The organism is Aquitalea sp. FG25 (assembly GCF_057809375.1).
Map to the genome: position 1 here is coordinate 56,466 of NZ_JBMDJV010000020.1, position 43,617 is coordinate 100,082.

Consider the following 43,617-nt stretch of genomic DNA (forward strand, 5'->3'; position numbering starts at 1 on the left):
CGTGACAAACCGGCGGGCAGCATCCGCATCACCGCAACCGACTTTGCTGCCGAGCAATACCTGCTGCCCAAGCTGGCGCAGCTCTTGCCGGACTACCCGGATGTGCAGGTGGAGCTGTCCATCGACTACGGGCTGACTGACATCGTGGCGCAGCGCTTTGATGCCGGTATCCGCTTTGGCGACCAGGTGGCGCGCGACATGATTGCCGTGCGCATCAGCCCGGATATCCAGACCACCGTGGTGGCCACGCCGGACTACTTTGCCCGCCACGGTGTGCCTGCTCACCCGCGCGACCTGACCGAGCACAACTGCATCAGCATGCGCCTGCCCACCTATGGCGGGCTGTATGCCTGGGAGTTTGAGCAGGGCGCGCACAAGTTTTCCATCCGCGTGGGTGGGCAGCTCATCATCAACACCCTGCCGCAGATGCTGAATGCCGCGCTGGCTGGCATGGGCATTGCCTACACCGCCCGCGACTATGTGCAGCCTTATCTGGCCGATGGCCGCCTGCAGGAAGTGCTGCAACCCTGGTGCGCGGTGTTTCCCGGTTTTCATCTCTACTACCCCAGCCGTCGCCAATCCTCCCGTGCGCTGATGCTGCTGGTGGACGCCTTGCGTTACCACGCCGACTAGGCGCGAAACCTCCCTGCCGCCATCTCCTCCGTGCGCCTTGCACTGTTATTGATGAATATATCTCACAATGGCATGCATCAAATTGCATCTAGTTCAGCAAAATAACAGCTGATACATTTGCGTCCCTGATCAAGCGGTGAATATCCGGCTGGCATCTGCTGGCCGGAGTGCTTTGTTCACCCGACAACAAGACAGCGCCAATGCGGCCCGCCCGCACAGGCGCTGCATCGCCTTACCTGTCCGGTCACGCGCCTTGCGCTGGCCATCTGTGCTGACCTTACGGAACCAAACTCATGAACCCACCGATCAAGGGCCGGCGACCGCTGGCCGTGACTGCTATTTCTTTTGCCGTGCTGGCTGCGCTTGGCACCGCTACCTGGCTTGGCCTGCACAGCCAGGCGGTACAGGCCGATGCCCCGGCTGCCGCCAGCCAGGCTGTTCCTGTTTCCGCCGCCTTGCTGGTGCAGCAGCAGGTCAGCACCTGGCAGGATTTTTCCGGCCGCCTGGAGGCGGTGGAGCGGGTGGAGCTGCGCTCGCGCGTGGCCGGTGCCATCCAGTCCGTGCACTTTCGCGAAGGCGCACTGGTGAAGGCGGGTGACCTGCTGGTGACTATCGACCCCGCGCCGTATCAGGCTGAAGTGGACCGCGCCGCCGCCCAGGTGGCCGCCGCCCAGTCGCAATTGGTATTCGCCCGCAGCGAGCAGGAACGCGCCAGCCGCATGCTGGCCGATCACGCCATTGCCCAGCGCGATGCCGACGAGCGCAACAACGCCGCCCGCGCTGCCGATGCCAGCCTGAAGGCCGCCCAGGCCGCCTTGCAGACCGCCCGGCTGAACCTGGGTTACACCGCCATTCGCGCGCCGGTATCCGGCCGGGTAGGCAAGCTGCTGGTCACCACCGGCAACCTGGTATCGGCGGGGCCGGACTCGCCAGTGCTCACCACCCTGGTGTCGGTGAACCCGGTGTACGCCAGCTTTGATGCCGACGAAGAAACCGTGGGCAAGGCACTGGCCGAGCTGCCGGATGCCGGTGGTGCGCGTGCGCGGCTGGGTGATATTCCGCTGCAGGTAGCCACCAGCACGGCACAAACCTTCCCGGCCAAGCTGCAACTGGTGGACAACCAGGTGGATGGCAAGAGCGGCACGGTGAAGCTGCGTGCCACGGTGGACAACCGCGACGGCGTGCTGCTTCCCGGCCAGTTCGTGCGCATCCGGCTGGGGCAGGCCAAGCGTCATCCGGCGCTGCTGCTGAACGAGCAGGCCATCGGCACCGATCAGGACAAGCGCTTTGTGATGGTGATCGACAAGGACAGCAAGGCGCGCTACCGCCAGGTGCAGCTGGGCGCCAGTGTCGATGGCCTGCGCATTGTCACTGCGGGCCTGCATGCCGGTGAGCGGGTGATTGTGGACGGCCTGCAAAAAGTGCAGCCCGGCGCGCCGGTAGCACCGCACATGGTGCCGATGCAGCCCCCGGCCACTGCGGCGGCCAATAGCTGATTTCCACGCGAAAGACATTCATGAACCTATCCAAATTCTTCATCGACCGCCCGATTTTTGCCGGGGTGTTGTCGCTGCTGATTTTCCTGGCGGGCCTGCTGTCCTTGCGGGTGTTGCCGATTTCGGAATACCCGGAAGTGGTGCCGCCGCAAATCATCGTGCGGGCGCAGTTTCCCGGTGCCAACCCCAAGGTGATTGCCGAATCGGTGGCCACACCGCTGGAAGAAGCCATCAACGGCACCGAAGGCATGTTGTACATGAGCAGCCAGGCCACCACTGACGGCCTGATGACGCTGACGGTGACTTTCCAGATCGGCACCGACCCGGACAAGGCGCAGCAACTGGTGCAAAACCGGGTGGCGCAGGCCGAACCGCGCCTGCCGGAAGACGTACGCCGCCTGGGCCTGACCACCATCAAGAGCAGTCCGGACCTGACGCTGGTGGTGCACCTGCTGTCGCCCAATGGTCGCTATGACATGACCTATCTGCGCAACTACGCCATTCTCAATGTGCGTGACCGGCTGGCGCGTATCAGCGGCGTGGGGCAGGTGGGGCTGTACGGTGCCGGTGACTACTCCATGCGTATCTGGCTGGACCCGCAAAAAGTGGCGATGCATGGCTTGTCGGCCAGCGAGGTGGTAACGGCCATTCGCGAACAGAACGTGCAGGCCGCTGCCGGTAGTATTGGCGCTTCACCCAGCGCACAGGGCATTCAGCTGCAATTCCCCATCAACGCGCAGGGCAGCCTGCAAACCGAGCAGGAATTCGGCGACATCATCGTCAAGACCGGTGCCGACGGAGCAGTGACGCGGCTGCGTGACCTGGGGCGTATCGAGCTGGGCGCGTCGGAATACGCGCTGCATTCCACGCTGGACAACAAGGCGGCGGTGGCCATTCCGGTATCGCAAGCCCCTGGCTCCAATGCGCTGCAGATTTCCGATCAGGTGCGCGCCACCATGGCCGAGCTGAAGAAATCCATGCCGGAAGGGGTGGACTACGCCATCGACTACGACCCCACCCAGTTTGTGCGCGCGTCGATTGAGTCCGTTGTGCATACCCTGCTGGAAGCCATTGCGCTGGTGGTGCTGGTGGTGATCCTGTTCCTGCAAACCTGGCGTGCCTCGCTGATTCCGCTGCTGGCGGTGCCGGTATCCATTGTCGGTACTTTCGCGGTGATGCACGGCTTTGGCTTCACCATCAACACCCTGTCCTTGTTTGGTCTGGTGCTGGCCATCGGCATTGTGGTGGATGACGCCATCGTGGTGGTGGAAAACGTGGAGCGCAATATCGAGGCCGGGCTGGACCCGCGTGCGGCATCCTACCGCGCCATGCGTGAAGTATCCGGCCCCATCATTGCCATTGCGCTGGTGCTGGTGGCGGTATTTGTGCCGCTGGCCTTTATTGGCGGCCTGAGCGGCATGTTCTACAAGCAGTTTGCGCTGACCATTGCCATTTCCACGGTGATTTCCGCCATCAACTCGCTGACGCTGTCACCGGCGCTGGCGGCCTTGCTGTTGCAACGTCACGATGCACCGCAAGACTGGCTGACCCGCCAGATGGACCGCTGGCTGGGTGGCTTCTTCGACCGCTTCAACAGCCTGTTCAACCGCGGTGCCACCCGTTACAGCCAGGGCGTGAAGCAGGCCATCGGCCGCAAGTTTGTCATGCTGGCCATCTATGCCGGGCTGGCGGCATTGACGGCAGGGCTGTTCCACAGCATTCCGGGTGGCTTTGTGCCGGCGCAGGACAAGCAATATCTGATCGGTTTTGCCCAGTTGCCGGACGGTGCCACGCTGGACCGTACCGATGCGGTGATTCAGCGCATGAGTGACATTGCGCTGAAGATTCCGGGCGTGGAGCACGCCATTGCCTTCCCCGGCTTGTCGATCAACGGTTTCACCAATAGTGCCAATTCCGGCATCGTGTTTGTCACCCTCAAGCCCTTCGAGGAGCGGCGCGGCAAGGCCATGAGCGCCAATGCCATTGCCGGGGCGATGAATGCCGAGTTTGGCAAGTTGCAGGACGCTTTTGTGGTGATGTTCCCTCCGCCGCCGGTACAGGGGCTGGGCACCACCGGGGGTTTCAAGCTGCAACTGGAAGACCGTGGCGGCCTGGGTTACGAAGCGATGGACAAGGCAGTGAAAGCCTTCATGGCTGGTGCCGCCAAGGCACCGGAGCTGGCTGGCCTGTATACCAGCTTCCAGTTGAACGTGCCGCAGCTGCTGGCTGATCTGGACCGCAGCAAGGCCCAGCAGCTGGGGGTAAAGGTGACTGACGTGTTCAACACCATGCAGATTTATCTGGGCAGCCTGTACGTCAACGACTTCAACAAGTTTGGCCGTACCTACACCGTGCGGGTGCAGGCGGATGCCAACTTCCGTGCCCGTCCGGAAGACGTGGGCCAGCTACAGGTACGTTCTGCCAACGGCAGCATGGTGCCGCTGTCGGCCCTGCTCAAGGTCAAGCCCAGCTTCGGGCCGGAACGGGCCATGCGTTACAACGGCTTTTTGGCCGCCGACATCAATGGCGGTGCTGCGCCCGGCTATTCCAGCGGACAGGCACAGGAAGCCGTGGCACGGGTAGCAGCGCAAACCCTGCCGCCGGGCATTGGCTATGAATGGACCGAGCTGACCTATCAGGAAATTCTGGCGGGCAATTCCGGCAGCTGGGTATTCCCCATCGCCATCTTGCTGGTGTTCCTGGTGTTGGCGGCGCAGTACGAAAGCCTGGCGCTGCCGCTGGCCATCATCCTGATTGTGCCGATGGCCTTGCTGGCGGCCATGGCCGGGGTGTGGCTGAGTCACGGCGACAACAATGTGTTCACCCAGATCGGCCTGGTGGTGCTGGTGGGCCTGAGTGCCAAAAATGCCATCCTGATTGTCGAGTTTGCCCGCGAACTGGAGTTTGCCGGTCGCAGCCCGCTGCAGGCGGCGATTGAAGCCAGCCGCCTGCGGCTGCGCCCCATCCTGATGACCTCGATGGCCTTCATCATGGGCGTGCTGCCGCTGGTACTGGCGCAAGGGGCCGGGGCGGAAATGCGCAATGCCATGGGTGTGGCGGTGTTTAGCGGCATGATTGGTGTCACGGTATTCGGCCTGTTCCTCACCCCGGTGTTTTATGTGTTGATGCGCCGTCTGTCCGGCAACCGGCCACTGAAGCTGCACGGCCAGGTGCCGCATCTGGACCCGATCGCCCAGCCGCCAATGGGGCATGAGCACGGCCACGCGCTACAGCAACAGCATGTCGAATAAGGAAGCGGATTAATGATCAACAACATCACACTGGGGCTGTTGCTGGCGGCGGCGCTGAGCGCTTGCGCCACACCGCCCGCCATTGATGGCAGCCAGCTGCCAGCCACGCCCACCAGCTACAAGAACCCGCCGGTAGCGGCACTGGCCGACGGCAGCTGGACGCTGGCCGCACCGGCAGATGCCGCCAGCCGTGGCGACTGGTGGCTGGCCTATCAGGACAGCACGCTGAACCGGCTGATCGACAGCGCGCTGCAACACAATACCAACCTTGCCGCAGCGGCAGCCCGTCTGCGACAGGCCCGCGCCGCGCTGGGCGTGGCCGATGCCGACCGCATGCCGCAACTGGGCCTCACCGCCGGTAGCGCACGCGGCACCCAGGCCGGGGCCGGGCCGTCCGGCACCAGCTTGCTTAACAGCAGCAACACCACGCCGGTAAAGCTGACCAGCGTCGGGGCCAACTTCAGTTATGAAATCGACCTCGCCGGTCGCCTGTCCGGTGCCAGTCGGGCCGCCGCGCTGGATGCCGAAGCCAGTGCCGCGCTGCTGCAGGGCAGCCGTCTGCTGATTGCCAGCCAGGTGGCGCAAAGCTATTTCAGCCTGCGTTTTCTCGATCAGCAAAGCCAGTTGCTACAGGACACCGTGCAGTCCTATGCCCGCACTGCAGCGCTGACTCGCCAGCGCTATCAGGCCGGGGAGGAGTCCGGGCTGGCGCTGGCGCGCATTGAGTCAGACAGCGAAGCCACCCGTGCCCAAGCCATTGCGCTGGATCGGCAGCGGGCGCAGGCGGAAAACGCGCTGGCGGTGTTGCTAGGCCAGCCAGCATCGACCTTTCAGTTGGAGGCGGCGCGCTTCCAGTCGGCGTTACCGCAGGTTCCTGCCGGGGTGCCAGCGGCCATGCTGGCGCGTCGTCCCGATGTGGCAGCCGCCCAGCGCAAGCTGCTGGCCGCCCAGACCCGTGTCGGCGTAGCGCAGGCTGCCTGGTTTCCTGATTTGACGCTCACCTCGGCGGGTGGTTATGCCAGCTCGCAGCTGCGCGACATCTTCCGCTGGTCGGCCCGCGCCTGGTCGGTGGAGGGCTTGTTGTCGCTACCGCTGCTGGATGGTGGCCGTCGTCAGGCGCTGCTGGGCTCGGCCCGTGCCGATATGGAACTGGCGCTGGCGGACTACCGTCAAAGCATCTTGCAGTCGCTGGCCGAGGTGGAGGATTCGCTCAGCGATATCCGCCTGCTGGCGCAGCAGGAAGAGGCCCAGCAGCAGGCCGTGGCCAGTGCCAGCCGGGCCAGCGCCATGGCGGATTCGCGCTATCGCAACGGTCAGACCGGCCAGCTTGATCTGCTGGACGCCCAGCGCAGCGAGCTGACCATCCGGCGGCAGGCACTCAATATCCGGCAGGATCGCTACCTGGCCTCGCTCAGCCTGATCCGGGCGCTGGGCGGCAGCTGGAATTGATTGCAAGTCATCAAGTCATGGAAAGGAAACATCATGAACAAGGTATTGGGCAGCCTGGTGCTGATCATGGCCTGCTATGTGCAGGCTAATGCCGGTACTGGACGGACGGATGCATCGGCACCTGCCAGTGCCAGCACATCGTCTACTCACAATGCCAACGATGCATTCTGCACCGCAGGCACACCGTGCGAGGTGAACCGCCACCGTGCCGGTGAATATCACTAAGCATCATGAATTGAAAAAAGGCCATGCACTGCATGGCCTTTTTTGCGTGTGCGGCTGGCCGGGCTCAGCCCTGCGCCGTGGCCTGGCGGTACTGGCGCGGGCTAAAGCCGGTGAGTGCCTTGAACTGGCGGCTGAAGGCGCTGTGGTCGGTATAGCCGCATTGCAGTGCGACATCGGTGATGGCCATGTCGGTGTGCAGCAGGCGATGGGCATGTTCCAGCCTGGCCTTGTGAATCATCTGGCGTGGGGTCAGGTGAAACACTTTCTTGCAGTAGCGTTCCAGCTGGGCGGCGGATACACCGGCAATCCGGGTCAGCTCTGCCATGCTGATGGGGTGGTTGAAGTGCTTGCGAATGAAATCATCCACCGCGACCAGTCGTTTGTAGGCGGGGTGGGTGTTGCTGGCGGACTGTAAGTCCAGCGAAATGCCGATCAGGCCGATGATGTCGCCTGCCGCCCCATGCAGCGGCCATTTGGAAGTCAGGCACCAGCCGGGCTCCCGGCTTTTGAACAGGTGTAGCTCCAGCTGGTTTTCCAGTACCAGTCCGTCCTCCAGCACCTGCATGTCCTGCTCGGTATAGCCCGGCCCCAGCTGGGCCGGAAACACGTCGGCGCTGGTTTTGCCCAGCAGCGGTTGCAGGCTTTTCAGCCCGCAGCGCTCCACCAGCGTCCGGTTGGCACTCAGGTAACGTGCCTGCCGGTCCTTGATGAAGATGGCCGCATTGGGGATCAGATCCAGCACCGGCAGCAGCGGAGCCACCCCGGCCAGCAGGGCCTCGATGGTTGCCGGACGTATTGCCTCCTGCCATTGCGCGATGCTTGCCACCATGTCGCTCGTCATCGTCTTCTCCTTTGCCTTGCTGTCACGGGCCTGGCGGTGTGGTGATTTTTATTCCGATCACAACAATTGTGCCGATTTCGTCATTGTCCTTGATGATAACCATCAAGATTCCTGCCGACAATAAAGCCATTCTATGCAGGTGCCGATGCAGATGAAGCTGGCGCGAAGATGCAATCGAATCAAGGCCCTGCGCGGTATTTCTGTGTGGGCTGGCGATGGGTGCATCCGCGTGCAGCGGTGATTCGCGGCTTTACGGAATGGACAGGCGAATGAAACAGATACACATCATCGATTCCCACACCGGGGGCGAACCCACCCGGCTGGTGATGAGCGGTTTTCCCGATCTTGGCGGCGGCAGCATGGCCGCACAGCGCGAGGTATTGCGCCAGCAGCATGATCAGTGGCGCAGGGCCTGTTTGCTGGAACCGCGTGGCAGCGAGGTGCTGGTGGGCGCGCTGTATTGCCCGCCGGTGTCGCCGGACGCCACTTGCGGGGTGATCTTCTTCAATAACACCGGTTATCTGGGCATGTGCGGCCACGGCACCATCGGCCTGATTGCCTCGCTGCATTACCAGGGCCTGATTGCGCCGGGCGTGCACAAGATCGACACCCCGGTGGGGCCGGTCAGCGCCACCTTGCATGCGGATGGCGCGGTGACGCTGGGTAATGTGCCAGCGTATCGCCATCGCCAACAGGTGGCGGTGGATGTGCCCGGCTACGGCGTGTTTCACGGTGACATTGCCTGGGGCGGCAACTGGTTCTTTCTGGTGTCCGAACATGGCATGGCGCTGGAAATGGCCAATGTGGAAGCGCTGACCGATTTCACCTGGACCATGCTCAAGGCGCTGGAAGCGCAGGGCATTACCGGGGCTGATGGCGCGCTGATCGACCATGTGGAGCTGTTTGCCGACGATGCCAGCGCCGACAGCCGCAATTTTGTGATGTGCCCCGGCAAGGCTTACGACCGCTCACCTTGCGGCACCGGCACCAGCGCCAAGCTGGCCTGCCTGGCTGCCGACGGCAAGCTGGCCGAAGGTGAGCGCTGGGTACAGGCCGGCATCACCGGCAGCCAGTTCATCGGCCACTACCAGCGTGAGGGTGACTTCATCCGCCCCTTCATTACCGGCCGCGCCTACGTCACTGCCAGCAGCACGCTGTTGATTGACCCGCAAGACCCTTTTGCCTGGGGCATCTGAACCCCGCGTTATAGCGACATCCCCCACACACATACAGACAAGCTGCAAGGAGCAAAACAATGAGCGACAACATTTTCACCGGCTGCATCCCGGCCCTGATGACCCCGTGTACCGCCGAGCGCAAGCCGGATTTTGACGCCCTGGTAGCCAAGGGCCGCGAGCTGATTGCCACCGGCATGAGCGCCGTGGTGTATTGCGGCTCGATGGGCGACTGGCCGCTCTTGACCGAAGCCGAGCGTCAGGAAGGCGTGGCCCGGCTGGTGGCTGCCGGCGTGCCCACTATTGTTGGCACCGGTGCGGTGAATACCCGCGAAGCCGTGTCCCATGCCGCCCATGCCGCCCGCGTTGGCGCACATGGCCTGATGGTGATTCCGCGCGTGCTGTCGCGTGGCGCATCGCCGACAGCGCAGAAAGCCCACTTTTCCGCCATCCTGGCTGCCGCGCCCAGCCTGCCGTCAGTGATCTACAACAGCCCCTACTACGGCTTTGCCACCCGTGCTGATTTGTTCTTTGAGCTGCGCCGCAGCTATCCCAACCTGATTGGCTTCAAGGAATTCGGTGGTGCCGCCGACATGCGCTACGCCGCCGAGCACATCACCTCGCAGGATGATCAGGTCACGCTGATGGTGGGGGTGGATACCCAGGTGGTGCATGGCTTCGTCAACTGCAATGCCACCGGCGCCATTACCGGCATCGGCAATGCGCTGCCGCGCGAGGTGCTGCATCTGGTGGCGCTGAGCAAGGCCGCCGCCAAGGGCGACGCCACTGCCCGCCGTCAGGCGCGCGAGCTGGAGTCCGCGCTGGCGGTGTTGTCCTCCTTCGATGAAGGCTGCGACCTGGTGCTGTATTACAAGTACCTGATGGTGCTGAACGGTGATACCGAATACAGCCTGCACTTTAACGAAACCGACGCCCTGACCGAAGCCCAGCGCCGTTATGCCGAAACCCAGTACACGCTGTTCCGCACGTGGTACCGCGACTGGTCGGCCGGGCTGAATGTGGCCTGAGCCCATCCCTGAGCAACCGTGCCACGCCAGCTGCGCGGTACGGTTTTCAATTCAAGCAGGAAAACCTATGAATCTGACAGGCCAAATGCTGATTGGCGGCCAATCCATCAGCGGCAGGCGTGAAGCGCTGCACGCCATCAACCCGTCCACCGGCCAAGCCTTGGAACCAGGCTATGCCGGGGGCGATCAGGCACAGGTGGAGCAGGCCTGCGCGCTGGCCTGGGCCGCGTTTGATACCTACCGCGAAACCACACCTGCCCAGCGGGCGCAGTTGCTGGAAACCATTGCCGAGGAAATCGAAGCCTTGGGTGATGCGCTGATAGAACGCGCCATGCTGGAAACCGGTTTGCCGCAGGCGCGCTTGCAGGGCGAACGGGCCCGCACCTGCGGCCAGCTGCGCATTTTTGCCCGTACCGTGAGGGCTGGCGAATGGCTGGATGTGCGGGTTGATCAGGCCCAGCCTGCGCGCCAGCCGCTACCGCGTGCTGATTTGCGCCAGCGCCAGATCCCGCTGGGGCCGGTGGCGGTATTCGGGGCCAGCAACTTCCCGCTGGCCTTCTCGGTAGCCGGGGGCGATACCGCCTCGGCACTGGCGGCCGGTTGCCCGGTTATCGTCAAGGCGCACAGCGCGCACCCGGGCACCAGCGAGCTGGTGGGTCAGGCCATTGTGCGTGCCGTGCAGCAGTGTGGCCTGCCTGGCGGGGTGTTTGCCCTGCTGTTTGGCAGTGGCCGCGAAGTGGGGCAGGGGCTGGTGGGCAATCCGCATATCAAGGCGGTGGGTTTTACCGGTTCGCGTGCTGGTGGGCTGGCCTTGTGCCACAGCGCACAGCAGCGTGCGGAGCCGATTCCGGTGTATGCGGAGATGAGCTCCACCAACCCGGTGTTCCTGTTGCCCGCTGCCTTGCAGGCACGTAGTGAGGTACTGGCGCAGGGCTTTGTTGCTTCGCTAACGCAGGGGGCAGGGCAGTTTTGTACCAACCCCGGCCTGTTGGTGGCGGTGCAAGGGCTGGCACTGGAGCAATTTGTTGCCACTGCAGCCGAGCTGCTGCAACAGAGCGCGGCGCAAACCATGCTCACGCCCGGCATCTGGGCGGCGTATCAGGACGGGGTGGACAGCCTGTCCCGCCACGCCAGCACGGTGGCCAAGGGCGTGTTGCCCACTGGCCCCAATCAGTGCCTGGCACAGCTGCTGCGGGTGAGTGCCGCAGAATATCTGGCCAATCCGGCCTTGCAGGCCGAGGTGTTCGGCGCGGCCGCGCTGATTGTGCAATGCCGTGATGAGGCAGAACGGCTGCAACTGGCCGAGGCACTGGAAGGCCAGCTTACTGCCACGCTGCAACTGGACGACGGCGATATCGCGCTGGCACGCAGCCTGTTGCCGGTGCTGGAGCGCAAGGCGGGCCGCATCCTGGTCAACGGCTGGCCTACCGGGGTGGAGGTGTGTGACGCCATGGTGCATGGCGGGCCGTTCCCGGCCACGTCGGACGTGCGCTCCACCTCGGTGGGCACGGCAGCCATTCAGCGCTTCCTGCGCCCGGTGTGCTATCAGGACTTGCCGGATGCCTTGCTGCCGACAGCGCTGCAGCATAGCAATCCGCTGGCTTTGCGCCGGCTGGTGAATGGCGTGCGGGAGGCCTGAACCATGGCCCATACCCTTGTTGCGGGAGACGAAGTGATTGTGGTGGGGGCTGGCGTGGTGGGTATCGCCATTGCCCTGCATCTGCAATTGGCCGGTTTTAGCGTCACCCTGCTGGACCGTGGCGAACCGGCCATGGAAACCAGCTATGGCAATGCCGGTGCCTTTGCCATCAGCGATGTGATACCGCTGGCCGAACCCGGCGTGCTGCGCAAGGTGCCGGGCTGGATGCTGGACCCGCTGGGCCCTTTGGCCCTGCGCTGGCGCTACCTGCCCAGCCTGATGCCGTGGCTGCTGCGCTTTCTTGCCGCCAGTCGCCCCAGCAAGGTGGCGGCGCTTACCCGCGATCTGTCCGCGCTGCTGGGCCGGGTGAATACCGACTACGCCATGCTGATCAACCAGGCCGGGCTGGAGGCCATGTGGCGGCGCCACGGCAACCTCACCCTGTATCGCAATCAGCAGGAATTCGATGCCGCCCTGCCTGCATGGCAGCAAAAGCGCCGTCACGGCGTGCAGTGGCAGGCCTTGTCGCGCAAGCAGCTACTGGAACAAGAACCGTTGCTGGCCGAGGAATGGCAATACGCGGTGCGGGTGCCGAATTGGTCGCATGTGGACGACCCCTACACCTTCAGCCGTGGCCTGTTCGATGCCTTCATCCGTGCCGGTGGGCGTTTTGTGCAGGATGAAGTGCTGGCTACCGTCGAAGCGGACGGGCGCGTGAGCGGGGTGGATACCGCCAGCCATGGCCGCTTGTCGGCAGCTGCCACAGTGATTGCCTGCGGCGTATGGAGCGACCGCTTCACCCGTCAGCACCGCTACCGGGTGCCACTGGAAAGCGAACGTGGCTATCACGTCAACCTGCCCAGGGCCGGGGTGAGGCTGCATCACTTCATTCAGTGCGCCAGCGAAAGCTTTGTCATCTTGCCGATGGCGGGTGGCGGCTTGCGGCTGGCTGGCACGGTGGAGCTGGCACACCGCGATGCCGCACCGGACTGGCGGCGCGCCCACATCCTGCTGGACAAGGCGCGGCGCATTGTTGGCGACTTTTCTACCGAGGACATGACGGTATGGATGGGCAATCGCCCCTCGCTGCCGGACACCGTGCCCATCATCGGCCCGGCACCGCAGCAGCCGGGGCTGTGGTTTGCCACCGGGCATGGCCACCTGGGCCTCACCCTGGCCGCCACCACGGCGGTGCTGCTGGTTGACATGCTGCAGGGCCGGACACCGGCACTGGATATGCAGCCCTACCGGCTATCTCGTTTTTGATCCTGTCATGGGCCGGCGCAGACCGGTAATGACAGGAGGGCAGTAACAGGGGAAATCAGCTGGTTTCTCTTGAATAAATGCAGCATCAAAGGAGAAATGACATGGCACAGAACAAACTGTTTGCAGAGCTGAACTGGGTGGTGGCGCTGGGTGGCATGATGGCACCGTTTGCCATTGCTGTGGCGCACGCAGATACCACGGTCAAGATTGGTTTTTCCTCACCCTTGTCCGGCCCGCAGGCGCATTACGGCAAGGACAATGAAAACGCCACCAAGATGGCCATTGACGACATCAATGCCAAGGGCCTGGTGGTGGGCGGGCAGAAGATCAAGTTCGAGCTGGTATCCGAGGACGACCAGGCCGACCCGCGCATTGGCACCCAGGCCGCACAACGGCTGGTGGATGCCGGGGTGAAGGCTATCATCGGTCACTTTAATTCCGGGGTGTCCATTCCCGCTTCGCGCATTTATTCCGAGGCTGGTATTCCACAACTGTCGGTATCCACCAATCCGGCCTATACCCAGCAAGGCTACAAAACCACCTTCCGTCTGGTTGGCAGCGACAGCCAGGTGGGCGGGGCGCTGGGCCAGTTTGCCGTGAAAACGCTGAAGGCCAAGAGCATTGTTGCCATCGACGATCGCACCGCTTATGGCCAGGGCATTGCCGACGAATTCGTCAAGGCTGTTACCGCCAATGGCGGCAAGGTAGCGCGGCGTGAATTCACCACTGACAAGGCAACCGATTTCACCTCCATCCTGACGGCAGTGAAGGCAGTCAATCCTGATGTCATTTTCTACGGTGGTGCCGATGCCCAGGCCGCGCCGATGGCCAAGCAGCTCAAACGGTTGGGCCTGAAAGCCAAGCTGATGGGTGGCGACATGATGAACACGCCTACTTTCATCCAGCTGGCCGGAGCGGATGCGGCTGGCCACTATTCTGCCGTGGCCGGAGGTGTGCTGGCTGCCCGCCCGGCGGGCAAGGCGTTTGAAACCCGCTACAAGGCACGCTTCCATCAGGATGTGGTACTGCTGGGGCCGCAGTTTTACGACGGGGTGATGCTGGTGGCCGAAGCCATGAAGCAGGCCGGTTCGGTAGAACCCGCCAAATACCTGCCCAAGCTGGCTGCCATTCGCTATAGCGGCGTGACGGCTGATTTTGCCTTTACCGCCAATGGCAATCTGCAAAAAGCGCCGGTTACCCTGTCGGTGGTGAAGAACAACGGCTGGACAGTGGAAACCGTCGTACGTTGATCTAGTTCGGCAGAACTTCTTTCCCCGCGTTCTCATCAGTCTCATGCCTGGGTCGACATGCTGCACAGCAGCCTGGCGGCCCTTATTTTTATGCGACGCATATGTCATATGCATAAAAAAGGGCGGATGGGGTCATTTTCAGGTGCAAACGGTGTATGGTTGAGGCTTGCCGCAAACCGGTTGGCCGCAGCCGCCAGCATGTGCGACACGCCGGGTTTGCCGGTCACCATCATTTATCAGCATTTGCCTGCCACCCGCTGGCCTGTAGTCAGTGGCTGAGCAGCGGCAGATACTGTCAGTTAGCGCAAAGTACGCAGAAAATCCGCATCAGGAAGCAGAACAATGAGCAAAACAGACAAGCAGGGCCTCACCACCACCATCGTGCATCGCGACCGCCGTGCCGGCATGGAGTATGGCGCATTGCGCGCACCGCTACACAATAGCGTCCAGTATGGGCTGGAGAGCGTAGAGGACCTGATCGGGATTTTTCAGGGCAGCAAAAAGGGTGGTTTCAACTATGCGCGCCAGGGGACGCCCACCACGGCCATGCTGGAAGCCAAGATCAATGAAATCGAAGGCGGGGTGGGCACGGTATGCTTTGCCACCGGCATGGGCGCGATTGCCGCCATCTTCCTGACCCTGCTTAAGGCTGGCGACCACATCGTCTCCAGCCGTCACGTGTTTGGCAATACCAACAGCTTGCTGAACACGCTGCGCCAGTTTGGCGTGTCGGTCACCATGGTGGACATGGCAGCGGCTGACAGCGTGGCTGCGGTACTGACCCCCGCCACCCGCATGGTGTTTGTGGAAACCATTGCCAACCCCGGCACCCAGATAGCCGACCTGCAAGGCATTGGCAGCCTGTGTCAGACGCACGGGCTGGTTTATGTGGTGGACAACACCATCACCTCGCCCGCGCTATTTACGCCTGCCTGCGTGGGGGCCAGCCTGGTGGTGAATTCCTTGACCAAAACCATTGCCGGGCACGGTGCGGCCCTGGGGGGAGCGGTGACGGATACCGGCCTGTTTGACTGGGCCGCTTACCCCAATATCGCGGATGAATACCGCAAGGTGGCGGTGCCGCAGCAAGGGCTGACCCAGATCCGCAAAAAGGGCTTGCGTGACATGGGGGCCTCGCTGTCGTCCGAGCACGCCAACCAGATTTCCATCGGCATGGAAACGCTGGCACTGCGGGTGAAGCACAGCAGTGCCACGGCACAGCAACTGGCCGAGTATCTGCAAGCGCATCCGGCAGTGCGCAAGGTGTCCTACCCCGGCCTGGCCAGTCATCCGCAACACCAGCGCGCCAGCGAACTGTTCCACGCCAACTCCTGGTTGCTGTCCTTTGAATTGCGCAACGCCGAGCAGACCAATGCCTTCCTCAATGCCCTGCAACTGCCGATCAAGGCCACCGGCCTGGGGGATACCCGTACCCTGGTGATTCCGGTGGCTTCCACCATTTTCTGGGAGGCTGGCCCGGAAAAACGCCGGGAAATGGACATCCCGGACGGGATGATCCGCGTTTCGGTGGGGCTGGAGGAAGTGGAAGACCTGATCGCCGACTTCACCCACGCCTTCGCTACGTTGGCTGGCACTGCCGCTTAGCCTTGTGCGCTGGCCAACGGTCAGCGACGGCATGCTCCCACAGCGCAGCCCGCATTGACAGTGCGGCCCGCGCAGCGGGGTTTGGTGTTTACCCCGCCTGTTCCAGTGCCGTGGCCACAGCCTTGCCCAGTGTTTCGGTACTGGCGCTGCCGCCCATGTCCGGCGTGCGCGGGCCGCTTTGCAGTACATGGTGAATGGCCGCCATGATGCCATCGTGCGCAGCCTGGTAGCGGGCTGCGCCCTGTCCCAGAAACTCCAGCATCATGGCACCGGACCAGATCATGGCGATGGGGTTGGCAATGCCCTGGCCGTAAATGTCCGGGGCGGAGCCGTGCACCGGCTCAAACAGCGAGGGGAAGGTGCGTTCCGGGTTCAGGTTGGCTGATGGCGCAATGCCGATGGTGCCGGTGCAGGCCGGGCCCAGGTCGGACAGGATGTCGCCAAACAGATTGGAGGCCACCACCACGTCAAAGCGCTCCGGGCTTAGCACAAAGCGCGCAGCCAGGATGTCGATGTGGTATTTGTCCCAGGCCACATCCGGGTAATGCCCGGCCATGGCCTCCAGCCGTTCGTCCCAATAGGGCATGCTGATGGCGATGCCGTTGGACTTGGTGGCTGAAGTCAGGTGCTTTTTGGGGCGGTTTTGCGCCATTTCGAAGGCAAACTTCAAGATGCGATCGGTGCCGTGGCGGGTGAAGATGGATTCCTGCAACACGGTTTCCCGCTCGCTTCCTTCAAAAATGCGCCCGCCAATAGAGGAATACTCGCCCTCGGTGTTTTCGCGCACCACCATGAAGTCGATATCGCCCACCTGCTTGCCAGCCAGCGGGCAGGGGATGCCGGGCATCAGCCTTACCGGGCGGACATTGGCGTACTGATCGAACTCGCGCCGGAATTTGAGCAAAGACCCCCACAAGGAGATATGGTCCGGCACCTTGTCCGGCCAGCCAACCGCGCCGAAGTAAATGGCATCAAAAGAGGACAGCTGTTCCCGCCAGTTGTCTGGCATCATTTGGCCGTATTGCAGGTAGTAGTCGCAATTGGCCCAGTCGAAAATCTCAAACTCCAGCTCCAGGCCAAACTTGTGCCGGGCTATATCCAGCACGCGCAGTCCTTCCGGCATGACTTCCTGACCAATCCCGTCCCCGGCTATCACGGCAATCCTGTGTTTCATGGCGTCAACTTTCCTTTGGCTGCACGGTGGCAAAATCCTAGCTTAACAAGCTACGCGGCATTTACAATTGGCGAAACTGTTGATTGATTGGACATGAATCGTGAACGAAGCGCCGCAGCTGGATGATCTGCAACTGTTTTGCCAGGTGGTGCGTCACCGCAGCTTTGCCGAAACCGCCCGTGTGATGGGGGTATCCAAGGCACTGGTGAGCAAGCGGATTGCCCTGCTGGAACAGGCCATCAAGGAGCGTCTGTTTCATCGCACCACCCGGCATGTCGGCCTGACGGCGCAGGGTGAAGTGGTACATCAGTGGGCGCAGCGCATTCTGGAAGATGTGCGGCTGATGGGCGAGGCGGTGTCACAGGAAAAGCAGGTGGCAGAAGGGCTGGTCCGCATCTGCAGCAGCAGTGGCTTTGGCCGCAGCAAGCTGGCGGCGGCGCTGTCGGCACTGGCTGTGCAGCAGCCCTTGCTGGAAATCCAGCTGGAATTGCTGGACCGGGCAGTAGATCTGGTGGAAGAGGGCTTTCAGCTGGACATCCGCGTGGGCAGCGTGCGCGAGGGCAATGTCATTACCCGCCGCATTGCGGATAACCGGCGCATTTTATGTGCAGCACCGGCATATATTGCAGCGCATGGCATGCCGCAGTCGGCTATTGAACTGGCCCGCCATCAGTGTATCCGTATCCGCGAGCGCGACCAAGACTATGGCCGCTGGACACTGAGCGGCCCGCAAGGCGAGGTGGTGGTGCGGGTGGGCGGCAGGTTGTCCAGCAATAACGGCGAAATCGCCCGGCAATGGGCGCTGGACGGCCATGGCATCATCCTGCGGTCCGAATGGGACGTAGCGGAGGATTTGCAACAAGGCCGCCTGCTGCCGCTGTTGCCCGATCTGTTTCAGCCGGCTGATGTCTGGGCGGTATACCCCGAGCGTTCTTCTGCCTCGGCCAAGGTGCGGGTGTGCATTGGCTTTTTGCAACAATGGTTTGCCACGGCACAGCTGCGCTGAGCGGCTGCCCTTGGCGGACGGTGCTCTGCCGCCGCGCAAGATCATGCGGCGTTAGCGGCCTGCCTGCTGCGCCATTACGTCGATATCGCTGAGCATGCGCATGGCGCTGGCAGCGTGCTGACGTATAATTGCGAGCATTACTCATTTCCGTACGCCATCCGGCGCTGCATTTTCCCTAAGCGATCCGCAATGCATTTTGACAATCTTCCCATCCTGTTCATCCTGGCTATCTCCCTGATCGGCAATAACTTCACCGTATCGATTGCTGCCCTGGTGCTCTTGCTGATCAAGCTGCTGGGACTGAACAGCTGGCTGCCGCTGATCGAATCCAAGGGCATTAATGTTGGCGTGGCTATTCTCACTGCTGGGGTCTTGGTGCCGGTGGTGTCCGGGCGGGTGGATGCCAACAGTATTGCCAATGTGTTCAAGTCACCGGCGGGGGTGATTGCCGTGCTGACCGGCCTGCTGGTGGCCTGGATTGCCGGCCAGGGCGTGCCCTTCATGAAGTCGTCGCCGGAGGCGGTAACGGCGCTGATGATAGGCACGTTGATTGGCGTGTGTTTTTTCCGTGGCCTGGCGGTGGGGCCGCTGATTGCGGGCGGCGTGGTGGCGCTGGTGCTGGGCTTGCTGAAACTGTGATTGCCAGTGCCGCTGCCCACTAGCTGCCGCTGAGTATCTGTTCGGCCAGGTAGTCGCAGGGCGGACGATTGGAGCGGGCACTGCGCGCCAGCACGATTTCCACCTTGCCTATTTCTGGCAGCCCCTCACTTTCTGTCAGCTGTAATAGCCGTGCCGGCAGCGCGCACAGCGCCATTGGCGCAATGGCCAGGCCTGCCTCCACCATGCTGACCAGCCCGGTCAGGCTGGGGCTTTCATACGACATGCGAAACGGAATGCCTTGCTGCTGCAGGGCGGAAATCGCATGCCCACGGGCGACGCTGCCATGCTCGAACACGGCAAGCGGCAGCGGGCGTTCCTCCCATACTGCCCGCGTGGGCGAGCCGGCCCAGACAATGGGTTCAAAACGAATGTGCTCGCCGCTGATGCGCGGGGTTCTGGTAATGCAGGCCAAGTCCAGCGTGCAGTCTTCCAGCAGCGGAATCAGCTCGCTGCTGGGCCTGCCGATGACATGAATCTCCACCCGTGGGTGGGCCAGTGAAAACCGGCGCAAGGTGGTGGGCAGCAAGGAGGGGGCGAAGTCGTCCGGCACCCCCAGCACAATGCGTCCGGTTACTTCCGGGCGCACGATGGCCGCCCAGGCTTCCTGCCGCAGGTTCAGCATTCTGCGGCCATAGTCCAGCAAGGCCATGCCCTCGGCAGTGATCTCCACATGGCGTGTGTTGCGCTTGAACAGCGGCTTGCCCAGTGCGTCTTCCAGCGTCTTGATCTGCATGCTGACTGCTGAGGGCGAGCGGTGCACCAGCGCGGCACCACGGACAAAAGATTTTGCCTCGGCCACCGCCACCACCATCTCGATCACGTCCAGATCCAATCTCTTCATTTGATCAGCTTTTCTGAATAGTAAGCCAAGTTTAATTCACTTAACTTGCTAAAGCAGCAGGAAGATACTGCGGTATATCCCATGCAGGGCAGGAGCCCATGATGAATACCGTGTTATCGCTCAAGGAATTTCTGGCCGTCGGCCTGCTGCTGGCCATCACCCCCGGCCCCAATATGATGTATGTGCTGTCGCGTGCCGTGGTGCAGGGCAGGCGGGCCGGCCTGGTGTCACTGGCTGGTGTCATGGTGGGTTATCTGTTTTACATGCTGGCTGCGGCACTTGGCATTACCGCTGTTGTGGTGCGCATTCCGCATGCGCTTACCTTGCTGACCATTGCCGGGGCGCTGTATCTGGCTTACCTGGCCTGGCAGTCGCTGCGGCCGGGCGGGCGTTCGCCGTTTGAAGTCCAGCCGGGCAATGCCGTGCAGTCCCGGCGCTTGCTGCTGATGGGGGCCACCACCAGCTTGCTCAACCCTAAGCTGATGATGATCTTTGTTTCACTGGTCCCCCGCTTTGTCGATTATCCGGCGGGCAATGTGCTCGGCCAGACGCTGATGCTGGGTTCCATGCTGATTATTGGCTTTGCCACATCCAACGGGCTGGTGGCCCTGTTTGCTGGCAGCCTGTCCGCCTTCATGACCCGCCGCCGCCGTCTGCTGCTGTTGCAGCGCATGCTGACCGGCTGCGTGCTGGCCATGCTCAGCCTGCGCATGTTGCAGGATGTATTGCCAGCCGGGTTGTTGGTCGACTTGCTGATGCTGGGTCAATCAGTCTGAGTTGGCGGGGATACTGAGCCTGGCGGATGAAGTACCAGCGCTCAAACCCGGAAATCATGTCTGCTCAAGGGTTCGCGCTGAAACAGGGGGACTGCTAAGGGGCTTGCTGCACTGGCGCTTGATGGACAGAATGGATGCCTTTGCGTTTGACGCCACAAAGGATATCCCATGTTGTCAGCCACCGTCTGGAAATACAGGGCGTGGTCTTGCCAGGCAGCTTGCATGGTCGGCATGGCCATGGCTGTTGCCCTGAGCGGTGGTAGGGCGCATGCCGACGGGCTGACCGTCAACTGGCAGATGCCCGACTACCCTCCGGTCATCATTGGTAATGGCCCATTCAAGGGAACCGGCTACGCCGATGTGTTTCTGCGTTATTTCATCGAACGCACGCCAGAGTTTAACCATGTGGTGGAAAACTCCAGCATGTCGCGGGTGTTTGGTTTGATGAAGCAGGGGCAGCCGGTGTGTGAGCCCAGCTTGCTCAAGACGGCAGAGCGGGAGGCATATGTGGATTTCAGCGGCCCGGTGGAGTTTGTGTTGCCGCACCATCTGGTGTTGCGTGCGGACCGGGTGGCACGGGTGGCTGCATACCGTAATGCCAGCGGGGCGGTGGATATTGCCCGGCTGATGCGTGATGCCACACTGATTACCGTGCGCCAGGAAAAACGCGGTTATCCGCCGCCGGTGCTGGAGGCAATGCAGGCGATTGCCAGTCAAAAGAACTTGTTGCTGACCAGTGACGATGACGAAGGACCATTCCGTCAACTAGCCAGTGGCTGGGTGGATTACATCATTAGCTATCCGGACGAAATCAACTGGTTCTCCCGCAAATTGCAGCTGCCAGCCGGGCAGCAGTTTGTCTACTTGCCCATTGCCGGCTTGCCTGAGTTCACCATCGGCTACGTCGGTTGCACCAAGGGGGCCTGGGGAAAGAAGATTGTGCAGCGGGTTAACGAGATTGTTGCCGGGGCCGGCAAGCGACCGCCATGGATTGATGCCGAGGCGCGCTGGCTGGACCCGGCAGCCGCCAGACGCTACGAGGATGTGTTTGCCCGGCGTTCTCCTTTTAAAAGCAATTCCAGGTAAGCCGGCATGCACCTGTTTTCGGCATGGCATCGCGTGCGTCAGATCTGCACCCGCCTGAACCGTGGCGTGTCCAGTGCGCTGGCCCGGCGCATGCTGCTGTGGATTGTCTGCATCAGTGCAACGGCGGCATTGATTGCCACCTCGGTTCAGCTGTTTTTCGATTACCGGCAGGATGTCTCCGAGCTGGACAAGGGCATGCATTACATCGAACAAAACCAGTTGCCCGGCCTGGCGGATGCCGCCTGGAACTTCAATGTATCCGGCATGCAGGTTCAACTGGATGGGATTGGGCACTCTCCCTGGGTTGCCGGGGCCACGGTGCGCTATGGCCCCAACCAGAAGGCGGAGCTGACTACCGGCCAGTACGACCAAGATGCCAACCTGATCTACCAGTTTGCCCTGCAGCGCCATGGCATCGTGGTGGGCATGATTTACATCCAGCCCAACCTGCATACCCTGTATGGCCGCACCCTGGACCGCATTGCCATTGTGCTGGCGGCGCAGACGGCCAAGTCGCTGGTTACCTCGATTTGCATACTGCTGCTGATTTCTTGGATGATCACCCGCCACCTCACGCAAATGGCGGAATTTGCCCAGTCATTCGAACCGGGCAAGCGCTTGCGTCCCTTTGTGCTGCATCGTCCGCCTGGCTATCAGGATGAACTGAGCGTGCTGGCCGATGGCCTGAATGATGCCTATGCCCGCCTGCAGCGGGCGCATGAATTTGAGGTCCACCATAACGATATCCTGATGCAAGAGGTGGCCCTGCGTACGGCAGAGCTGCAGGATGCGCATGAGCGGCTGGCGCGGCAGGCAATCAGTGACAAGCTGACCGGTGCGCTCAACCGACTGGGGCTGGAAGAACGCTTTGCCGCTGAAATGCAGCGTGCACAGACCGAGGGAAGCCAACTGGCGGTCATCATGGCCGACATCGACATGTTCAAGCAGGTAAACGATCGCTGGGGCCATCTGGTTGGCGATACCTTGCTGCAGGATTTCACCGCCATCCTGCAAGGTAGTCTGCGCGCAAACGATACCTTGGCCCGCTGGGGTGGCGAGGAGTTTCTGATGCTGTGCCCGGATACCAGTCTGGAGCAGGCCATGCAGCTGGCCGAGCAGATGCGCGCCTGCGTTGCGGCACATCGCTTTGCCGTGGTGGATAGCGCCAGCAGCAGCTTTGGTGTGGCCGTATGGCGCAAGGGCGACGTGGCCGACAGCCTGGTGAAACGGGTGGACGATGCCCTGTACCGTGCCAAGCAGAATGGCCGCAACCGGGTTTGCCCGGAAGCGCCGACACAATCAGCGTGATGTCTGTCGCCAGCCTGTTGGCCGGGCGGTATGGCGACACTGCTTTTGCCAGCGGGGTAGTGCTGGGGTCGCCGCGCTTTAAGAGGCGGCGCGCTGTAGCTGATCCAGATCAATCATGCCGCAAGCCGGGCTGATTAGTGATTCACCTGCGCGGCCAAACGGTGCTATCGTGCCGGGTATGAAAGCCTTGTACCGTTTCCTGCTCATGCTTCTGCTCGCGCTTCCGGCACTTAATGTGCTGGCAGCGGGTGTCGACATGGCCATGGCCAGCGAGGCAATCATATCGGCAGACTGCATGGCTCATGAAACCCATGCGTCCTGTCATGCGGAAACAGCTGGCAAGATGCCGACCCATGCCGCCAATGCAAAAGCGGCGCATGGCATGTTGTGTAGCGGTGCCGGCTGCGTGCAACTCTGTGCGCCATCCTTGTTTCAGCAAACAGCCTGGTCGGCCACTCCACTGGTCCAGGCTGGTATTTTTGTCCCCACCCAGCCCGCTGCGCTGGCTGGCATCACCCTTTCTCCGCCGCATCGCCCGCCGTTACTGGCCTGACAGCATTTTCCGACTTGCCGGCTGTTGCCGCTTATCTGAATCCTTGTCATTGCCAGAAGGAGGGCCATCATGGCCACTATCCGTACCCGCGTTGTTGCCGCCTTGATTGGCGCATTCAGCACCACCGTTTTTGCCGCTACTCCAGTCACCCTGTACAAGAGCCCCACTTGCAGCTGCTGCGAGGCTTATATCAGCTATCTCAAGCACAACGGCTTTGATGTCAGCGCCATCAATCGCGACGACATGCAGCCGATCAAGCGGCAGTTGGGTGTCACGCCCGGCCTGGGCAGCTGCCATACCGCCAAGATTGGCCGCTACACCATTGAAGGCCATGTGCCAGTAGCCGCCATCAAGAAGCTGCTTGCCAGCAAGGCCGATGTGGTAGGCCTGTCTGCCCCCGGCATGCCATTGAATAGCCCCGGCATGGGTGAAGAAAAGCCAGGCACGCTGGCCATCTACACCATGACTAAAGACCAACGTACCGGCGTGCTGTTTGGCCGTTTCTGAGTCATTACCCGACGGGGGGTGGGCGGGCTTAGGCCAGTTCCATCCGCATCCCGCCGGGCGGGAGCTACACAATGAAATATCAAAGACACCTGCTGCTGCTGGCACTCCTGCTGCCCGCAGCCGCCATGGCCCAGATGCAGGGCATGGACATGCCGGAGCAGTTTGCTTTCGGCCAACCCGCGCCGGAATCCCAGGCCACGCGCACCATCCATGTTGAAGCCACCGATACCATGCGGCTTAATTTCGATGCCATGAATATCCGCCGGGGTGAGGTGGTGAGATTTGTGGTGAGAAATAGCGGCCAGGCTTTGCATGAATTTGCCATCGGCGATGAGTCATTCCGCAAGAAACATCTACTGGAAATGCGCACACCGATGGCTGGCATGGAACATCATGATGTCAATGTGCTATCCCTTAAGGGGGGCGAGACCAAAACCATTGTCTGGCGCTTTGATCCGGTCAAGAGCAAAGCGGTCCTGTTTGCCTGTTATGTGCCAGGGCACTTCGAAGCCGGCATGTATCATCGACATGTCATGCTGAAACAAGCCTTGCCCAATTGATTGGCCTTTCACGTGGAGTAGACAAGATGTTCACCTTGCACCGGATACGCCAACAGTTGCATACCTGGAGCCGGCTACTGCTGGCGGCCTGGGTATTGGCGTTTGCCTTGGTCTCGGTGGCAAATTGTCACTCCCTGCCGGTGGAGCCGGAGCATGCTGACGTCAGCCTGCAGTCACCATGGCAGCATACGCATGACCAGCCCCACCATGAATTGTGTAGCAAGGTGTGCGCCGATGCCCAGCACGGCTTGGTCAAGGCCGATCCACACTGGCAGCTGCACATGCCCTTGCTGCTATTGGCCGTCAGCCTGATCTGGCTAGCCGGGCCGGGCATCACTCTTCTTTTGCCGCAGGCAATCCGGGCATGGCCACGGCCACCCGCCCGGCCACTACGCCTGCAGTTTTCCCGCTTCAACAATTAGCCCCGCATGCGGGATGGCGCAGCCATCCCCATCCCCCACCTTCCTGCCATTGTGGCAGGGCAATCCTTTGTCACGTCTATACGGAGTCGAATCATGAAAACCCAATGGAAAACCGTCATCGCCCTGGCTATTGCCGCCGCCACCTTTACCGCACAGGCAAATGAAGCCCATCACCCGGATGCTTCCGCCGCCGCCGTCACCAAGAAAGCCGCCAAGCCTGCTGCCAAAAAGACGGCAGCCAGCCAGGTAACGCCATCAAGTAAACAGATGGAAATGCAGATGGAAAAAATGAATGCAGTACACGCCAAAATGGCCGCTGCCAAAACGCCGGAAGAACGGCAAGCCGCCATGCAGGAAGGAATGGCCGTGATGAAGGACAGCATGGGCATGATGAAGCAAATGCAGATGGGGCGCTGTCAGGGCATGTCCAATATGGGCATGATGAAAGGCACGAAATCGGGTGATGGCATGCCGATGAAATCCATGATGCAGGGCGATATGCGCATGATGGACATGATGATGCAGATGATGGATCAGCAGTCGTCCATGATGAAAATGCCTATGGCGCAATAATCACCGGGCCAGTCTGGTGCCAGGTTTCAGGTTGATCCGGGCATGATGTTGATGACCTGCATGATGTAAATAAAAAGTCAGCGAAAACAAGGGCATGGGTCTGGCTGTGCCATGCCCTTGTTGCTGGCCCTGTCTTGCCTGCGGTGGTGACGTCGTCCGGCACCGGTTACCTGATTCTGGCGCCGGAAATCGCCCGCCAGGGCATCAGCCACCAGATTGCCTTGCGGGTACCGCATTAGCTGAGCATTGCCTGTGTGATCGAGCAGACCGACATGCTGGTAACCATCCCTGAGCGCCTGGCGCAAATATGGGAAGACCGTGGGCGATTCAGGGCGTTTTCGCTGCCGTTTGCGCTGTAGCTGGCAACCGTCGTCCCGTCGTGCGCTGCCCGCCCGTCAGCAGGGCAGTAAGATCTAGCCGTATGCTGCTTGCAGTGCGTGTTTCATCTCCAGTTCCAGTTGTTTGATATCAATGGGTTTGGAGGCAAATCCACTCATGCCGACGGCCATTGCGGCCGCGCGGTCTTCCTGCAGCACACTTGCTGTCAGTGCGATGATCGGAATGCCGTACTTGTCCGGGTCGCCACCGCTGGCGCGGATAACCCGGCAGGTTTCCAGCCCATCCATCACCGGCATCTGCACATCCATCAGGATGATGTCAAAGTCGTGCTGCGACCACAGCTGCAGCACTTCCTTGCCGTTCATGGCGGTGGTGACCGTGTGGCCCCGTTTTTTCAGCAAGATCTTGATCAGGTTGAGGTTTTGCACCACATCGTCAGCCACCAGGATATCCAGCGGCGGCAAATTGGCATCTTCAATTACCGGGCTGGCTGCCAGGCCGGATTCGGTAGCCGCCAGCGGAATGCGGACGGTAAATGTTGAACCGCGTCCGGCTGTGCTTTCAACCGCGATGCTGCCGCCCATTTTCTTTACCAGCTCCATGGCAATGGTCGTGCCCAGTCCGGTACCACCAAAGCGGCGCGAGGTTGATGCATCGGCCTGGGAAAACGGCTTGAACAATTTGGCTTGTGCCACCGAATTCATGCCAATGCCGGTATCGGTAATGGCCAGCTCGACATCGCCATCATGTTGGGAAACCCGCAGCCTTACTTCTCCCTTTTCGGTAAATTTCACGGCATTGCTCATTAAATTAAGCAAAACCTGCCGGATACGCATGGCATCGCCGATATAGCGGTCGTTGATACTTTCCGGGTAGTCCATGATCAGGCCAATGCCTTTGCGCGCGGTGGTCAGCCTTAAGGTATCAATCGTCTGCTGACATACATCCCGTAGTGAAAAAGGCAGCTCTTCCAGCTCAACCGCACCTTGTTCCAGCTTTGCTGTATCCAGAATATCGTTGATCAGCCCCAGCAGGCCTTTTGCCGACTGATTGATGATTTCAATCATTTTTTTCGGCTCTTGATCCATTTCGAAATCCTGCAACAAATCGGTATAGCCGATGATGGCATTCATCGGTGTGCGGATTTCATGGCTCATATTGGCAAGAAAAGCGCTTTTCGATCTGGCGGCAGATTCGGCGCTTTCCTTGGCCACTTGCATGGCAATTTCCATGAGCTTGCGTTCTGTGACATCAAGAATGACTCCGTCAATGAAGATGGCCTGGTTCTCTTCATTGAACACTCCACGGGCGCTTTCGGAAACCCAGTGCTCGGTTCCATCCATGCAGCGCATGCGGTATTCCACCGTATAGGGAATACGCTGCGCCAGTGCATTGTGAATGACAGCGCGTACGCGCGGCTGATCTTCCGGGTGGACGATGCTGATGATATGCATGCCGCCGTTCATGAATATTGTGCTGGGCCAGCCGCTAAGCGCCTGAATGTCTTCACTGATAAACAGCTTGTCCCAGGGCTCTGTGGCCACGCTGCGAAAGGTGACACCGGGAATATTGTCGATTAGCGTATGGAACTGCTGCTCACGTTCTTCCAGTTCGCGCTGCAGCCGATGGCGCTCGCTGATATCCGTGATAAAGCCAACATATAACAGCTTGTGCGAGGGCAGTGCGCCCTTGCCAATCGCCAGGCGAATGGGAAATGGCGAACCATCACTGCGCCTGCCAATCACTTCTTGCTCGGTAGCAAAAGTCGGCAGCGGCGTTGGCGATGCCGCTGATTGATCCTGTTGGTAAAGCGCGGGGATCAGCTGCAGGATGCTGCGGCCCTTCAGTTCGGACTCCTGCCAGCCAAACAAGCGCTCAGCCGCCGGATTGGCCGACTGTATCTGCCCCTCGGCATCAAAGGTGATCATGCCATCAATGGTGGTGCTGACGATGGTTTGCAGCTTCAGCTCGTTTGCCTGCGCCTTTTGGTAAAGCATGCGGTAGCGCAGCAGGATATTACCGGCCATCACCATGTTTCCCAGCATCAGCACCAGCACGGCAATGCCGATGGCAAGGCTGGCATTGTCATTCCAGGATGAAAAGCCGCCGTTGTTGGTGCTGCCGATAAAGCGGGCGGCGGCCATGCCAAAGTAGTGCATGCCGGCAATGGCAATGCCCATGACGCTGCCGCCCAGCAAGGTTGCATAGCCCTTGTGCAAACGGTTGCTGTCCAGGCCAAACCGTATCCATAGCGCCAGGGTACTCAGGAGAACTGCCAGCACGATGGATGCCGCAAACCATAAGGGGTCATAACGGAGCAGGGGCGTCATTTGCATGGCGGCCATGCCGCTGTAGTGCATGATGCCGATGCCACTGCCAACCAGGGCGCCACTTAGCCATAGTTGGCCCCGGCTGATGCTGGGCCGGGCCAGCATGTGCAGGGCAAGCCAGGCAGCACCAATGGCCGGAAGCATGGAGAACAGCGTGGGCAGCAAGGCATAGTGCACTGCGCTGCAGATGGAGAACGCCAGCATGCCGACAAAATGCATGGCCCAGATGCCGCCGCCCATGGCAATCGATCCGGTTACCAGCGCAATTTTTTTGAGATTGCTTTCATCGGCCTCGCGTGCAAAACCGGCCATTTGCAAAGCAAGGCAAGACGTGAAAATGGCCACCAGCAGCGACAGGGAAACCAGCCAGAGATTGTATTGGGTCTGTAAAAAAAACAGCGTTTGATAACTATTGATGAAGTAGGCGTTCAACATGCTCAGCTCTCAGGCAGATAGCACCGTAGAAGTGCCCATAATCGCACTATTAGCTTTTATAGGTCACGACAAGTTTGTATTTCAATGTCATCGAGTGTGGCTGGGGCCGTCCCTGCGGCCCTGGATGTTGTTGAACCGTGGGCCGTATTGCTTGGCGTACTGGCATAACTCAGCCGTAGCATAAGCTACGCCAGTTTTCGGTCGAATTTATGCCATGCGGGCTGTTTGTGGCGCGCCCGGTGGGGTGAAGCGCTTTACATACAGCGCAGCGTTGCCGCGCCGTCACCGGCCGGGCCAGTTGGTGGTTTGCTGGTTGGGGAGGACGGGCTTGCTTATGCGGTCAGTGGATCGGACGAAGGCAAGCCCGGATGGCGGCAGATGGTGGCGACACATGGTGATGACTGAGGCTGGTCGATGGAAACCGCAAGCACCGCGTGCTCTTGCCAGTGTCCACCCTGGCCAACCCCAGCCTGTTGCCCTGTCAGGCCAAGATGAAACACCGTGTCAGTGCCGCACAGTGGACATTACGGTTGGCCTGATCCGCAATCCAGCAGCTCGCGCAGCTGGCTTAGGGTGGAGTCATCCTTGATGACATGCTGCAGCCATTCTTCCAGGCTCATCTCGGCCCAGCGTGCCGCGCGTTCGGCCAGCAGGGCGACCGGGCTGTGCGGTTCGTGGGCACGGAAGTAACGTGCCACTTCCCCCAGCATCTGCACGGCCTGTTCACGGTTGCGAATCTGGCCATCAAAGGCGGCTGGGGACGGGTGGTGCAGGGCGGTGCTGCTGGTTGCCGGTGCCATGGCACGTGTTCCTTCCGGCACGGTGGCCGGGGTGGGGATGGCGGGGCCGCCATTCTGTTTGCGATAGCGCAGCACCAGATCCTGGCAGGCGTAGATGGCGTTGCGGATTTCCACCAGGCTGGGGGCGTGCTGGCCCAGTAAGCTGTCTACTTGCTGCTCCAGCTTTTCGTATTCGGCCAGCGCCTGTACCAGCTGGTCGTGCAGGCCGGAGAACCAGTTGGCTCCGGACTGGGTGGCGGCTTTTTCAAACGTCTCGCCCGCCAGCTTGCCTTCGGCCACCGCTGCGTCGCGTGCCTCGGGGTTTTTCAGACCCAGATTGTCCACCTCGCGGGATTCCTGCCAGGCCTGCCAGCTATACCCGCCAAATTCCGGCTTGAGCAGCGGCGCGCTGCGGATGGCGGCGGATAGCTGCAGGTTGAGCCATTCCAGTTTGCCTACGCGTTCGTCTGGGTCCTGCGTGTCCAGTTCCGGGTAGCCGTTTTGCCAGAAGCGGGCGCTCCAGCCATTGAGCAGGGCCAGGCCATCGCTCAGCCGGCTGATGCCATGTTGGCGTACCCAGGCTTCTGCCAGCCATACCAGCAGCTGCAGGTCTTTGCTTTGTTCGGTAAAGGCGGCTTCGCATTGGCGGATGACGCGCGGCCATTCTGCAGTCTTGAGAGTTTGCTCCCATTCCCCCTGGGCCAGCGCGGGGTCATCGCTGCGGCGTGCTTCGCGAATCTGGTCGAACAGGGTGGAGTAGCTCAGGTCTTCACCCGCTGGCTGGTCCCCGGCAATGGGGCTGAGCAGGGCTTCGATAATGTCTTGCATGATGGTTCCGAAAATGGGTAATCAGCCCCTGCCAACTTCTGGCAGGGTGGAAATCAGTACGGCACCGCAGCTGGTCTTGTGGCCTTCCAGTGCCACCGGTTTGCCACCCACCAGCCAGCTGCCATCGCCTTCGACGATGGTGCAGTTGCTATGGCCCTGGCGTGGGCAGCTGACGGCATCGCCCAGGCAGGCAATCTGTTTGCCAAACAGCGTGGTAGTGGCGGCGGCACTGACGACATTACCGCCGTGATCGGTGGGGTCGCCCAGTCGAATGACGCGCTTCACGATGACATTTCCTCCAATGGTGGCCGGGCCACGCTGAGTGCTAGCTCGTCCGGACCAAACTGTGCCAACAGCACCGGTGCGGCCAGCGCATGGCAATGGGTGATGGCGGTGGCGCATAGCAAGGCTGCCGTGGCCACGCCGTTATCCCCCCATTCCCGTACCGTGTTGCTGGCTTGGTCGATGGGGTGGAGTTCTACCTGATGGCGGCTGAGTGCGCCGGACAGGGCCGACAGGCGTGCACCACCCATCTGCACCTCGCCGCTGTTATGCACCAGCCAGCCCAGGCTGGCGGCACGGTTGGCTGCTGGCTGGGCGTCTTCCTCGCTGAAGGGATAATCCAGCAAGGCCGCATTAACCAGCGCATTGTCCAGCATGGGTTGCAACTGGCGGCTTAACTGCATGACCCGGCTGGATGCGGCGGCACCCTGGATGGGTTGGGTGAGCTCGGCCAGTACCGGCAAGGCGGCCAGTGATGGCTGGCGGCTGGGCGGTACCATGCCCCAGTCTGTGCTGTGCTGTATGCTGTGCGGTTTTTCCCAATAGGGTTGATAAGGATCTTGACTGTCGCTGACTGGCACCGTGCTGTGGTCTTCCTCGCAGGGCAGGTTCTGGCGCAGGAATAACAGGCAGGCCAGGGCCAGGCCGGGCTTGCCGCGCCAGGCTTGTTCCGGGTCGGGTTCAGCGTCCAGATCGTCCTCATCGGCGAGCGGCAGAATGGGCGCATCGGCGGCCAGCACCACCAGGCCCGGGCAGTCGGTGTTTTGCAATAGCAGTTGCCGGGCGCGTTCGGCCACACTGCCGTGGCCGGGCAGGAAGCGGCACTCCACGGCGGGCGCTGTGCTGTCCAGTGCCAGGGTGGCGGCTTCGTGCTGCACGGTTTTGAGCGCTGCCAGCTGTTCGATGCCGGACAGCGTGGGTATCACCTCGGTGTAGACCGGCAGCCAGGCCGCGCCCGGCGCTGCCAGATACAAGGCCTCCAGTGCTTCGCGTTGCGGGGTGGCCAGTGCGGCAAGCAGGTCGTCGCCGTCCTCTTCCGCCAACTCCTTCCGGTCCAGAGTCAGCCACTGGCAATGGTCATCGGCTTCGCCCAGCCAGGCAGGCTCTTCTCCCACCGGCAAGGCGGTGCAACGCAACCAGCGGCAGGCGATGGTGTGCTGTCGCTCATCCAGTGTCGCGTAATGCAAGCGGCGTGCTGCTTCGCGTGCTGCCACGCGTTCGGCGTTGGCGGCGGCCTCGGCTTGCTGGCGCTCGGCCTCGGCCTTTTTTTCCTTGCGGGCGCTCCACCAGCGCAGCCCAAGCGTCAGCGCCACCGGCGGCACGATATGCAGCAACAGCATGGCCGAGGGGCTGATGCGCTGCCAGCTGAGCGGCAGCACCAGCCATAACAGGCTCCACCAGCCAACGGTGAAGCCACCAAACAGAGTAAGCAATCTCAACATGCCATCTGCCCTTAGCTCAACCTGACCTTGATATCCTCACCCTTGAGCGAGACGGCAATCTTCTTCACCGGCTTGCCGCTGGCCATGCGGCTGAGCAGGTCGCAGGAGATGGGGGCCAGCAGGGTGCGGGTGAGGATGGCGTCGGCATTGCGCGCGCCACTGTCCACGTCCATGCAACGCGCGGCCAGTGTGGCGGCCAGCGTGGCGGGGAACTCCACCTTGGCACCGTGGTTGTCGGCAATGCGGTTGCGGATGCGGTCCAGCTTGAGTGCCACGATGGCATGCAGTACCTCGTCGCTGATGGGGAAGTAAGGCACGATGTCCAGCCGGCCCAGCAGCGCCGGTTTGAAGGCTTGCTGCAGGGTGGGGCGCAGGATTTCCACCAGGTCGGCCGCGCTTGGGTCGCGGGTTTCGCCCTCAACCGTAACGCCGTGTTCGCAGGCGCGCATCAGCAGCTCGGTACCGGCGTTGGAAGTCAGCAAGATGATGGTGTTTTTGAAGTCCACTTCGCGGCCTTCGCTGTCTTCCAGCACGCCCTTGTCGAACACCTGGAAAAACAGTTCCATCACGTCTGGATGGGCTTTTTCCACTTCATCCAGCAGCACCACCGAGTAAGGGCGACGACGTACCGCTTCGGTCAGCACACCACCTTCGCCGTAGCCGACATAGCCGGGTGGCGAGCCCTTCAGGCCGGACACGCTGTGGGCTTCCTGATATTCGGACATATTGATGGTGACCAGATTGCGCTCGCCGCCATACAGCGCCTCGGCCAGCGCCAGCGCGGTTTCGGTTTTGCCCACGCCGGACGGCCCCACCAGCAGGAATACCCCCTTGGGCTTGCCAGGGTCTTCCAGATTGGCCTTGGCAATTTGTACCCGTTCGGCAATCTGCGCCAATGCGTGGTCCTGGCCGATTACCCGTTCTGCCAGCAACTGGCCCAGTTTTTGTACTTGTTCCAGCTCGTTGCTGACCATGCGGCCCAGCGGAATGCCGGTCCAGCCTGCGATAACGTCGGCAATCACGCTTTCGTCCACGCATTCAAACGCCAGCGGCTGGGTTTTCTGCAACTGGCGCAGCGCCAGGCGCTTTTGTTGCAGCGGGCTGGGTTTCTTGCCTGCCGGGCGTGTGGTAGCGGTTTGCTGTTTCAGCTGTTCGATTTCGTCTACCAGCTGTTGCTGTTGCTGCCAGGCGGCGTGCAAGGCATCCAGATCGGTGCGCTGCGTAGCCAGCCGGGTTTCAAGCTCGGCGATGCGTTCGGCGTGGCCTTCCTCGCGCGATAGTGCGTCGATTTCGCGTTCGGCATTGTCAATCAACACCTGGATGTCCTGCAGCGGGGCCGGTTTGCCGGCGCGCGACAGTGCTACCCGGGCGCAGGCAGTATCCAGCACACTGATGGCCTTGTCCGGCAACTGGCGACCAGTGATGTAGCGGCTGGACAGATGCACGGCGGCGCGGATGGCTTCGTCCAGAATATCCACCTGATGGTGCTGGCGCATGGCGGCGGTAAGGCCGCGTACCATTTGCACCGCCATGTCGGGAGCGGGTTCTTCCACCTTCACCACTTGGAAGCGGCGTGCCAGTGCGGCGTCTTTTTCAAAGTATTTCTTGTATTCGGCCCAGGTGGTGGCGGCAATGGTGCGCAGCTCGCCGCGTGCCAGCGCCGGTTTCAGCAGGTTGGCGGCATCGTTTTGGCCGGCGGCACCGCCCGCGCCAATCAGGGTGTGGGCTTCGTCGATAAACAGGATGATGGGCACCGGGCTGGCCTTGACCTCGTCGATCACCTGGCGCAAGCGGTTTTCAAACTCGCCCTTCACGCTGGCACCGGCCTGCAGCAGGCCCAGATCCAGCGTGCGCAGGGTAACGCCCAGCAGGGTGTCCGGCACTTCGCCCAGCACAATCTGGCGTGCCAGCCCTTCCACTACCGCAGTTTTGCCTACGCCGGGTTCGCCGGTCAGGATGGGGTTGTTCTGGCGGCGGCGCATCAGGATGTCGATCATCTGGCGGATTTCGCTGTCGCGGCCAAGAATCGGGTCGATCTTGCCTGCGCGGGCCTGGGCGGTAAGGTCTACCGTGTATTTGTCCAGTGCCGGATTGCCACGCATCCGTTGCGGTGCAGCCGGGGCGTCGCTGGTCTCGTCTGCCTGCTCGGCGGCTGCTGCTTGTTGGCTGGCCGGGCTGGCGCTGCCTTCGCCGCCATGACGGCGCAATTCGCGATAGGCCCCGTTCAGCAGGCTGCTGTCTTGTGCGGCCAGTGTGCGCGAGCTGTCTTGTACGGCGTTACGCAGGGTGTCGTCATGCCACAGTGTCAGCAGCAGATCCAGCGTGGAGATATCGCTTTCGTCATGCTCCATGCTGGCCAGCAGCCAGGCTTTTTCCAGCCAGCGCGGCAGCCAGGCGGAGAGCACCGGGTTGCGGGTATTGCCGCTGCGGAAGCTATCTTGGGCGGCATCCAGCTCGCGGCCCAGTTGGTCGATGGGCAGGCCCAGCGCCAGCAGCGCGGCCAGGGCTGCGTTGTCTTGCTGGTCTAGCAGGGCCAGCAGGACATGCTCGATTTCCACTTCAAAGTGGGTGCGTCCCAGGGCGCGGCTGGCTGCTTGTTCCAGTGCCTGGCGTGCTGCGGGGGTAAGGCGTTCGATCAGCGATTTGAGTGATACCGACATGTGGTTTTCCAGTTATTTAAATCAAGATTCGGGTCGGCTGCTTCAGTGCAGCAGGACGTAGCGCATATCGTCCGGGTCGTGCGACTGCGGCCCCAGCCAGCAGTTGCCCCCCAGCAGCAGGGGGGTGGCAGCGGACATGCAGGGCGGTGGCACGGCTTCTTTCTCCAGCACCAGGCAAATTTCCACCGCCAGGCTGTGCCCCAGGGCAAACTGCAGTACGGCGCGCAGCGCAGCGGCGGCATCGCCACCCGGCTGCAGTGCCGCATAGCGTTCGGCATTCATGCTGCCCAGGCGCAGGCGCAGCTTGGTCTGGCGGTCCCACACGCGGTTTCCCGCCAGCAGGGAGATGCCCAATTCGCAAGCCTGGTCGCCCAGGCGGCTTTGTTCGGATTCCGGCAGCACCATCCATTGCCCGACAAACTGCTCCACCTGGGCAGTTACCCCAAAGAAGCTTTGAATCAGCGTGGACAGCGACTGCGCCGACATCGGCTTCTGGCTGAGCAGGCCGGCAAAATAAACAAACAGGTTTTCGTCCAGCACCATGCTGGCACCAATTTGCTGGCGCAAGGTGGAAAGGCCGGTGCCGCCCAAGTCCAACAGATGGCGGGTGAAGCCATCACGCTCGCCCGCTTCCATATCCAGCCAAAAGCGGTACTTGTGCCAGGCTTCGTAAAACAGCGCCGTTGCCCGGTGGCTGAAAATGTCGAAAAACGCATGCATGGCGTGGTCGCGATGGCGCAGCTTGCGCTCCAGCAGCAGCTCGGTATACGCCGTGGGCAGTGCACCGGAAGGGCCGGTAAGCCCCATAAAGCTGACAGCCATTTCCGCCGTGGCGGGGGTGTCGCCCGCTAAGGTGTCTGCGTCCGCTGCCGGGCTGTAGCCCGCCAGCTCGCTGGGTGGAAACGATAGCGTGGCCAGGGTGCGAAAACGCAGGTCGGCGGGCAAGCGCCGCTTGTTGCCCGCGCGTTTGCGCCCCGACAGCGCCAGCAGGCGCACCGCCTGGAAGAAACCAAACTGGCTGGCATCGGCCGCCAGTTCCTGCCTCAAATCACGAGGGCTTCGCCGGCTCGGGCTGGCCATGTCAGCAGCTCCTCTTTGTCCTGCACGTTTTCCACATGCAGGCGGGTGAAACTATTGGGCGCGCAGTAAAGCGCAAAAAAGCGCTCCAGTACCGAGGCAAACAGATACACGCTACCCCCCACGTAATAATCGGCATCCAGTGTCAGGTGGATATCGCTGCCACGGACAAAGCCGGTGAAATCACGCCCGGCCACCCGGGTGACTGCCGGTCCGCTGGTGACTGCCGCAATCCCCTGGATCTGCCGGGTATTGGCGGCGGAATCCGTCAGGTTGTACAAGGTCAGCATTTCCTGCAGCGCCTCCACGCCGGAATCAACAATGGACAGGTAGTTGAGCGACAGATGCGAAATCAGCCGCCACTGCACTGCACGGCCCAGCGGACTGCGCTGGGTGGCACCCGGCTTGCGCAACAGCCGCACCCGCTTGACCACTGCGTGGCCGGGAATGGTGAAGTCCGAACGTGCCGTCGCCTGGCTGCCGCCAAAAGGAATCTGCTCGGGCAGATCGCGGTTGCTGCACAGCAGCTCCAGGCTCAGCACCTCGGTAGCCGGGCGCACCGGATGGAAGGCCAGATCCACCAGGTGGATTTCCAGATCACTGCCCTTGTCACCCTGATGGGGCGAATCCTGGCGGCTGGCATGCCAGTAAAAGCGTGGTGCCTTGTCTTGCACTGCATGGCGGATGGCGTAGAAGGGCGGCACTTCCTCACTGCGCTCACCCTCGGCAGATTTCTCCACCCTTTGCACCCGTCTTACCTGCACCACCTCATACGCATGTTGTTTGCGACCATCCGGCGTTACCGCATAGGACGCTTTCTGGTGGGTAACGCGAATGGGCTCGGCAGCGTGGCGGAACAGATTCACCACCGGCGTGCAGCCCAGTTTCAGATGCTGTACGCCCAACTGGGTCAGCAGGCGGTTGTAACGCTCACTATCGGCAAATTTGTCCAGCATCACCCGCAGCACCAGCCGCTCGCCATCCAGCCGCGCCACGGCCTTGCCCAACTGGCCAATGTCGACAAACAGAAACTTGTCCGGATAGCAGAAGTACTCGGTCAACAGCCGGTAGCCGATAAAGGAGCGCTCGTCGTACTCCAGCATGCCTTCGTCACGGCCAAAGCCCACCGGAGTGATGCAGGAGGCGGGCAATTGCCGGGTACGGGCCGGATCTTCGCTACCATCGCCCACCTGCACCCGGCGCGCGCCGGACAGCAGCAACTCATATAACAGGTGCATCTGCGCCGGTTCGCCATCCAGGAAAAAGCGTAGCGACTCCAGAGCGATGGCATTCACCGGCAAACCGCCGTGGGTGTGCAATTCCAGTGTCAGCACCGCTGCTGCGTCCGGTGCTAGCTGGCGCAGATAGGGCGAGCCACTGGTCAGCTCCAGCCGCGCCTCGCTGAGCGACAGCGGGTACAAATCCACCGGATAAGCACTGCGGAATTTGCACACCACACCATTGATGGCCGGAGCCTGCACCATCTGGCCACGCTCCACCCGGTAGCGGCGGGCAATCTCCGGCCGCGCCGGGTCACACTCCAGCTGCACGATGGTGGCGGCGGGAATGGGCTGCAGATAATGCGGATACAGCACGTTCAGAAAGCTTTCCGCCACTTCCGGATAATCGTCATCCAGCTTTTTGTGGATGCGTGCCGCCAGCAGCGCAAACGACTCGATCAGCCGCTCGGTGTGCGGATCGGCGCACTGGTCGCCTTCCATCTGCAGCCGCCCGGCAATCTTGGGGTAGCGGCGGGCAAACTCGCCGGACAGCTCGCGCAACTGGCCAAGCTCGCGCTCGTAAAAAGGGAGGAGGGATTCAAGCATTCAAACTCACATCATAAAGGGGCGGGTGATTGCACCCATGCATCGTTGCCCATCGCCAAGGTGGCAGGCATGTCAAAAGGCCGTGGCGGGTAAGCCCGTGCTTGGCGCTGCTGTATCTTGGCCTGGCTGTTCAGTTGCGGCAGCGGAATCATCATCATCTTTCTCGGTATCCGGGGCCTTGCAGATGAGTTTCTTGTTGTTGTCGTCATCTGTGAAAAAGATGGTGCGATAGCGCCAATAAGAACCATGGGGTTCTAGCTTGCCCAGTGTGGACTGCATGAACCAGGCGCGGGAGTCGTGGACATGTTCGTCGAATAACAGCATGAGATCCGCGTTTTGAATCAGCTTCGGGTATTTGGCTTCGCTGTGTTTGATCAGCATTTCACGCTCGGTGCCGGTACAGTCGGCACTGAAGGGGCGGGAGATGGCAGTAAACAGGGATGCCAGCCAACCTAGCGGATTCGGGTCTACGCTGAGAATGCCCAGATAGTCATCGCGAAAGTCCTTGGCCCCCATCCGCAGCTGGGTTCCGTCCAGGGTGGGTTCATAGCCCTTGGACAAATTGGGTTGATAGTCCCGGCCTACATAAGCCTTGTCATTGGCCGACATGCTGTCCTCCGGCACTGGCTCGTAATGGATACCGCGGCCATTGATATTGCTAACGCTGTGCTCCGGCCACTTCATCTTGGTGGCACTGGCTTTGCCCTTTTTGCTTTGGGTTTCCCAGGCGTCCTTCTCTTGCTTGATTGCCCAGCCCGGCGTTTCGCGTTCTGTCGCGGCATATTTGTAGTAGTCGGTGGTTTCCTGATCTTGCCCGCCACTGCCATGCAAGCCGCCTGCATAGCGCTCGATACGCCAGGCATTGATTTGCGCAGTCTGGTTCTTGATCAGGTCAATCAGTGAGCCAACTGATTTGGACGCATGCCGCCATGCGTTGAAGCGCTGGATGAGTTTGGGATCAACTGCAAAGAGTTTTGTTGTTTCGTCGTTAAAAAATCGCCACGGTTCTTTCGCCTGAAGCATCTTGATTTTGGACTTCTCACTTGCGTTACCCTGCTGGCAACGGTCAGCATCAATTTTCAAAGGTGCCCCAGCATCAAAAGCCAGCCGATACAGATGGTTCAGCGGAATCTGTGACAGCAACATTTCCTGTCCGTCGCGTGCCTTGCCTTGATCGTTTGGCGGGTAGCCGCCGCCTACATCACTGTGCATGCCGGGATAAACCCATTCGCCTACCACGCAGGAAGGGTAGGCACCCTGGGTGGTGGTGGCCACCGAGTCCAGTGGAAAACACAGGCGCTGTTCATGTGCGCTCACCAGGTGGGCGCAGCGCTTGAGCCACTCACGCGGTGGCAGCTGCATGGTGCCGTCAGCCCAATCCATATGGCCTTGCGCACCGGGGGCCAGCTCGGTCAGGCCAACCGAGGCCACCGTATCCAGCACCCCGAGAAATTCCACTGTCAGTGGGATGCCAAAGAAGGCGCTGTCTTGCATTTGCTCATCCAGCCGCCACAAAAAGGCGCGGGCCTCGGCAGCACCACGGGAAAAGCCATAAATGTACAGCTTGATTTTCAGGATGGTCGGCTTGCTATCCAGTTTGGCCAGAACATCGCTCATGCCAGCCTTCATTGCTGCGCGGCGATCTTGCTTGCTGGTGTCGGTTTTTACCATCACGCCATGATTACCCTCCTTATAGGTAAATTCCATTTGCTGGATTACCTTCATGGCTTGACGGTCATCTACTTCCTTAGAAATCAAACTTTGTTGTAAAGCATCAATAAGCCGAGTCAAGCCCCATAGAATTCTGCGCTCGCCACCGCTGGCAAAACTCAGCCCGCTGGAAGAAGGGCCATCCTCGCCGATTTTTTTAAATTCAGTACCAACGCCTTGCATGTAATAACTGAAGTATCCACTCTTCTGAGCAGATACTTCACCGATTGTGGCATTGTAAAGACGACGGATATTGCTGCTGCATACCGGGTTTGCCTTGTCATCGGAATCACCGTGATTATTGGTGCCATCAAAGAACAGGCTGATATTGAGCACCATATCGCAGGGGGCTGGTTTGCCCGCAGCCCGTTCTTCCATGCAGCTTTCGGCAATATCCTTTTGCTGTTCGCGGCGTTGTCGCAAGATATGGGCTATGTTGCTTGGAAAGTAACCAGCCTCAGGATAATGTGGTGCAAGACTTACCGGCATGTTTTTGCTCCCCCCGCACGGCGGGCTAGCTCAGGATAAAATTCCTTTCCGCCAGGTAGATCCTTGAAGAGACTGTATTTTTCGTCACAATCTATAACGATTCTTACGTTATCACACGGGAGAAAGATGAAGGTTACGCCGCATGTTTCTCCATACTTTGGTAAAGGAATAGTTCTTTCAATTTTTTTGTAATTCGCTTCATGAATATTCATCCACCTTTTCCATTCTGGAGTAGTTATTCCATTCGGCAGGGCTGGTCTTCTTGTACCATCTGGATTGACTCCTGGGCTGGGGTCTTTGGTCCAGCTAAGCGTTGCGGTCATGCCCGGTTTCCATTTGGCCGGAATGCTCATGCAGCATTCTTGACCACCTGTGCCACTTGCACCACTACCATTCAGGCTCGCATTAAGTATTTTGATACTGCTGTCGGTGTTGACTACTCGGCCTGGAACACCAATAGTGGCTTCGTCGGCCATGCTTTGACAACCGCTAAGCAGGGCAAGGGTGCTGATGATGATGGCCAATAATTTATTTCTTGACATTGTGCTGTTCCTTGATTGAATTGTTTTGCATGGTCATTTTAAGTAGTACTTGCCAATATTTTTGCTGATGGTTCTATTTACTGTATAACCGGAATCATCATGCTGTTGGTTGCAGTTAAGGGGCTATTTATTTGGCGACCCATTCATCCATGCAGCTTTCAGCAATATCCATTTGCTGTTCGCGGCGTTGTCGCAAGATGTCCGCAATTCGGGTTGGAAAGAAGCCAGAATCCGGATAGTGAGGTGCAAGACTTACTGGCATGTCGCACGTCCTCCCATGCGACGAATCAATTCGGGATAGCGGTCCTTCCCACCAGGTAATGCTCTGAATAATTTGTATCTTTCATCACAATCTAGAATTACCCGTGCATCGTCACATGGTAAAAATACAAATGTGACACCACATGTCTCACCATACTTTGGTAAGGGGATGATCTTTTCCATTTTTTTATAATTGGCTTCATGAGTTTTCATCCACTTTCTCCACTCGGGAGTGCTTCTTCCATTTGTCCAGCTTGGTTCTTTAGTTCCATCAGGGTTGGCTGTCGGGTTGGGGTCTTTAGTCCAACTAATCGTTGCCGTCATGCCCGGCTTCCATTTTGTCGGGATGCTCATGCAGCATTCATCACCGCCGGATCCACTCACGCCACTACCATTCAGGCTTGCATTAAGTATTTGGACGCTGCTGTCAGCATTCACTACTCTGCCAGCAATGCCAATAGTGGCTTCGTCGGCCATGCTTTGGCAGCCGCTAAGCAGGGCAAGGGTGCTGCTGATGATGGCCAATAATTTATTTTTAAACATTGTGCTGTTGCTGAGTGTGTTGCTTCATATAGTAATTCCACATCTTGCATGGTTTTGCTATTCATGCATTTTTTGTATGGCAAGTGCCCGTGATGTGGCTGTGTTATGCCACATTAATTAAAAGCACTTGCCATTATTCGTTTCATTGACTGTGTCAGCTAACTTGGCTTGATTTCAAGCCATATTACTTTTCTTCTGCTTTCTTGGTGTAGTGCACAGTCGACCCCATGAATGGATCTAGTAAAATAAGCCCACCGTCTTGAGATTGACCTATCCATAACTCCGGTACAATGGGTTTAGTCAATCCAAGATCATTGATGGCTACACCGACAATGCGCTTGCTGCGTTTTTCTGCTGGAATGTCAAGCCAGGACCAAGAATCATGGCTGCCGTTTCTTCGTAAGCCGACCTTTGTCCAGTCAGAAGCCGATCCGTTCCACCGCAAAATGGCATCGCCGCTACTGTTGCTGACTGCATGACCCAGGATTTTTCCGTTTGATTGAAATTGCACTTCGATGTCCTCGGCACCTCCAGCTCTTGGCATGCCAACTACAATAATCAGCTCCTCGTTGGTGGCAGGCTTAATGATTTTTTCTTCATTATTAGTCATTAAGCGGTAGGTTGGCTGAGTTTTAGGTAATTCGGTTGTAAACTTAATTAGTCGATTTTCAATACGCCATTTTCCATCCAAATAGTCGGATTGCGAGTGCCATGCTGCTCTGTGATTTGCAGTCAACCATAATTCAGATTTTGTAGTGGGTGATGTGTATTTTCCAATTGGAAATTTTTCTCTGATTGGCTTTTCTTGTTTTCGATAAGATAAGCTGGTGATTCCTCTTATTGCGAGAGCGTTTTCTTTTATTTCTGGTCTTGGCATGGAAAGTATCAAATCATCGTTTTCACCGCTATTTAAGGAAAGTAAGGTGTTGTTGAACACAGGAGCAATTTCATTTGAATTTTTTAACAGCATGGTCATGACGCCACTCTCGCGGGCGGCATTTGTGACGGGAAATCAGTTCCATTTATCTTCACCGTCAGTACGCTTTAGGGCGACTCTTTTCCATGGCCCCCAGGAGGGAGGTTTTTTTGCTGTTAGCAAACCATTATAATTCCGGGATGTTTCGCCATTGATTATTTGGCCTTTTTCATCTTCAAAAATTGCGGCATCTCCGGATATGCTTTGTGTTCCGGTACCAATAACGTAAGCTGCGACCACCTCATTGGGGTTGCGGAAGCTTATTTGATCTGGTGTGTATGGCTGGTACTTAGGACGGCCTTTCCCTTTGTTGGCTATTAGGTTTATTTTTCCGTCTTTTATATTCCAGGTTCCGCTAACGCTATAGTTTCCTTTGTAATATAAATCCCAGTAAAATTTTCCTGACTTTTCCAGTCTTAGGTGGGGTGGTAGCCAGTGGTCGTCTGTCAAGACATAACTGCCTTCCAGTGGGGAAGTGTTATTACCAGCCAATGCAATTGGTGCTGTTGATATGTTGCTAATCAAGAATGCCCAGCTAAGAAGTGCAGCGGTGCTTTTCAGTTTGATTTTCATTTTTGATTTGTCTTCGATAAGGGGATCGTTACAACATCTTAAATATGCTTAGTTAATCCGCAAAAATTGCTCAACTAATGGCATGCGTGCATCTTCCGACCACAATTTTGCTTTGTCCGCCGCCTGGTGCGCCTGTGCCAGTCGCGTCATCAGCTCTTCTTCGGACTGCAGTTGGAATTCCTCCGGACTGAGCAGGTGGTTTTGCCGCCATTGCTCGGCAACATGCCAATTGGCCAGAGCATCCACCTGGCTGTCTTGTAATGGCAGGGTTTCGTCTAGCCATAGGGCAGGCGGTGGGCTTTGCCATTTTCCGGTGTCCTGCATGCGGGCGTTGCCATCACGGTCCAGCCAGTGCCATTCACGGGCAGGGCGTAATAGCAGGCTGCGATTGTCCTCATCCAGCGTATCCACCACAGCGGCAAACAGCCGGGGGTCGTGATAGCGCAATACGCCTTTTTTCAATCCGCGTTCCCAGGATGCCTGCAGGCACAGACGGCAGTTGTTGACCAGGTCGGCAAAGTCCCAGCTGCTTAGCAGGGCCATTACCCTGGGCTGACCATGCCATTGCTGCAGTAATTTCAATAGTTGCGGGTCGGTGACATGGAGCGGAACGCGTACCAGTACCGGGCCGGCTTCTGCCGCTTCTTCATGCGGGGTGTCCTGTAGCAGTGCCACCGGCTTGTTGAGTGTGGTAATCCGGTGCTGCCATGTAGGGCTTAACTCGGCCTGATCTACAATCAGGTCCAGCCATTCCAATGCCAATGCGGCTGCATGGTTCTGTAGCAGCGTGAGCCAGGCTTCTGGCGTGGCTTGGTTTAACAGGATGCGTTGACTCATTTGGCGGCTACCAATGGGTTGGCCTGATTGAATGCTTTGGCCATACAGGGTTTGCATACGCTGTTAGGGAAGCTGGGCAGTGGCGGATTCATCTGGTCTGGCCCGCTCAGGTTATGACTTGCCCCCTTCACACTCACCGTCCCCGGACAGTGGATTTCGATATTGCCGCCCTTCAGCCGGATATAGCCGCCGCCGCTGGTCAGCAAGATTTCCTGCTTGGCGTTGACCACAATCCTTTCTTTGCTGGAGGTAATGGTCACATCCTTATCCGCCGTCAGTTCCATCGCATCGCTCTGCGCTTGCAACTGCACCTTGCCTTTGGCGGCGATCAGCTTCAGCGCCACCTTGTCTTTCACCCCGGCCA

38 protein-coding genes and 1 pseudogene (1 of these 39 cut by a window edge) are annotated in these 43,617 nt (G+C 59.9%); 21 read left to right on the forward strand and 18 right to left on the reverse strand.

Annotated features, from left to right (window positions below; translation table 11 throughout):
• The 5 genes and pseudogenes from ACODR9_RS17285 to ACODR9_RS17305 form a co-directional block, all read left to right on the forward strand.
• Nucleotides 1–633, forward strand: partial view of a LysR family transcriptional regulator gene (locus ACODR9_RS17285; RefSeq protein ID WP_488810667.1) — the 3' portion only. The gene continues 264 nt to the left of window position 1, outside the view; only the last 633 of its 897 coding nucleotides appear in the window; the start codon falls outside the window, past its left edge; the stop codon is at nucleotides 631–633.
• A gap of 293 nt (nucleotides 634–926) precedes the next feature.
• Entirely contained in the window at nucleotides 927–2,129 is a 1,203-nt protein-coding gene (locus tag ACODR9_RS17290) for an efflux RND transporter periplasmic adaptor subunit (RefSeq protein WP_488810669.1), read from the forward strand.
• 20 nt (nucleotides 2,130–2,149) lie between these two features.
• Nucleotides 2,150–5,278: pseudogene (locus ACODR9_RS17295) on the forward strand (efflux RND transporter permease subunit); the annotation flags it as partial.
• A gap of 114 nt (nucleotides 5,279–5,392) precedes the next feature.
• A complete protein-coding gene (locus ACODR9_RS17300; protein ID WP_488810671.1) occupies nucleotides 5,393–6,829 on the forward strand; it encodes an efflux transporter outer membrane subunit in 1,437 nt (478 codons plus the stop codon).
• 33 nt (nucleotides 6,830–6,862) lie between these two features.
• Entirely contained in the window at nucleotides 6,863–7,054 is a 192-nt protein-coding gene (locus ACODR9_RS17305) for a hypothetical protein (RefSeq protein ID WP_488810673.1), read from the forward strand.
• A gap of 64 nt (nucleotides 7,055–7,118) precedes the next feature.
• On the opposite strand, the gene ACODR9_RS17310 is transcribed toward ACODR9_RS17305, so the two are convergent.
• On the reverse strand, nucleotides 7,119–7,895 hold the full coding sequence (locus tag ACODR9_RS17310) for a helix-turn-helix domain-containing protein (protein ID WP_488810675.1): 777 nt from the start codon (nucleotides 7,893–7,895) through the stop codon (nucleotides 7,119–7,121).
• A gap of 269 nt (nucleotides 7,896–8,164) precedes the next feature.
• Between ACODR9_RS17310 and ACODR9_RS17315 the strand changes: the two genes are divergently transcribed.
• From ACODR9_RS17315 to ACODR9_RS17340, 6 genes are all read left to right on the forward strand, one after another.
• Nucleotides 8,165–9,091, forward strand: a complete 927-nt coding sequence (locus ACODR9_RS17315; RefSeq protein WP_488810677.1) for a 4-hydroxyproline epimerase — start codon at nucleotides 8,165–8,167, stop codon at nucleotides 9,089–9,091.
• A 59-nt stretch (nucleotides 9,092–9,150) separates the two neighbouring features.
• Complete coding sequence (locus ACODR9_RS17320) at nucleotides 9,151–10,098, forward strand: dihydrodipicolinate synthase family protein (RefSeq protein WP_488810679.1); 948 nt, start codon at nucleotides 9,151–9,153, stop codon at nucleotides 10,096–10,098.
• Between the two features lie 67 nt (nucleotides 10,099–10,165).
• A complete protein-coding gene (locus ACODR9_RS17325) occupies nucleotides 10,166–11,737 on the forward strand; it encodes an aldehyde dehydrogenase (NADP(+)) (protein ID WP_488810681.1) in 1,572 nt (523 codons plus the stop codon).
• Nucleotides 11,738–11,740: 3 nt separating this feature from the next.
• A complete protein-coding gene (locus ACODR9_RS17330) occupies nucleotides 11,741–13,003 on the forward strand; it encodes an NAD(P)/FAD-dependent oxidoreductase (protein WP_488810683.1) in 1,263 nt (420 codons plus the stop codon).
• A 101-nt stretch (nucleotides 13,004–13,104) separates the two neighbouring features.
• Nucleotides 13,105–14,253, forward strand: coding sequence for a branched-chain amino acid ABC transporter substrate-binding protein (locus tag ACODR9_RS17335; protein WP_488810685.1), 1,149 nt, complete (start codon nucleotides 13,105–13,107; stop codon nucleotides 14,251–14,253).
• 342 nt (nucleotides 14,254–14,595) lie between these two features.
• Nucleotides 14,596–15,858, forward strand: coding sequence for a cystathionine gamma-synthase family protein (locus ACODR9_RS17340; RefSeq protein ID WP_488810687.1), 1,263 nt, complete (start codon nucleotides 14,596–14,598; stop codon nucleotides 15,856–15,858).
• 88 nt (nucleotides 15,859–15,946) lie between these two features.
• Here the strand turns inward: ACODR9_RS17340 and ACODR9_RS17345 are convergent, their stop codons facing one another.
• Nucleotides 15,947–17,032 (reverse strand): tartrate dehydrogenase, encoded by a 1,086-nt coding sequence (locus tag ACODR9_RS17345; RefSeq protein ID WP_488810689.1) that lies wholly within the window; start codon nucleotides 17,030–17,032, stop codon nucleotides 15,947–15,949.
• Between the two features lie 100 nt (nucleotides 17,033–17,132).
• On the opposite strand from ACODR9_RS17345, the gene ACODR9_RS17350 reads away from it, so the two are divergent.
• Nucleotides 17,133–18,038: a LysR family transcriptional regulator gene (locus ACODR9_RS17350; protein WP_488810691.1), complete on the forward strand. Its 906-nt coding sequence runs from the start codon at nucleotides 17,133–17,135 to the stop codon at nucleotides 18,036–18,038.
• A gap of 189 nt (nucleotides 18,039–18,227) precedes the next feature.
• A complete protein-coding gene (locus tag ACODR9_RS17355; protein ID WP_488810693.1) occupies nucleotides 18,228–18,677 on the forward strand; it encodes a DUF441 domain-containing protein in 450 nt (149 codons plus the stop codon).
• A 19-nt stretch (nucleotides 18,678–18,696) separates the two neighbouring features.
• Here ACODR9_RS17355 and ACODR9_RS17360 read toward each other — a convergent pair whose 3' ends face one another.
• Nucleotides 18,697–19,539 carry a LysR substrate-binding domain-containing protein gene (locus ACODR9_RS17360; protein WP_488810694.1) on the reverse strand — a complete coding sequence of 281 codons (843 nt, stop codon included), beginning with the start codon at nucleotides 19,537–19,539 and terminating at the stop codon, nucleotides 18,697–18,699.
• Between the two features lie 101 nt (nucleotides 19,540–19,640).
• On the opposite strand from ACODR9_RS17360, the gene ACODR9_RS17365 reads away from it, so the two are divergent.
• The 3 genes from ACODR9_RS17365 (at nucleotide 19,641) to ACODR9_RS17375 (ending at nucleotide 22,709) form a co-directional block, all read left to right on the forward strand.
• Nucleotides 19,641–20,315 (forward strand): LysE family translocator, encoded by a 675-nt coding sequence (locus tag ACODR9_RS17365; protein ID WP_488810696.1) that lies wholly within the window; start codon nucleotides 19,641–19,643, stop codon nucleotides 20,313–20,315.
• Nucleotides 20,316–20,483: 168 nt separating this feature from the next.
• Nucleotides 20,484–21,401, forward strand: a complete 918-nt coding sequence (locus ACODR9_RS17370; protein WP_488810698.1) for a hypothetical protein — start codon at nucleotides 20,484–20,486, stop codon at nucleotides 21,399–21,401.
• A gap of 6 nt (nucleotides 21,402–21,407) precedes the next feature.
• On the forward strand, nucleotides 21,408–22,709 hold the full coding sequence (locus tag ACODR9_RS17375) for a sensor domain-containing diguanylate cyclase (RefSeq protein WP_488810700.1): 1,302 nt from the start codon (nucleotides 21,408–21,410) through the stop codon (nucleotides 22,707–22,709).
• Between the two features lie 78 nt (nucleotides 22,710–22,787).
• Here the strand turns inward: ACODR9_RS17375 and ACODR9_RS17380 are convergent, their stop codons facing one another.
• Nucleotides 22,788–22,916, reverse strand: coding sequence for a hypothetical protein (locus ACODR9_RS17380; RefSeq protein ID WP_488810702.1), 129 nt, complete (start codon nucleotides 22,914–22,916; stop codon nucleotides 22,788–22,790).
• Nucleotides 22,917–23,004: 88 nt separating this feature from the next.
• On the opposite strand from ACODR9_RS17380, the gene ACODR9_RS17385 reads away from it, so the two are divergent.
• The 5 genes from ACODR9_RS17385 (at nucleotide 23,005) to ACODR9_RS17405 (ending at nucleotide 25,324) form a co-directional block, all read left to right on the forward strand.
• On the forward strand, nucleotides 23,005–23,262 hold the full coding sequence (locus ACODR9_RS17385; RefSeq protein WP_488810704.1) for a hypothetical protein: 258 nt from the start codon (nucleotides 23,005–23,007) through the stop codon (nucleotides 23,260–23,262).
• A gap of 69 nt (nucleotides 23,263–23,331) precedes the next feature.
• Nucleotides 23,332–23,769, forward strand: a complete 438-nt coding sequence (locus ACODR9_RS17390) for a DUF411 domain-containing protein (protein WP_488810706.1) — start codon at nucleotides 23,332–23,334, stop codon at nucleotides 23,767–23,769.
• 71 nt (nucleotides 23,770–23,840) lie between these two features.
• On the forward strand, nucleotides 23,841–24,329 hold the full coding sequence (locus ACODR9_RS17395) for a cupredoxin domain-containing protein (protein ID WP_488810708.1): 489 nt from the start codon (nucleotides 23,841–23,843) through the stop codon (nucleotides 24,327–24,329).
• Nucleotides 24,330–24,355: 26 nt separating this feature from the next.
• Nucleotides 24,356–24,751: a hypothetical protein gene (locus ACODR9_RS17400; RefSeq protein ID WP_488810710.1), complete on the forward strand. Its 396-nt coding sequence runs from the start codon at nucleotides 24,356–24,358 to the stop codon at nucleotides 24,749–24,751.
• A gap of 93 nt (nucleotides 24,752–24,844) precedes the next feature.
• Nucleotides 24,845–25,324 (forward strand): hypothetical protein, encoded by a 480-nt coding sequence (locus ACODR9_RS17405; RefSeq protein WP_488810712.1) that lies wholly within the window; start codon nucleotides 24,845–24,847, stop codon nucleotides 25,322–25,324.
• A gap of 413 nt (nucleotides 25,325–25,737) precedes the next feature.
• On the opposite strand, the gene ACODR9_RS17410 is transcribed toward ACODR9_RS17405, so the two are convergent.
• The 14 genes from ACODR9_RS17410 to ACODR9_RS17475 all read right to left on the reverse strand — a co-directional run.
• A complete protein-coding gene (locus ACODR9_RS17410) occupies nucleotides 25,738–28,428 on the reverse strand; it encodes an MHYT domain-containing protein (protein ID WP_488810714.1) in 2,691 nt (896 codons plus the stop codon).
• A gap of 524 nt (nucleotides 28,429–28,952) precedes the next feature.
• A complete protein-coding gene (gene tssA, locus ACODR9_RS17415; RefSeq protein WP_488810716.1) occupies nucleotides 28,953–30,035 on the reverse strand; it encodes a type VI secretion system protein TssA in 1,083 nt (360 codons plus the stop codon).
• Between the two features lie 21 nt (nucleotides 30,036–30,056).
• Nucleotides 30,057–30,320 (reverse strand): PAAR domain-containing protein, encoded by a 264-nt coding sequence (locus tag ACODR9_RS17420; RefSeq protein WP_488810718.1) that lies wholly within the window; start codon nucleotides 30,318–30,320, stop codon nucleotides 30,057–30,059.
• A complete protein-coding gene (locus tag ACODR9_RS17425) occupies nucleotides 30,317–31,759 on the reverse strand; it encodes a hypothetical protein (RefSeq protein WP_488810720.1) in 1,443 nt (480 codons plus the stop codon). Before ACODR9_RS17425 ends, ACODR9_RS17420 begins: the two co-directional genes overlap by 4 nt.
• Nucleotides 31,760–31,770: 11 nt before the next feature.
• A complete protein-coding gene (tssH, locus tag ACODR9_RS17430) occupies nucleotides 31,771–34,419 on the reverse strand; it encodes a type VI secretion system ATPase TssH (RefSeq protein ID WP_488810722.1) in 2,649 nt (882 codons plus the stop codon).
• A 42-nt stretch (nucleotides 34,420–34,461) separates the two neighbouring features.
• On the reverse strand, nucleotides 34,462–35,499 hold the full coding sequence (tssG, locus tag ACODR9_RS17435) for a type VI secretion system baseplate subunit TssG (protein ID WP_488810724.1): 1,038 nt from the start codon (nucleotides 35,497–35,499) through the stop codon (nucleotides 34,462–34,464).
• Nucleotides 35,463–37,322, reverse strand: a complete 1,860-nt coding sequence (tssF, locus tag ACODR9_RS17440; RefSeq protein ID WP_488810726.1) for a type VI secretion system baseplate subunit TssF — start codon at nucleotides 37,320–37,322, stop codon at nucleotides 35,463–35,465. The genes tssG and tssF overlap by 37 nt, the downstream gene beginning before the upstream one ends.
• Nucleotides 37,323–37,394: 72 nt before the next feature.
• The gene (locus tag ACODR9_RS17445) at nucleotides 37,395–39,455 is read right to left on the reverse strand and encodes a T6SS phospholipase effector Tle1-like catalytic domain-containing protein (protein WP_488810728.1); all 2,061 of its coding nucleotides are present in this window, start codon (nucleotides 39,453–39,455) and stop codon (nucleotides 37,395–37,397) included.
• Between the two features lie 56 nt (nucleotides 39,456–39,511).
• Nucleotides 39,512–40,063 (reverse strand): DUF3304 domain-containing protein, encoded by a 552-nt coding sequence (locus ACODR9_RS17450; RefSeq protein ID WP_488810730.1) that lies wholly within the window; start codon nucleotides 40,061–40,063, stop codon nucleotides 39,512–39,514.
• Between the two features lie 252 nt (nucleotides 40,064–40,315).
• Entirely contained in the window at nucleotides 40,316–40,867 is a 552-nt protein-coding gene (locus ACODR9_RS17455) for a DUF3304 domain-containing protein (RefSeq protein ID WP_488810732.1), read from the reverse strand.
• A 184-nt stretch (nucleotides 40,868–41,051) separates the two neighbouring features.
• Nucleotides 41,052–41,843 carry a hypothetical protein gene (locus ACODR9_RS17460; protein ID WP_488810734.1) on the reverse strand — a complete coding sequence of 264 codons (792 nt, stop codon included), beginning with the start codon at nucleotides 41,841–41,843 and terminating at the stop codon, nucleotides 41,052–41,054.
• A gap of 36 nt (nucleotides 41,844–41,879) precedes the next feature.
• Nucleotides 41,880–42,416 (reverse strand): hypothetical protein, encoded by a 537-nt coding sequence (locus tag ACODR9_RS17465; RefSeq protein ID WP_488810736.1) that lies wholly within the window; start codon nucleotides 42,414–42,416, stop codon nucleotides 41,880–41,882.
• A gap of 48 nt (nucleotides 42,417–42,464) precedes the next feature.
• Nucleotides 42,465–43,253 carry a toxin Tle1 chaperone Tla1 gene (gene tla1, locus ACODR9_RS17470; protein WP_488810738.1) on the reverse strand — a complete coding sequence of 263 codons (789 nt, stop codon included), beginning with the start codon at nucleotides 43,251–43,253 and terminating at the stop codon, nucleotides 42,465–42,467.
• Nucleotides 43,250–43,617 (reverse strand): DUF2345 domain-containing protein (locus ACODR9_RS17475; protein WP_488810740.1); only part of this gene is annotated, 368 nt, incomplete at its 5' end. The genes tla1 and ACODR9_RS17475, both read right to left, overlap by 4 nt.

Coding starts and splice junctions, on each gene's coding strand:
- ACODR9_RS17290 (WP_488810669.1), top strand. CDS start 927: ATGAACCCACCGATCAAGGGCCGGCGACCGCTGGCCGTGACTGCTATT.
- ACODR9_RS17300 (WP_488810671.1), top strand. CDS start 5,393: ATGATCAACAACATCACACTGGGGCTGTTGCTGGCGGCGGCGCTGAGC.
- ACODR9_RS17305 (WP_488810673.1), top strand. CDS start 6,863: ATGAACAAGGTATTGGGCAGCCTGGTGCTGATCATGGCCTGCTATGTG.
- ACODR9_RS17310 (WP_488810675.1), bottom strand. CDS start 7,895: ATGACGAGCGACATGGTGGCAAGCATCGCGCAATGGCAGGAGGCAATA.
- ACODR9_RS17315 (WP_488810677.1), top strand. CDS start 8,165: ATGAAACAGATACACATCATCGATTCCCACACCGGGGGCGAACCCACC.
- ACODR9_RS17320 (WP_488810679.1), top strand. CDS start 9,151: ATGAGCGACAACATTTTCACCGGCTGCATCCCGGCCCTGATGACCCCG.
- ACODR9_RS17325 (WP_488810681.1), top strand. CDS start 10,166: ATGAATCTGACAGGCCAAATGCTGATTGGCGGCCAATCCATCAGCGGC.
- ACODR9_RS17330 (WP_488810683.1), top strand. CDS start 11,741: ATGGCCCATACCCTTGTTGCGGGAGACGAAGTGATTGTGGTGGGGGCT.
- ACODR9_RS17335 (WP_488810685.1), top strand. CDS start 13,105: ATGGCACAGAACAAACTGTTTGCAGAGCTGAACTGGGTGGTGGCGCTG.
- ACODR9_RS17340 (WP_488810687.1), top strand. CDS start 14,596: ATGAGCAAAACAGACAAGCAGGGCCTCACCACCACCATCGTGCATCGC.
- ACODR9_RS17345 (WP_488810689.1), bottom strand. CDS start 17,032: ATGAAACACAGGATTGCCGTGATAGCCGGGGACGGGATTGGTCAGGAA.
- ACODR9_RS17355 (WP_488810693.1), top strand. CDS start 18,228: ATGCATTTTGACAATCTTCCCATCCTGTTCATCCTGGCTATCTCCCTG.
- ACODR9_RS17360 (WP_488810694.1), bottom strand. CDS start 19,539: ATGAAGAGATTGGATCTGGACGTGATCGAGATGGTGGTGGCGGTGGCC.
- ACODR9_RS17365 (WP_488810696.1), top strand. CDS start 19,641: ATGAATACCGTGTTATCGCTCAAGGAATTTCTGGCCGTCGGCCTGCTG.
- ACODR9_RS17370 (WP_488810698.1), top strand. CDS start 20,484: ATGTTGTCAGCCACCGTCTGGAAATACAGGGCGTGGTCTTGCCAGGCA.
- ACODR9_RS17375 (WP_488810700.1), top strand. CDS start 21,408: ATGCACCTGTTTTCGGCATGGCATCGCGTGCGTCAGATCTGCACCCGC.
- ACODR9_RS17380 (WP_488810702.1), bottom strand. CDS start 22,916: ATGAGCAGGAAACGGTACAAGGCTTTCATACCCGGCACGATAGCACCG.
- ACODR9_RS17385 (WP_488810704.1), top strand. CDS start 23,005: ATGGCTCATGAAACCCATGCGTCCTGTCATGCGGAAACAGCTGGCAAG.
- ACODR9_RS17390 (WP_488810706.1), top strand. CDS start 23,332: ATGGCCACTATCCGTACCCGCGTTGTTGCCGCCTTGATTGGCGCATTC.
- ACODR9_RS17395 (WP_488810708.1), top strand. CDS start 23,841: ATGAAATATCAAAGACACCTGCTGCTGCTGGCACTCCTGCTGCCCGCA.
- ACODR9_RS17400 (WP_488810710.1), top strand. CDS start 24,356: ATGTTCACCTTGCACCGGATACGCCAACAGTTGCATACCTGGAGCCGG.
- ACODR9_RS17405 (WP_488810712.1), top strand. CDS start 24,845: ATGAAAACCCAATGGAAAACCGTCATCGCCCTGGCTATTGCCGCCGCC.
- ACODR9_RS17410 (WP_488810714.1), bottom strand. CDS start 28,428: ATGTTGAACGCCTACTTCATCAATAGTTATCAAACGCTGTTTTTTTTA.
- tssA (WP_488810716.1), bottom strand. CDS start 30,035: ATGCAAGACATTATCGAAGCCCTGCTCAGCCCCATTGCCGGGGACCAG.
- ACODR9_RS17425 (WP_488810720.1), bottom strand. CDS start 31,759: ATGTTGAGATTGCTTACTCTGTTTGGTGGCTTCACCGTTGGCTGGTGG.
- tssH (WP_488810722.1), bottom strand. CDS start 34,419: ATGTCGGTATCACTCAAATCGCTGATCGAACGCCTTACCCCCGCAGCA.
- tssG (WP_488810724.1), bottom strand. CDS start 35,499: ATGGCCAGCCCGAGCCGGCGAAGCCCTCGTGATTTGAGGCAGGAACTG.
- tssF (WP_488810726.1), bottom strand. CDS start 37,322: ATGCTTGAATCCCTCCTCCCTTTTTACGAGCGCGAGCTTGGCCAGTTG.
- ACODR9_RS17450 (WP_488810730.1), bottom strand. CDS start 40,063: ATGTCAAGAAATAAATTATTGGCCATCATCATCAGCACCCTTGCCCTG.
- ACODR9_RS17455 (WP_488810732.1), bottom strand. CDS start 40,867: ATGTTTAAAAATAAATTATTGGCCATCATCAGCAGCACCCTTGCCCTG.
- ACODR9_RS17460 (WP_488810734.1), bottom strand. CDS start 41,843: ATGACCATGCTGTTAAAAAATTCAAATGAAATTGCTCCTGTGTTCAAC.
- ACODR9_RS17465 (WP_488810736.1), bottom strand. CDS start 42,416: ATGAAAATCAAACTGAAAAGCACCGCTGCACTTCTTAGCTGGGCATTC.
- tla1 (WP_488810738.1), bottom strand. CDS start 43,253: ATGAGTCAACGCATCCTGTTAAACCAAGCCACGCCAGAAGCCTGGCTC.